This is a genomic window from Mycobacterium sp. MAC_080597_8934, assembly GCF_000523975.1.
Lineage (GTDB): Bacteria > Actinomycetota > Actinomycetes > Mycobacteriales > Mycobacteriaceae > Mycobacterium > Mycobacterium avium.
Window position 1 is genome coordinate 173,015 of record NZ_JAOS01000052.1, and the last position, 55,800, is coordinate 228,814.

58 protein-coding genes and 3 pseudogenes (1 of these 61 running past the window's edge) are annotated in these 55,800 nt (G+C 68.9%); 37 read left to right on the forward strand and 24 right to left on the reverse strand.

All coding sequences use genetic code 11. From position 1 onward, the window contains the following. Positions 1–87: 87 nt before the first annotated feature. Complete coding sequence (locus NF20_RS23035) at positions 88–846, reverse strand: L,D-transpeptidase (RefSeq protein ID WP_023863149.1); 759 nt, start codon at positions 844–846, stop codon at positions 88–90. Between the two features lie 46 nt (positions 847–892). On the opposite strand from NF20_RS23035, the gene NF20_RS23040 reads away from it, so the two are divergent. Together NF20_RS23040 and NF20_RS23045 are read left to right on the forward strand one after the other, a co-directional pair. Continuing rightward, positions 893–1,645 (forward strand): cysteine hydrolase family protein, encoded by a 753-nt coding sequence (locus tag NF20_RS23040; RefSeq protein WP_019732011.1) that lies wholly within the window; start codon positions 893–895, stop codon positions 1,643–1,645. Between the two features lie 57 nt (positions 1,646–1,702). Continuing rightward, positions 1,703–2,635, forward strand: coding sequence for a LysR family transcriptional regulator (locus tag NF20_RS23045; RefSeq protein WP_031343555.1), 933 nt, complete (start codon positions 1,703–1,705; stop codon positions 2,633–2,635). Here the strand turns inward: NF20_RS23045 and oxc are convergent. Next, positions 2,619–4,361, reverse strand: coding sequence for an oxalyl-CoA decarboxylase (oxc, locus tag NF20_RS23050; protein WP_033712313.1), 1,743 nt, complete (start codon positions 4,359–4,361; stop codon positions 2,619–2,621). The two genes, NF20_RS23045 and oxc, sit on opposite strands and share 17 nt — an antisense overlap. A 242-nt stretch (positions 4,362–4,603) precedes the next feature. Between oxc and NF20_RS23055 the strand changes: the two genes are divergently transcribed. Continuing rightward, positions 4,604–6,187, forward strand: a complete 1,584-nt coding sequence (locus tag NF20_RS23055; RefSeq protein ID WP_033712314.1) for a FadD7 family fatty acid--CoA ligase — start codon at positions 4,604–4,606, stop codon at positions 6,185–6,187. An 18-nt stretch (positions 6,188–6,205) separates the two neighbouring features. Here the strand turns inward: NF20_RS23055 and NF20_RS23060 are convergent, their stop codons facing one another. Continuing rightward, the gene (locus NF20_RS23060) at positions 6,206–8,368 is read right to left on the reverse strand and encodes an elongation factor G-like protein EF-G2 (RefSeq protein ID WP_033712332.1); all 2,163 of its coding nucleotides are present in this window, start codon (positions 8,366–8,368) and stop codon (positions 6,206–6,208) included. A 54-nt stretch (positions 8,369–8,422) separates the two neighbouring features. Continuing rightward, complete coding sequence (locus tag NF20_RS23065; RefSeq protein WP_416332334.1) at positions 8,423–8,950, reverse strand: TIGR03668 family PPOX class F420-dependent oxidoreductase; 528 nt, start codon at positions 8,948–8,950, stop codon at positions 8,423–8,425. Positions 8,951–9,123: 173 nt separating this feature from the next. On the opposite strand from NF20_RS23065, the gene NF20_RS23070 reads away from it, so the two are divergent. From NF20_RS23070 to NF20_RS23085, 4 genes are all read left to right on the forward strand, one after another. Next, positions 9,124–10,209: a S1C family serine protease gene (locus tag NF20_RS23070; protein WP_033712334.1), complete on the forward strand. Its 1,086-nt coding sequence runs from the start codon at positions 9,124–9,126 to the stop codon at positions 10,207–10,209. 121 nt (positions 10,210–10,330) lie between these two features. Next, positions 10,331–12,103, forward strand: a complete 1,773-nt coding sequence (treS, locus tag NF20_RS23075) for a maltose alpha-D-glucosyltransferase (RefSeq protein WP_003874243.1) — start codon at positions 10,331–10,333, stop codon at positions 12,101–12,103. A 49-nt stretch (positions 12,104–12,152) separates the two neighbouring features. Then, positions 12,153–13,502 carry a maltokinase N-terminal cap-like domain-containing protein gene (locus NF20_RS23080; RefSeq protein ID WP_033712335.1) on the forward strand — a complete coding sequence of 450 codons (1,350 nt, stop codon included), beginning with the start codon at positions 12,153–12,155 and terminating at the stop codon, positions 13,500–13,502. A gap of 64 nt (positions 13,503–13,566) precedes the next feature. Next, positions 13,567–14,283: a YoaK family protein gene (locus tag NF20_RS23085; RefSeq protein ID WP_007167169.1), complete on the forward strand. Its 717-nt coding sequence runs from the start codon at positions 13,567–13,569 to the stop codon at positions 14,281–14,283. A gap of 35 nt (positions 14,284–14,318) precedes the next feature. Here the strand turns inward: NF20_RS23085 and ag85C are convergent, their stop codons facing one another. From ag85C to NF20_RS23110, 5 genes and pseudogenes are all read right to left on the reverse strand, one after another. Continuing rightward, entirely contained in the window at positions 14,319–15,368 is a 1,050-nt protein-coding gene (gene ag85C / locus NF20_RS23090) for a diacylglycerol acyltransferase/mycolyltransferase Ag85C (RefSeq protein WP_033712337.1), read from the reverse strand. Between the two features lie 233 nt (positions 15,369–15,601). Further along, positions 15,602–16,420, reverse strand: coding sequence for an ABC transporter permease (locus NF20_RS23095; protein ID WP_019732431.1), 819 nt, complete (start codon positions 16,418–16,420; stop codon positions 15,602–15,604). Then, entirely contained in the window at positions 16,410–17,252 is an 843-nt protein-coding gene (locus tag NF20_RS23100) for an ATP-binding cassette domain-containing protein (RefSeq protein WP_019732430.1), read from the reverse strand. The genes NF20_RS23095 and NF20_RS23100 overlap by 11 nt, the downstream gene beginning before the upstream one ends. After that, positions 17,249–17,710 carry a MarR family winged helix-turn-helix transcriptional regulator gene (locus NF20_RS23105; protein ID WP_003874237.1) on the reverse strand — a complete coding sequence of 154 codons (462 nt, stop codon included), beginning with the start codon at positions 17,708–17,710 and terminating at the stop codon, positions 17,249–17,251. Before NF20_RS23105 ends, NF20_RS23100 begins: the two co-directional genes overlap by 4 nt. A 57-nt stretch (positions 17,711–17,767) precedes the next feature. After that, positions 17,768–18,266 (reverse strand): annotated as a pseudogene (locus NF20_RS23110) (metallophosphoesterase family protein). A 73-nt stretch (positions 18,267–18,339) separates the two neighbouring features. Between NF20_RS23110 and NF20_RS23115 the strand changes: the two are divergent. Together NF20_RS23115 and NF20_RS23120 are read left to right on the forward strand one after the other, a co-directional pair. After that, a complete protein-coding gene (locus tag NF20_RS23115) occupies positions 18,340–18,648 on the forward strand; it encodes a metal-sensitive transcriptional regulator (protein WP_033712338.1) in 309 nt (102 codons plus the stop codon). A gap of 46 nt (positions 18,649–18,694) precedes the next feature. Further along, a complete protein-coding gene (locus tag NF20_RS23120) occupies positions 18,695–19,096 on the forward strand; it encodes a DUF302 domain-containing protein (RefSeq protein WP_019733147.1) in 402 nt (133 codons plus the stop codon). Here the strand turns inward: NF20_RS23120 and NF20_RS27810 are convergent, their stop codons facing one another. Together NF20_RS27810 and NF20_RS23125 are read right to left on the reverse strand one after the other, a co-directional pair. Further along, positions 19,097–19,270, reverse strand: coding sequence for a hypothetical protein (locus NF20_RS27810; RefSeq protein WP_003874233.1), 174 nt, complete (start codon positions 19,268–19,270; stop codon positions 19,097–19,099). It lies immediately after the preceding gene. Positions 19,271–19,351: 81 nt separating this feature from the next. Continuing rightward, positions 19,352–20,179 carry an alpha/beta fold hydrolase gene (locus NF20_RS23125; protein ID WP_019733146.1) on the reverse strand — a complete coding sequence of 276 codons (828 nt, stop codon included), beginning with the start codon at positions 20,177–20,179 and terminating at the stop codon, positions 19,352–19,354. 115 nt (positions 20,180–20,294) lie between these two features. Between NF20_RS23125 and NF20_RS23130 the strand changes: the two genes are divergently transcribed. Further along, positions 20,295–20,750, forward strand: coding sequence for a MaoC family dehydratase (locus tag NF20_RS23130; RefSeq protein WP_003874231.1), 456 nt, complete (start codon positions 20,295–20,297; stop codon positions 20,748–20,750). Positions 20,751–20,823: 73 nt separating this feature from the next. On the opposite strand, the gene NF20_RS23135 is transcribed toward NF20_RS23130, so the two are convergent. From NF20_RS23135 to NF20_RS23145, 3 genes are all read right to left on the reverse strand, one after another. Further along, on the reverse strand, positions 20,824–22,119 hold the full coding sequence (locus tag NF20_RS23135; protein WP_033712377.1) for an acyl-CoA dehydrogenase family protein: 1,296 nt from the start codon (positions 22,117–22,119) through the stop codon (positions 20,824–20,826). A gap of 92 nt (positions 22,120–22,211) precedes the next feature. Then, entirely contained in the window at positions 22,212–22,913 is a 702-nt protein-coding gene (locus NF20_RS23140) for a GAF and ANTAR domain-containing protein (protein ID WP_010950008.1), read from the reverse strand. 74 nt (positions 22,914–22,987) lie between these two features. Next, complete coding sequence (locus tag NF20_RS23145; protein ID WP_019733144.1) at positions 22,988–24,094, reverse strand: F420-dependent hydroxymycolic acid dehydrogenase; 1,107 nt, start codon at positions 24,092–24,094, stop codon at positions 22,988–22,990. A gap of 51 nt (positions 24,095–24,145) precedes the next feature. Here NF20_RS23145 and NF20_RS23150 point away from each other — a divergent pair, with 51 nt between their 5' ends. After that, on the forward strand, positions 24,146–24,751 hold the full coding sequence (locus tag NF20_RS23150; protein WP_019733143.1) for a GNAT family N-acetyltransferase: 606 nt from the start codon (positions 24,146–24,148) through the stop codon (positions 24,749–24,751). Between the two features lie 65 nt (positions 24,752–24,816). Further along, positions 24,817–25,170 (forward strand): hypothetical protein, encoded by a 354-nt coding sequence (locus NF20_RS23155; RefSeq protein ID WP_010950010.1) that lies wholly within the window; start codon positions 24,817–24,819, stop codon positions 25,168–25,170. Between the two features lie 35 nt (positions 25,171–25,205). Here NF20_RS23155 and NF20_RS23160 read toward each other — a convergent pair whose 3' ends face one another. Beyond that, positions 25,206–25,853 (reverse strand): TetR family transcriptional regulator, encoded by a 648-nt coding sequence (locus NF20_RS23160; RefSeq protein WP_011726501.1) that lies wholly within the window; start codon positions 25,851–25,853, stop codon positions 25,206–25,208. 97 nt (positions 25,854–25,950) lie between these two features. Here NF20_RS23160 and NF20_RS23165 point away from each other — a divergent pair, with 97 nt between their 5' ends. Both NF20_RS23165 and NF20_RS23170 read left to right on the forward strand, forming a co-directional pair. Continuing rightward, entirely contained in the window at positions 25,951–27,045 is a 1,095-nt protein-coding gene (locus NF20_RS23165; protein ID WP_019733142.1) for a ferredoxin reductase, read from the forward strand. 12 nt (positions 27,046–27,057) lie between these two features. Continuing rightward, positions 27,058–28,158 (forward strand): fatty acid desaturase family protein, encoded by a 1,101-nt coding sequence (locus NF20_RS23170; RefSeq protein ID WP_019733141.1) that lies wholly within the window; start codon positions 27,058–27,060, stop codon positions 28,156–28,158. 81 nt (positions 28,159–28,239) lie between these two features. On the opposite strand, the gene NF20_RS23175 is transcribed toward NF20_RS23170, so the two are convergent. Both NF20_RS23175 and NF20_RS23180 read right to left on the reverse strand, forming a co-directional pair. Further along, positions 28,240–29,352 carry a DUF1214 domain-containing protein gene (locus tag NF20_RS23175; RefSeq protein WP_019733140.1) on the reverse strand — a complete coding sequence of 371 codons (1,113 nt, stop codon included), beginning with the start codon at positions 29,350–29,352 and terminating at the stop codon, positions 28,240–28,242. Further along, positions 29,349–29,923 (reverse strand): annotated as a pseudogene (locus NF20_RS23180) (TetR/AcrR family transcriptional regulator). Before NF20_RS23180 ends, NF20_RS23175 begins: the two are co-directional and overlap by 4 nt. Before the next feature lie 28 nt (positions 29,924–29,951). Here NF20_RS23180 and NF20_RS23185 point away from each other — a divergent pair. Both NF20_RS23185 and NF20_RS23190 read left to right on the forward strand, forming a co-directional pair. Next, complete coding sequence (locus NF20_RS23185) at positions 29,952–31,181, forward strand: sulfotransferase family protein (protein ID WP_033712342.1); 1,230 nt, start codon at positions 29,952–29,954, stop codon at positions 31,179–31,181. A 29-nt stretch (positions 31,182–31,210) separates the two neighbouring features. Continuing rightward, on the forward strand, positions 31,211–32,101 hold the full coding sequence (locus NF20_RS23190; protein WP_003874219.1) for an alpha/beta fold hydrolase: 891 nt from the start codon (positions 31,211–31,213) through the stop codon (positions 32,099–32,101). A 77-nt stretch (positions 32,102–32,178) separates the two neighbouring features. Here the strand turns inward: NF20_RS23190 and NF20_RS23195 are convergent, their stop codons facing one another. Next, positions 32,179–32,391 carry a TOBE domain-containing protein gene (locus NF20_RS23195; protein WP_003879062.1) on the reverse strand — a complete coding sequence of 71 codons (213 nt, stop codon included), beginning with the start codon at positions 32,389–32,391 and terminating at the stop codon, positions 32,179–32,181. A gap of 106 nt (positions 32,392–32,497) precedes the next feature. Further along, positions 32,498–33,103 carry a TetR/AcrR family transcriptional regulator gene (locus NF20_RS23200; RefSeq protein WP_033712343.1) on the reverse strand — a complete coding sequence of 202 codons (606 nt, stop codon included), beginning with the start codon at positions 33,101–33,103 and terminating at the stop codon, positions 32,498–32,500. A gap of 139 nt (positions 33,104–33,242) precedes the next feature. On the opposite strand from NF20_RS23200, the gene NF20_RS23205 reads away from it, so the two are divergent. Continuing rightward, positions 33,243–34,559: a cytochrome P450 gene (locus tag NF20_RS23205; protein ID WP_033712344.1), complete on the forward strand. Its 1,317-nt coding sequence runs from the start codon at positions 33,243–33,245 to the stop codon at positions 34,557–34,559. A 12-nt stretch (positions 34,560–34,571) separates the two neighbouring features. Here the strand turns inward: NF20_RS23205 and msrA are convergent, their stop codons facing one another. Then, a complete protein-coding gene (gene msrA / locus NF20_RS23210) occupies positions 34,572–35,087 on the reverse strand; it encodes a peptide-methionine (S)-S-oxide reductase MsrA (RefSeq protein WP_003874215.1) in 516 nt (171 codons plus the stop codon). A 128-nt stretch (positions 35,088–35,215) separates the two neighbouring features. Between msrA and NF20_RS23215 the strand changes: the two genes are divergently transcribed. The 3 genes from NF20_RS23215 to NF20_RS23225 all read left to right on the forward strand — a co-directional run bounded on the left by NF20_RS23215 (position 35,216) and on the right by NF20_RS23225 (position 37,342). Next, on the forward strand, positions 35,216–35,722 hold the full coding sequence (locus NF20_RS23215; RefSeq protein WP_009979794.1) for a nuclear transport factor 2 family protein: 507 nt from the start codon (positions 35,216–35,218) through the stop codon (positions 35,720–35,722). Then, complete coding sequence (locus NF20_RS23220) at positions 35,719–36,738, forward strand: NAD-dependent epimerase/dehydratase family protein (protein ID WP_033712348.1); 1,020 nt, start codon at positions 35,719–35,721, stop codon at positions 36,736–36,738. The genes NF20_RS23215 and NF20_RS23220 overlap by 4 nt, the downstream gene beginning before the upstream one ends. A 223-nt stretch (positions 36,739–36,961) precedes the next feature. Then, on the forward strand, positions 36,962–37,342 hold the full coding sequence (locus NF20_RS23225) for a DUF427 domain-containing protein (protein WP_023864822.1): 381 nt from the start codon (positions 36,962–36,964) through the stop codon (positions 37,340–37,342). Between the two features lie 2 nt (positions 37,343–37,344). Here the strand turns inward: NF20_RS23225 and NF20_RS23230 are convergent, their stop codons facing one another. After that, positions 37,345–37,746, reverse strand: coding sequence for a nuclear transport factor 2 family protein (locus NF20_RS23230; protein ID WP_011726492.1), 402 nt, complete (start codon positions 37,744–37,746; stop codon positions 37,345–37,347). 60 nt (positions 37,747–37,806) lie between these two features. Between NF20_RS23230 and NF20_RS23235 the strand changes: the two genes are divergently transcribed. The 9 genes from NF20_RS23235 (at position 37,807) to NF20_RS23275 (ending at position 47,188) form a co-directional block, all read left to right on the forward strand. Next, positions 37,807–38,721 (forward strand): DNA-3-methyladenine glycosylase family protein, encoded by a 915-nt coding sequence (locus tag NF20_RS23235; protein ID WP_033712349.1) that lies wholly within the window; start codon positions 37,807–37,809, stop codon positions 38,719–38,721. Between the two features lie 88 nt (positions 38,722–38,809). Continuing rightward, positions 38,810–39,358 (forward strand): Dps family protein, encoded by a 549-nt coding sequence (locus NF20_RS23240; protein WP_003879065.1) that lies wholly within the window; start codon positions 38,810–38,812, stop codon positions 39,356–39,358. 125 nt (positions 39,359–39,483) lie between these two features. Continuing rightward, positions 39,484–40,470, forward strand: coding sequence for a pirin family protein (locus tag NF20_RS23245; protein ID WP_019732067.1), 987 nt, complete (start codon positions 39,484–39,486; stop codon positions 40,468–40,470). A gap of 2 nt (positions 40,471–40,472) precedes the next feature. Continuing rightward, positions 40,473–41,108: a TetR/AcrR family transcriptional regulator gene (locus NF20_RS23250; protein ID WP_033712351.1), complete on the forward strand. Its 636-nt coding sequence runs from the start codon at positions 40,473–40,475 to the stop codon at positions 41,106–41,108. A 76-nt stretch (positions 41,109–41,184) separates the two neighbouring features. Then, entirely contained in the window at positions 41,185–42,126 is a 942-nt protein-coding gene (locus tag NF20_RS23255) for a class I SAM-dependent methyltransferase (RefSeq protein ID WP_033712352.1), read from the forward strand. 40 nt (positions 42,127–42,166) lie between these two features. Beyond that, complete coding sequence (locus tag NF20_RS23260) at positions 42,167–43,099, forward strand: class I SAM-dependent methyltransferase (protein ID WP_170925426.1); 933 nt, start codon at positions 42,167–42,169, stop codon at positions 43,097–43,099. Between the two features lie 74 nt (positions 43,100–43,173). After that, positions 43,174–44,724 (forward strand): LCP family protein, encoded by a 1,551-nt coding sequence (locus tag NF20_RS23265; protein WP_033712353.1) that lies wholly within the window; start codon positions 43,174–43,176, stop codon positions 44,722–44,724. A 117-nt stretch (positions 44,725–44,841) separates the two neighbouring features. Further along, on the forward strand, positions 44,842–46,266 hold the full coding sequence (locus NF20_RS23270) for an aldehyde dehydrogenase family protein (RefSeq protein WP_016705823.1): 1,425 nt from the start codon (positions 44,842–44,844) through the stop codon (positions 46,264–46,266). A gap of 58 nt (positions 46,267–46,324) precedes the next feature. Further along, the gene (locus NF20_RS23275; protein WP_019734343.1) at positions 46,325–47,188 is read left to right on the forward strand and encodes an SDR family oxidoreductase; all 864 of its coding nucleotides are present in this window, start codon (positions 46,325–46,327) and stop codon (positions 47,186–47,188) included. A 19-nt stretch (positions 47,189–47,207) separates the two neighbouring features. Here the strand turns inward: NF20_RS23275 and NF20_RS23280 are convergent, their stop codons facing one another. Both NF20_RS23280 and NF20_RS23285 read right to left on the reverse strand, forming a co-directional pair. Then, positions 47,208–48,038, reverse strand: a complete 831-nt coding sequence (locus tag NF20_RS23280) for a tyrosine-protein phosphatase (RefSeq protein WP_033712354.1) — start codon at positions 48,036–48,038, stop codon at positions 47,208–47,210. Next, on the reverse strand, positions 48,031–49,251 hold the full coding sequence (locus NF20_RS23285; protein WP_162936215.1) for an acyl-CoA dehydrogenase family protein: 1,221 nt from the start codon (positions 49,249–49,251) through the stop codon (positions 48,031–48,033). Before NF20_RS23285 ends, NF20_RS23280 begins: the two co-directional genes overlap by 8 nt. 120 nt (positions 49,252–49,371) lie before the next feature. On the opposite strand from NF20_RS23285, the gene NF20_RS23290 reads away from it, so the two are divergent. From NF20_RS23290 to NF20_RS23300, 4 genes and pseudogenes are all read left to right on the forward strand, one after another. Further along, positions 49,372–49,833, forward strand: coding sequence for a DUF1348 family protein (locus NF20_RS23290; RefSeq protein ID WP_023860801.1), 462 nt, complete (start codon positions 49,372–49,374; stop codon positions 49,831–49,833). A 141-nt stretch (positions 49,834–49,974) separates the two neighbouring features. Further along, entirely contained in the window at positions 49,975–51,072 is a 1,098-nt protein-coding gene (locus NF20_RS23295) for a Re/Si-specific NAD(P)(+) transhydrogenase subunit alpha (RefSeq protein WP_003874197.1), read from the forward strand. Next, positions 51,073–51,401 (forward strand): annotated as a pseudogene (locus NF20_RS26925) (NAD(P) transhydrogenase subunit alpha). Continuing rightward, positions 51,398–52,822 (forward strand): NAD(P)(+) transhydrogenase (Re/Si-specific) subunit beta, encoded by a 1,425-nt coding sequence (locus NF20_RS23300; RefSeq protein WP_009979772.1) that lies wholly within the window; start codon positions 51,398–51,400, stop codon positions 52,820–52,822. The pseudogene NF20_RS26925 and the gene NF20_RS23300 overlap by 4 nt, the downstream one beginning before the upstream one ends. A gap of 20 nt (positions 52,823–52,842) precedes the next feature. Here NF20_RS23300 and NF20_RS27460 read toward each other — a convergent pair whose 3' ends face one another. Then, positions 52,843–52,968, reverse strand: a complete 126-nt coding sequence (locus NF20_RS27460; RefSeq protein ID WP_003874194.1) for a hypothetical protein — start codon at positions 52,966–52,968, stop codon at positions 52,843–52,845. A 158-nt stretch (positions 52,969–53,126) separates the two neighbouring features. On the opposite strand from NF20_RS27460, the gene NF20_RS23305 reads away from it, so the two are divergent. From NF20_RS23305 to NF20_RS23320, 4 genes are all read left to right on the forward strand, one after another. Beyond that, positions 53,127–53,762: a TetR/AcrR family transcriptional regulator gene (locus NF20_RS23305; protein ID WP_003874193.1), complete on the forward strand. Its 636-nt coding sequence runs from the start codon at positions 53,127–53,129 to the stop codon at positions 53,760–53,762. Between the two features lie 117 nt (positions 53,763–53,879). Beyond that, complete coding sequence (locus tag NF20_RS23310) at positions 53,880–54,980, forward strand: diacylglycerol kinase (protein WP_009979770.1); 1,101 nt, start codon at positions 53,880–53,882, stop codon at positions 54,978–54,980. A gap of 17 nt (positions 54,981–54,997) precedes the next feature. Further along, positions 54,998–55,738 carry a glucose 1-dehydrogenase gene (locus NF20_RS23315; RefSeq protein ID WP_003874189.1) on the forward strand — a complete coding sequence of 247 codons (741 nt, stop codon included), beginning with the start codon at positions 54,998–55,000 and terminating at the stop codon, positions 55,736–55,738. A 21-nt stretch (positions 55,739–55,759) separates the two neighbouring features. Further along, positions 55,760–55,800: the start of an FAD-binding oxidoreductase gene (locus NF20_RS23320; RefSeq protein ID WP_033712357.1), read on the forward strand. Its footprint extends 1,300 nt past the window's final position; 41 of the gene's 1,341 nt are visible here — the first part of the coding sequence; it begins with the start codon at positions 55,760–55,762; the stop codon falls past the right edge of the window.

The following is a 55,800-nucleotide window of genomic DNA, read 5'->3' on the forward strand; positions in this document are numbered from 1 at the left end:
GTGTTTCGGTGACGGCAACGGATGCTGTGCGTCGGCGGAGCCGAAACCGGCAGCGGCCGTTGCCATCTGACGATGGCCGGTCGCCGGTCAGGCCACGACCTGGATGGGGTCGCCGACGTTGACCTCGTTGAAGTACCACGCGGCGTTGTCGGGGCTCAGGTTGATGCATCCATGGCTGACGTTCGCGTAGCCCTGCGAGTCGACCGACCACGGCGCCGAATGCACGTACACCCCGCTCCAGGTGACCCGAACCGCGTACTGGGCGGTGATCTTGTAGCCCTCCGGCGAGCTGAGCGGGATGCCGATGGTGCGCGAGTCCATCACCACCGAACGCTGCTTTTCCAGCGCGGTGAAGTTACCGATCGGGGTGGGCCGACTGGGTTTGCCCATCGACGCCGGCATGGTGCGCAGCACCTCGCCGTTGCGGCTCACGGTGAAGGTGTGTTTGGAGATGCTGGCAACGCCCAGCAGCACGTCGCCGGTGTCGAAACCGGTGGTCAGCGCCTGCACGCCGACCGAAACGTGGCCGTGCGCGGGCCAATACCGGTTCGGGACGAACCGGACGACCGTGTTGTCGTCGGCCCACTCGAAATGCCCGCGGACACCGGCCGGCGACACCACGTGAATCGACCGCTCGACGGCGGCCCGGTCGGCCGCCGGTGCGGTGAACGTCACGACGATCGGGTGGGCCACACCCACCACGGCCCCGTTGGCGGGCAAAATCGAGGCGACGCCGGGGACGGGCTGCGGCAACGGCACCGAAGCGCCGCCGCGGCCGACCGGCGCTACCAGGGCCATGACCGTGATCGCGACCATAACAAATAGATAACGACCCGCTCGACGCATAGCGTCCACCCTTCGAGATGGTGCGATCAACACACCGATATTCTACTTGTTGTCCGCCGACCATCGGTTTCAGCAAACATTGACAGTTCGGTTCGGTCGGCGCGGTCGCGTTCCGATCATCGGTTGGGTGCAATCGCGGCGAGGAGTGGGCATGGCTGGTGAGGATCACTACACGCGTCCCTGCGCGGACTCGGCGGCGCTGGTGCTGATCGACGTGCAACGCGATTTCTATGCCGACGACGCCCCGATGCGAGTCGAGGGAACGAGTGCGGCCCTCGGCGCGATGGCCGAGCTGGCCCGCGCCTTCCGGCGCCGCGAGCTGCCGATCGTGCACGTGGTGCGCCTGTACCGGGCCGACGGGTCGAACGCCGATCCGGTGCGGCGCCGCTTTATCGAGGACGGCGCCCGCGTCGCGGTGCCGGGCAGCCCCGGTTCACAGATCGCGCCCGAGCTGTTGCCGAAAGCCGTTGAGCTGGACCACCAATTGCTGCTCTCCGGTGGCTTCCAGCAGATCGGGCCGGCCGAGCACGTGATGTACAAGCCGCGCTGGGGAGCCTTCTACGGCACCAAGCTCGAGCAGCATCTGCGCGAAAGCGGCACGGACACAGTGGTTTTCGCGGGCTGCAACTTCCCCAACTGTCCCCGCACGTCGATCTACGAGGCGTCCGAACGCGACTTTCGCATCGTGCTGGTGGCCGACGCCATCTCGGGTTTGTACCACCGCGGCGCCCAGGAATGCCGGGCCATCGGGGTGGCGGTGCGCGACACCGCGCAGACGCTGGATTGGCTCGGCGGGTAGCCGCGGGTTAGCCTCGGCGAGATCGCAAGGCCGAGCCCGACCACGACAGGAGTGCGGGTGCTGTTCCGTCAGCTGGAGTACTTCGTGGCGGTGGCCTCCGAGCGGCACTTCGCCCGGGCCGCCGAGAAGTGCTTCGTGTCCCAGCCGGCGCTGTCCGCCGCGATCGCCAAGCTGGAAAAGGAGCTGAACGTCACGCTGATCAATCGTGGGCACAGTTTCGAGGGCCTCACCCCCGAGGGTGAGCGATTGGTGGTGTGGGCCAGGCGGATTCTCGCCGAGCACGACGCGTTCAAGGCCGAGGTCGACGCCGTGCGGTCGGGGGTCACCGGGACGCTTCGGCTGGGCACCGTGCCGACCGCGTCCACCACCGCGTCCCTGCTGCTGTCCGCGTTCTGCGCCGCGCACCCGTTGGTCAAGGTGCAGATCCTGTCCCGGCTCTCGGCCGGCGAGCTGTACCGGCGGTTGCGCGAGTTCGAACTCGACGCCGCCATCGCCCACACCGCGCCCGACGACATCCCCGACGTGAACCTGGTGCCGCTCTACCGGGAGCGTTATGTGTTGCTGGCACCGGCGGACCTGCTGGCATCCGGCGCCGCCACCTTGACCTGGGTGCAGGCCGCGCAGTTGCCGCTGGCCCTGCTCACCCCGGACATGCGGGACCGCCAGATCATCGACCGGGCGTTCGCCGACCACGGCATCACGCTGCACCCGCAGGTCGAAACCGACTCCGTGGCTTCGCTGTTCGCGCAGGCGTCGGCGGGTAGTTGGGCGTCCATCGTGCCGCACACCTGGCTGTGGGCATCGCCGCTGGGCGCCGGCATCCGGGCGGTGGAGTTGGTCGATCCGGTGCTCACCGCCGACGTGGTGCTGGCCACCAAGTCGCACGGCCCCGGCTCACCGATCGCGCGAGCGCTGGCCGCGTCCGCCGGCCGGCTGCAGCTGAACGACTTCTTCGACGCGCAGCTGCTGGGCGTCACGCGCCGGCGCTGACCGTGGCCGGCGACGCCGCGCTGGCCGGGTTCCGGTTGGCCAGGTGGCCGCTTTCCACCCCGGCGGTCGGATCGAGCTCGCAGTCGATCAGCGACGGCCCGCGGGAGCCGATCGCCTCCGTCAGCGCCGCCCGCAGTTCGGCCGCCGTGCTGACGTGATATCCCTTGCCGCCGAACGCCTCCGCGATCAGCTCGTGGCGGGCCCGGGCGCTGAGCACGGTGGGCGCCGGGTCATCCCCGTGCGGGGCCTCGTCGCCGCGGTAGACACCGCCGTTGTTGAGGATGATGACGGTCACCGGCAGGCGGTAGCGGCAGATGGTCTCGATCTCCATCCCGCTGAAGCCGAACGCGCTGTCGCCCTCGATCGCGACCACCGGCCGACCGGTCTCGACCGCGGCTCCGATGGCGAAGCCCATGCCGATGCCCATCACGCCCCAGGTTCCGGTGTCGAGCCGGTGCCGAGGCAGTTCCATGTCGACGACATTGCGGGCCAGATCGAGCGCGTTGGCTCCCTCGTTGACCACGTAGACGTCGCGGTTGTCTTGCAGCACAGCGCGAATCGCGCCCAGGGCGTTGTAGAACCGCATCGGGTGTGGGTCCTCGGCGAGGCGCTCGCGCATCTTGGCGTCGTTGTGGGCCCGGCGCTCGGCCAGTTCCTCGGTCCACCGCGCCGGTACGGTGATCGGCCGGGCGGCCAGCGCGTCGCACAGCGCGGACATCACCGAGCCGATGTCGCCGGCCAGCGGCGCGGTGATCTGCTGGTTGCTGTCGAACTCCGACGGCTCGATGTCGACCTGGACGAACTTCACACCGGCCGACCATTGCGGCGATTCCCCGTGTCCCAGAAGCCAATTCAGCCGGGCGCCGACCAACAGCACCGCGTCGGCGCGCCCGATGGCCAGCGAGCGCGCGGCCGCGACGGACTGCGGGTGCGCGTCCGGTAGCAGCCCCTTGGCCATCGACATCGGCAGGAACGGAATCCCGGTTGACTCGACGAATCGCCGAATCTCGTTGTCGGCCTGGGCGTATGCCGCGCCCTTGCCCAGCACGATCAACGGCCGCCGGGCGTCGGCCAGAACGTCCAGCGCGCGATCGACCGCCTCGGGCGCGGGCAGCTGGCGGGGGGCGGGGTCGACGACCCGCCACAGCGTGCCGGCGGCGGCCGAAGCGTCCATGGCCTGGCCCAGGACGTCGCCGGGGATGTCCAGGTAGACACCGCCGGGGCGGCCGGAGACCGCCGTCCGCACGGCGCGCGCGACGCCGCGGCCGATGTCGTCGACCCGGTTGATGCGGTACGCCGCCTTCGCGAAAGGCCTTGCGGCGTCCAGCTGGTCGAGGTCCTGGTAATCGCCGCGGCGCAGATCGACCAGCGCCCGATCGCTCGAGCCGGAGATCTGGATCATCGGGAAGCAGTTCGTCGTGGCGTTCGCCAGCGCGGGCAGGGCGTTGAGGAAGCCGGGTCCCGACGTGGTCAGGCACACGCCGGGACGACGGGTGAGGAAGCCCGCGGCCGCCGCCGCGTTGCCGGCCGAGGCCTCCTGCCGAAAGCCGAGGTAGCGGATGCCCGACGCCTGCGCGGCCCGGGCCAGGTCGGTGATCGGAATGCCGACGATGCCGTAGATGGTCGCGACATCGTTGGCCCGCAGCGCCTGCACCACCAGATGGAAGCCGTCGATCAGCCGTGCGGATTCCGGCGCCGGGCCGGCGGATGCCGAGGTTGCGGACATGTGGCGACTCCTGCCGTGCGGGTGTGGGTACTGCCCAGCCATCACAATGACCCCGCCGACCGTCAGGTGTCCAAGTCGAACGCGCTATCCGGCCATTCACGACGTTTATCGCCGCAGGTCAGCGCCCGGGACCGCCGGGGTCGATAATTGGAGCTTATCGATCGTGAGCGGATCGGTATTGGACGCAGCGCAACGCCGCCCGGCATGGTGGCAGCGACGACACGACGGGAAAGGATGTGGCGATGACGTCCGAGGCGACACCGAGCGCGACGGCCGCCGGACCGGGGTTGGCCGACCTGGTCGAGGCGGCCGCGCAGCGGGCGCCGCGGGCGCCGGCGCTGCTGGTCGCCTCCGGGCGCACCCCGATCGCGTACGCGGATCTGGTCCGGCTCGTCGATGACCTGGCCGCCCGGCTGCGGGCCGCCGGTTTGGGGCCGGGCGACCGGGTCGGGCTGCGCGCCGGCAGCAACCCCGAATTCGTGGTCGCGCTGCTGGCCGCGTCGCGGGCGGATCTCGTTGTGGCGCCGCTGGATCCGGCCCTGCCCGCCGCCGACCAGCTGTCCCGCAGCCGGGCGGTGGGCGCTCGGGCGGTGCTCGTCGACCGGCTCGGCGAGGGCCAGACGGCACCCGAGAGCGCCCCCTGCTGGCCGGTCACCGTCACGGTCGGACCCGACGACGGCGCCCCGACGGTCGACCTGACCGTCACCGCGGCGCCCACACACGACGTGACCGCGCCGCAGGGCCTGCGCGACGACGACGCCATGATCATGTTCACCGGGGGAACCACCGGGGCACCGAAAATGGTGCCCTGGACCCGGCACAACATCGCCGCCTCGATCCGGTCCATCGTCGCCGGATACGGGCTGGGGCCGCGGGATGCGACGGTGGCGGTGATGCCGCTCTACCACGGGCACGGTCTGCTGGCCGCGCTGCTGGCCACCCTGGCATCCGGGGGAGCGGTGTTGTTGCCCGCGCGCGGAAAGTTCTCGGCGCACACCTTCTGGGACGACATCGCCGCCGTCGGCGCCACCTGGTACACGGCCGTCCCGACCATCCATCAGATCCTGCTGGAGCGTGCCCGCACCGAAGCGCCGCGCGGCACCCACGCGCTGCGGTTCATCCGCAGCTGCAGCGCGCCGCTGACCGCCGAGACCGCGCAGGCGCTGCAGGACACCTTCGGTGCGCCCGTGGTGTGCGCCTTCGGGATGACCGAGGCCACCCACCAGGTGTCCACCACCGCCATCGACGGCGCCGGGCACAGCGAAAACCCCGGCGCCACACCGGGTCTCGTCGGCCGGTCGACCGGCCCGGACATCCGGATCGCCGGGCCGGACGGGCAACCGCTGCCCGCCGACACCGTCGGCGAGGTCTGGCTGCGCGGCGCCACCGTGGTGCGCGGCTACCTCGGCGATCCGGCGATCACCGCCGCCAACTTCACCGACGGGTGGCTGCACACCGGCGACCTTGGCACCCTGTCGGCCGCCGGCGACCTGGTCATCCGCGGCCGGATCAAGGAACTGATCAACCGGGGCGGGGAGAAGATCTCGCCGGAACGGGTCGAGGGTGTGCTGGCCGGCCACCCCGACGTGCTGGAGGCGGCCGTGTTCGGCCGGCCGGACCAGCTGTACGGCGAAACCGTGGCCGCGGTGATCGTCACCCGCGGCTCGGCGGCGCCGACGGCCGACGAGCTGGCGTCGTTCTGCCGGGAACGGCTGGCGCCCTTCGAGGTGCCGGCCGAGTTCCGGCGGGCCGCCGAGCTGCCGCACACCGCGAAGGGCTCGCTGGACCGCCGCGCGGTGGCCGAACAATTCGGCGAAAGCGCTTGACCGGCAGTGTGATTCGGGTCAGACCGCGGCGGTCGCCACTCGGGCGGCCGCGGATTCCGGCATCGGCTCGTAGCGGGCGAACGACCGGGTGAACGAGGCCGCGCCGTGCGCCAGCGACCGCAGGTCGATGGCGTAGCGGGTCAGCTCCACCTGCGGCACCTCGGCCTTGACCACGGTGCGCTCATGACCGGCGGTGTCGGTGCCGAGCACGCGGCCGCGCCGGCCGGACAGATCGCCCATCACCGCACCGACGAAATCGTCGGGCACCAGCACCGAGATCTCGTCGATGGGCTCGAGCAACACCACCTTGGTGGCCGCGGCCGCCTCCCGCAGCGCCAGCGCGCCCGCCATCTGGAACGCGAAGTCCGACGAGTCGACGCTGTGCGCCTTGCCGTCGAGCAGGGTGACGCGAATGTCGACCACCGGGTAACCCGCGTGCACACCCTTTTCCATCTGGGCGCGCACCCCCTTCTCCACGCTCGGAATGAACTGCCGCGGCACCGCCCCGCCGACCACCTTGTCGACGAACTCGAACCCGGAGCCTTCCGGCAGCGGCTCCACCTCGATGTCGCACACCGCGTACTGGCCGTGGCCGCCGGACTGTTTGACGTGCCGGCCGTGCCCTTTGGCCTTGCCCGCGAACGTCTCTCGCAGCGGGATCCGCAGCTCCACGGTGTCCACCGTGACGCCGTACCGGTTGGCCAGCGCGTCCAGCACGACACCGGCGTGCGATTCGCCCATGCACCACAGCACGATCTGGTGGGTCTCCTGGTTCTGCTCGATCCGCAGCGTCGGATCCTCGGCGGCCAGCCGGCCCAGCCCCACCGACAGCTTGTCCTCGTCGGTCTTGGCGTGCGCGGCGATCGCGACCGGCAGCAGCGGCTCGGGCATGGTCCAGGGCTTGAGCACCAGCGGCTCGGACTTGTCCGACAGCGTGTCGCCGGTTTCGGCCCGGCTCAGCTTGCCGATCGCGCAGATGTCACCGGCCACCACGGCCGAGGCCGGGCGTTGCTGCTTGCCCAGCGGGAAGGACAGCACCCCGATGCGCTCGTCCTCGTCGTGATCGGGGTGGGCATGGCCGTTCCCGTTGCCGGTGCCGAAGAACGACGCAAAATGGCCCGACACGTGAACCGTCGCGTCGGGCCTGATGGTCCCGGAGAACACCCGGACCAGGCTGACCCTGCCCACGTAGGGGTCCGACGTCGTCTTCACCACCTCGGCGAGCAACGGGCCGTCGGGGTCGCAGGCCAGCCCGGCGCGCGGCGCGCCGACCTGGGTGAAGACCTCCGGCAGCGGGTGTTCCATCGGCGACGGGAAGCCGCGGGTGGCGACCTCCAGCAGCTCCAGGGTGCCGACGCCGGTGCTGCTGCAGACCGGGATCACCGGGAAGAACGAGCCGCGGGCGACGGCCCGCTCCAGGTCGGCGATGAGCACCGTTTCGTCGATGGACTCCCCACCCAGGTACCGCTCCATCAGCGACTCGTCCTCGGACTCCTCGATGATCCCCTCGATCAGGGTGCCGCGAGCGGCCTCGATCTGCGCGGCGTCGGCGGGATCCGGCGGCCGCACAGCGCGTTTGCCGTCGGCGTAGGCGTAGCGCTGCTGCGACAACAGGCCGATCAGGCCGGTGCAGGCCGGCAGACCGGTGGGCAGGTACAGCGGTAAAACCTTTTCGCCGAACGCGTTCTGCGCGGCGGCCAGCGCCTCGGCGTAGTTGGCGCGGGCGTGGTCGAGCTTGGTGATCACCACCGCGCGGGGCATGCCCACCTGGTTGCATTCCTGCCACAACAGTTTGGTGGGCTCGTCGACACCCTCGTTGGCCGCGATCACGAACAGCGCGCAGTCGGCGGCCCGCAGCCCGGCGCGCAGCTCGCCGACGAAGTCGGCGTATCCGGGTGTGTCGACCAGGTTGACCTTGACGCCGTCGTGCGACAGGGACGCCACGGCGACCCCCACCGACCGTTGCTGGCGGATCTCGGCCTCGTCGTAGTCGCAGACCGTGCTGCCGTCGGCGACCGAGCCGGGGCGGTTCAACACCCCGGCGGCGACCAGCAGCGCTTCGACCAGAGTGGTTTTGCCGCCGCCCGACGGTCCCACCAGCACGACGTTGCGAACCTCGCCCGGACTCTTGGCGGTCGGAGCGTTTCCCGCGCCTTGGGAAGTAGTTGTCTTGTCCGCCATGACTTTCCTCCAGGTCGCCCGGGGCGCACCGTTGCCGGCCCGGCTAGCACCTTTCTAGCTACCCTTCACCGAACTTCCGTCGACCACAAGACCGCCGGGCCGGATCAACGGTTTCGGGCCGATCCGCCCGCGCGGCGCCGGCGCCTCAGGCGCCCAGCCGGACCACCGCCGCACCGCGATCGCGATCACCGGACCCTCCAACGGAACCGATTGATACTGAGGGTATTTCGCGCGCAACAGCCGGTAGCCGGTGTCCAGGGCCGGCCCGTCGCGGTGGATGGTGGCCAGACCGTCGGCGCGCACCCACCACAGCCGGGTCCAATCGTCGGCGTAGTGGTCGGCCAGCAGGCTCACCTGCGGATTGGCGTCGATGTTGGCCAGCCGCCGCAGCCGCCGCGTGGTCTTGGGTTTGGCGTCGACGGCCGTGTACACCACGTCCGGGTCGGCGTCATGGTCCGCGTCGGGGCCTTGCGCGAGGGCGAAGACGACCGGCACCAGGTGTGGCTGCCCGCCCGGGGAGACGGTGGCCAACCGGGCTACCGAGGCCCGGCGGAACCTCGCCCTGGCGTCGAATTCGCCCACCAGATCAGGGTAGGGCGCGCGGCAGCAAACGGCGGTAAGCCTATGAGCCGGCTGAGAACCTGGCACATGCCGTGCATAGCTACCTGCATTACGGTTATATACACAAAATTGTGCCGCCAGGATCCTCAGGCCGGGACAGTTTGGTGTTTACCGCGACGCAGGAGGGTGACGGGATGAGCAAATCGCACCACCACCGCTCGGTCTGGTGGTCATGGTTGGTCGGTGTGCTGACCGTGGTCGGGCTGGGCCTCGGGCTGGGGTCCGGCGTGGGGCTGGCGCCGGCGTCCGCGGCACCGTCGGGCCTGGCGCTGGACCGGTTCGCCGATCGCCCCCTGGCGCCGATCGACCCGTCGGCCATGGTCGGTCAGGTGGGGCCGCAAGTGGTCAACATCGACACCAAGTTCGGCTACAACAACGCGGTGGGCGCCGGTACCGGCATCGTGATCGACCCGAACGGCGTGGTGCTCACCAACAACCACGTCATCTCGGGCGCCACCGAAATCAGCGCGTTCGACGTCGGCAACGGGCAGACCTACGCCGTCGACGTGGTCGGCTATGACCGCACCCAGGACATCGCCGTGCTGCAGCTGCGCGGCGCGGCCGGCCTGCCCACCGCCACCATCGGCGGCGAGGCCACGGTGGGCGAGCCCATCGTCGCGCTCGGCAACGTCGGCGGCCAGGGCGGCACCCCCAACGCGGTGGCCGGCAAGGTCGTCGCGCTCAACCAGAGCGTCTCGGCGACCGACACGCTGACCGGCGCGCAGGAGAACCTCGGCGGCCTGATCCAGGCCGACGCGCCGATCAAGCCGGGCGACTCCGGTGGCCCGATGGTGAACAGCGCCGGGCAGGTGATCGGCGTGGACACCGCCGCCACCGACAGCTACAAGATGTCCGGCGGGCAGGGCTTCGCCATCCCGATCGGCCGCGCCATGGCCGTCGCCAACCAGATCCGCTCCGGCGCCGGCTCCAACACCGTGCACATCGGGCCCACCGCATTCCTCGGGCTGGGCGTGACGGACAACAACGGCAACGGCGCGCGGGTGCAGCGGGTGGTCAACACCGGCCCGGCCGCGGCCGCGGGCATCGCGCCCGGCGACGTCATCACCGCCGTCGACAACGTCCCGATCAACGGGGCGACCTCGATGACCGACGTGCTCGTCCCCCATCACCCCGGTGACACCATCGCGGTGCACTACCGCTCCGCGGGGGGCGGCGACCGCACCGCCATCGTGGCGCTGGCGGAAGGGCCGCCGGCCTGACGCCCGCGTCGATGAGAGCGGGTCGGTGGCCAATTCGCTTGGCACCGGGCGTGATTCGTCGCGGCCGGGCGAGGGGGGTTCCGAAACTCGCACTCAGGGTACCCGTGGCATCGTGGATTCGATGAACGACGCAAGAGAAGCTGTCGAACACCATCCCGAGGAAGGCAGTCACGTCCAGGACGGTGTCGTCGAGCACCCCGAGGCCGAGGACTTCGACAACGCCGCCGCGCTGCCCACCGACCCGACGTGGTTCAAGCACGCCGTGTTCTACGAGGTGCTGGTCCGCGCGTTCTTCGACGCCAACGCCGACGGCGCCGGCGACCTGCGCGGTCTGCTGGCGCAGCTGGACTACCTGCAGTGGCTGGGCATCGACTGCATCTGGCTGCCCCCGTTCTACGACTCGCCGCTGCGCGACGGCGGTTACGACATCCGGGATTTCTACAAGGTGCTGCCGGAGTTCGGCACGGTCGAGGATTTCGTGGCGCTGCTCAACGCCGCCCACGAGCGGGGCATCCGGGTGATCACCGACCTGGTGATGAATCACACATCGGAGTCGCACCCCTGGTTCCAGGAGTCCCGGCACGACCCCGACGGCCCGTACGGCGACTTCTACGTGTGGAGCGACACCAGCGACCGCTACGCCGACGCCCGCATCATCTTCGTCGACACCGAGGAGTCCAACTGGACGTTCGACCCGGTGCGCCGCCAGTTCTACTGGCACCGGTTCTTCTCCCACCAGCCCGACCTGAACTACGACAACCCCGCCGTGCAGGAAGCCATGATCGACGTGATCCGGTTCTGGCTCGGGCTGGGAATCGACGGGTTCCGGCTGGACGCGGTGCCCTACCTGTTCGAGCGGGAGGGCACCAACTGCGAGAACCTGCCGGAGACGCACGCCTTCCTCAAGCGGGTCCGCAAGGTCGTCGACGACGAGTTCCCGGGCCGGGTGTTGCTGGCCGAGGCCAACCAGTGGCCGGCCGACGTGGTCGAGTATTTCGGCGACCCCAGCACCGGCGGCGACGAATGCCACATGGCGTTCCACTTCCCGCTGATGCCGCGCATCTTCATGGCCGTGCGCCGCGAGTCGCGATTCCCGATCTCGGAGATCCTGGCCCAGACGCCGCAGATCCCCGAGATGGCGCAGTGGGGGATCTTCCTGCGCAACCACGACGAGTTGACGCTGGAGATGGTCACCGACGAAGAGCGCGACTACATGTACGCCGAGTACGCCAAGGATCCGCGGATGAAGGCCAACGTCGGCATCCGCCGCCGGCTGGCGCCGCTGCTGGACAACGACCGCAACCAGATCGAGCTGTTCACCGCCCTGCTGCTGTCCCTGCCCGGCTCGCCGGTGCTCTACTACGGCGACGAGATCGGCATGGGCGACGTGATCTGGCTGGGGGATCGCGACGGGGTGCGCACGCCGATGCAGTGGACGCCGGACCGCAACGCCGGCTTCTCCAAGGCCAACCCCGGCCGGCTGTATCTGCCACCCAGCCAGGACCCGGTGTACGGCTACCAGGCGGTCAACGTGGAGGCGCAGCGCGACACCTCGACGTCGCTGCTCAACTTCACCCGCACCATGCTGGCCGTGCGGCGCCGGCACGAGGCCTTCGCGATCGGCACGTTCGAGGAGCTCGGCGGGTCCAACCCGTCGGTGCTGGCGTTCGTGCGGCAGGTGTCCAACGACGGGGACACCGTGCTGTGCGTCAACAACCTGTCGCGGTTCCCGCAGCCGATCGAGCTGAATCTGCAGCACTGGAGCGGGTGCATCCCGGTCGAGCTGACCGGGCACGTGGAGTTCCCCCGCATCGGGCACCTGCCCTACCTGCTGACCCTGCCGGGGCACGGTTTCTATTGGTTCCAGCTGACCGCATGCGAGGAGGACACATGACTCGCGCCGCGACGGTACACAGCGTTAGGTATGAGAAGGAGCGGCGCAGATGACCGAACCCGCCAAGCTGCCGTGGTCCGATTGGCTTCCGCAGCAACGTTGGTACGCCGGCCGCAACCGCCGGCTGACCGGCGCCGAACCGAGCGTGATCGTCGGGTTGCGCGACGATCTGGACCTGGTGCTGGTCGACGCCGACTACGCCGACGGCTCACGGGACCGCTACCAGGTCCTGGTGCGCTGGGATGCCGCACCGGTCTCCGAGTACAGCACCGTGGCCACCATCGGCGCCGCCGACGACCGGACCGGCTTCGACGCGTTGTACGACGACGAGGCGCCGCAGTTTTTGCTCTCCCTGATCGACTCGTCGGCGGTGCGCCGCGCGTCCGGGGCCGAGGTGAGATTCGCCAAGGAGCCCGACGCCCAGCTGCCGCTCGAGGCGCTGCCGCACGTCTCCGACGCCGAACAGAGCAACACCAGCGTGATCTTCGACCGGGCCGCGATCTTCAAGGCGTTCCGCCGGGTGAGCAGCGGTATCAACCCGGACATCGAACTCAACCGGGTGCTGGGTCGCGCCGGCAACCCGCACGTGGCCCGCCTGCTGGGCACCTACGAGATGGCCGCCCCGGACGGCACGGCCGACGCGGCCTGGCCGCTCGGCATGGTGACCGAGTTCGCGGCCAACGCCGCGGAGGGGTGGGCGATGGCCACCGCCAGCGTCCGCGACCTGTTCGCCGAGGGCGACTTGTACGCGCACGAAGTCGGCGGCGACTTCGCCGGTGAATCGTGCCGGCTGGGCGAGGCGGTGGCGTCCGTGCACGCCACCCTGGCCGAATCCCTCGGGACGGCACAGTCGTCCTTCCCCGTCGAGACCGTGCTGTCGCGGCTGGCGTCGACCGTGGCAAAGGTGCCCGAGCTGCAGGAGTACGCGGCGACCATCGAAGAGCGATTCCAGAAGTTGTCGGGCGAGTCGATCACGGTGCAGCGCGTGCACGGTGACCTGCACCTCGGTCAGGTGCTGCGGACCCCCGAGAGCTGGTTGCTGATCGACTTCGAGGGCGAACCGGGCCAGCCGGTCGACGAGCGGCGGGCGCCGGACTCACCGTTGCGCGACGTGGCCGGCGTGCTGCGGTCCTTCGAATACGCCGCGTACGGGCCGCTGGTGGATCAGGCGACCGACAAGCAGCTGGCCGCCCGCGCCCGGGAATGGGTCGAGCGCAACCGGACCGCGTTCTGCGAGGGCTACGCCGCCGCGTCGGGCATCGACCCGCGCGATTCGGCCGAGCTGCTGGCCGCCTACGAGCTCGACAAGGCGGTGTACGAGGCCGGTTACGAGGCGCGGCACCGGCCGAGCTGGCTGCCCATTCCGCTGCGTTCCATCGCCCGGCTCACCGCAGGATAGGCGCTTGGTAGGAATTCGCTATGCGTCCCCTGCGGGGGCGGCAAGCGTCTGACAGCATGTCAGCGTGGCGAGCGAAACCTTCAATAGCGAAGCGCGGTTGTCGTGGGTCCTGGCGGCGCTGGCCGGTGTGGTGGGCGCGATCTCCTTCACCCACTCCGCGGGCTACTTCGTGGTTTTCATCACCGGTAACGCCCAGCGCGCCGTGCTCGGGTATTTCACCGGGGAAGGGTGGCTGGCCGTGAGTGCCGGGCTGCTCATCGTGGCGTTCGTCGCCGGTGTGGTCGTGGCGTCACTGTGCCGCCGATTTTTCTGGGTGGACCATCCGCACGGCCCGACAGTGCTGACCACCTTCAGTTTGGCGGCCGCCACCGTGGTCGACGTCTTCGATGTGGGATGGACGCAGAATCTCGTCGATTTCGCGCCGATGATGCTGCTGGCGTTTGGCACCGGGGCGTTGAACACCTCTTTCGTCAAGAACGGCGAGGTTTCGGTGCCGTTGAGCTACGTGACCGGCACGACCGTCAAGATGGGCCAGGGCATCGAGCGCCACATCGCCGGTGGCGGAAACATCGGGGACTGGCTCGGTTACTTTCTGCTGTTGGCCAGCTTTATGGTGGGCGCGGCGGTGGGCGGCTTCATCAGCGTTGTCGTCAACGGGACCTGGATGCTGGTGATGGCCACGTCTGTATGCGCGGTGACGACCGGGTACACCTACTTCCACCAGGACCGGCGCGCCCTGTTGATGGAACGGTCCGAGAAAAAGCATCGGCAGCAGCGCTGACCGGTGCGCTGCTGCCGATGCTGGCTGGGCGGTTTTCAGGCGGCCGGCTGCGCCGGTGCCGCCGGTGGTGCCGGCTGGGCCGGCTGGGCGGTGGTGTTGCTGGCCAGCAGCACCTGCTGGATGTCGGGCTTCATCGCGACCAGCTGCTGGTTCCAGTAGGGCCATGAGTGCGTGCCGTTCGCGGGGAAGTTGAACGTCCCGTTGCGCCCGCCCGCGGCCACGTAGCTGTTCTGGAACTGCTGGTTGGTGCGCAGGGTGAGGCCTTCCAGGAACTTGGCCGGCATGTTGTCGCCGCCGAGGTCGCTGGGCGTCCCGTTGCCGCAGTAGACCCAGATCCGGGTGTTGTTGGCGACCAGCCGCGGAATCTGGACCATCGGGTCGTTGCGCTTCCACGCCGGGTCGGTGGACGGGCCCCACATGCTGTTGGCGTTGTAGCCGCCCGAGTCGTTCATCGCCAGCCCGATCAGGGTCGGCCACCACCCCTCGGACGGGTTCAGGAAGCCCGACAGCGAGGCGGCGTAGGGGAACTGCTGCGGGTAGTACGCGGCCAGGATCAGCGCCGAGCCGCCGGACATCGACAGGCCCACCGCGGCGTTGCCGGTCGGCGAAACCTGCTTGTTGGCCTGCAGCCACAGCGGCATTTCCTGCGTCAGGAAGGTCTCCCACTTGTACGTGTAGTTCTGGCCGTTGCCCGACGAGGGTTGGTACCAGTTGCTGTAGAAGCTGGACTGGCCGCCGACCGGCATCACCACCGACAGACCGGATTGGTAGAACTCCTCGAAGGCCGGGGTGTTGATGTCCCAACCGTTGTAGTCGTCCTGCGCGCGCAGGCCGTCCAGCAGGTAGACCGCGTGCGGCCCGCCGCCCTGGAATTGGACCTTGATGTTGCGGCCCATCGACGGCGACGGCACCTCGAGGTATTCCACCGGAAGCCCCGGCTTGGAGAAGGCTCCCGCGACGGGGGAGCCACCCGCGGCGACGGCGACGCCGGACAGCAGGGAGGCCCCCACGGCCGCGATCGCCAGCCGGCGGGGCATGGTAGCCGCCGCGCCACGCAACTTTCGCACCTTTTCGATGAACGACATAGCTCTCTACCCATCCCAACTTTCATCTGCCGCACCATGCGGTGGAATCTGTTCTCCGGGAGTGAAACACAGCGGGCGGGTCGAATCGGCTCGTCGCGGCCGCAGCGACAGATCGCGGTTGGCTAACGATTGTGCCTCGGCCGGGAATCGTCACGGTCGGGTCACGATCGACTCTCGGAACCGTGCGGCGATCTTGCGCCGCGACGGCGCATGCGCTAGCGGGGCTAGCAGGACTAGGCGACCAGGCGGCGCAGAAGTGTTGAGGCCGTGAGGATTCCGGTCACCGCCGCCGCCGCCAGCACCGCGATGTCGACCGGGTTGAAGGGCGTGCCGATCAGCAGCGCCCGCAGCGCGTTGACCTCGTAGCTGAGCGGGTTGATCTTGCTCAGCACGTGCAACCAGGTCGGCATCAGCTCGACCGGGTACAGCGCGTTGGAGGCGAAGAACAACGGCATCGTGATCGCTTGCCCGATGCCCATCAGCCGATCGCGATTGCGCACCAAACCGGCCAGCGTCATCGACAGGCAGGCGAAGAACGCGGCACCCAGCATGACGATGCCCATCGCCGCCAGTATCCGTAATGGATTGACGGTCAAGCCGATTCGCATCAGGTAGGCCAACGCCAGCACCCCGACGACCTGGGCCACCGAGCGAACGCCGGCCGCGAAGGCCTTGCCGGTGACCAGCGCCGACGCCGGGGCCGGGGTCACCATGAGTTTGGCCAGCACGCCGGCGTCGCGATCCCAAATGATCTGTATCCCATAGAAAATGGAGATGAACAGCGCCGACTGGGCGATGATGCCCGGTGCCAGGAAGGCCAGATACGACACGGGTCCGGTGTCGATCATGTGCAGGTGGCTGAACGTGGTGCCGAAGATCAGCAGCCACAGGGCCGGTTGCACCATCCGGGTGACCAGTTCGGTCCGGTCGTGCTGCAACTTTTGCATCTCGACGATCGCGAACGCCCCGACCCGACTGGACAGCGCGCCCACCCGCTGCCATCCGCGCGGCGCGCGGACCAGCGTGGCGGCCGCGGCGTTGTCAACCGACACGGCGAGCCACCTTCCTGCTGGAGCGGACCTGCCGGATGGACTCCGATGGCCGCGGGTGCGCCGCGTCGTCGCCGCCCAGGTTCGAGGCCGCGTAGTGGCGGAACACGTCCTCGAGCGTGGCGTGCGGCGACACCCGCGATATCCGGGCCTTCAGCTCGTCGGGTGCGCCGACCGCGCGCAGCGCGCCGCGGTGCATCAGCGCCACCCGATCGCACAGCGCGTCGGCTTCCTCCATGTAGTGGGTGGTCAGCAGCACGGTCATGGCGAACCGGGCCTGCATCTTCTGCACGTGCTCCCAGACGCCGTCGCGCGCGATCGGGTCCAGCCCGACGGTCGGTTCGTCCAGCACCAGCAGCGACGGCCGGTTGACCAGCGCCTGGGCGACCTCGAGACGACGGATCATGCCGCCGGAGTACGCCGACGCCAGCCGGTCGGCTACGTCGAGCAGGTCCATCGCGGCCAGCGCCTGATCGACCCGCTCGGCGCGCTCGGCGCGCGGCACACCGTACAACCGGGCGAACCACGCCACGTTCTGCCGGCCGGTGAGCGCGGGCTCGACCGAAAGCTGTTGCGGCACATAGCCGATATTGGCGCGGATATCGGTGGTTCGGCGGCGCGCGTCCAGTCCGAAGATGTGCAGCTCGCCCTGCTGCACCGGGGCCAGCGTGGTCAGCATCCGGACCATGGTCGTCTTTCCGGCGCCGTTGGGCCCCAGCAGGCCCATCGTTTCGCCGGGCCGCACCTGCAACGTCACGTCGTCGACGGCGGTGAACTGGCCGTAGCGGTAGGTCAGGTGCTCGGCGTCGATCGCCATCGGCGGCGGCCCGGTCATGGTCGCCGCTCCCGCAGTTTTTGGGTCATCATGTCGAGGACCTCCAATCCTCTTGTCAAAGCCTCGATTTGGTCGTCGTCGAGTTCGTCGACCACCTCGGACAGCAATGCCCGCCGGGCGGCCCGGGACTCGTCGACGATCTGCTGCGCGGACTCGGTGAGCCGCAGCTGGCACACCCGGCGGTCGGTGTCCGCGGCGGCGCGCAGCAGGAATCCGCCCGACACCAGCTTGGTGACCAGGGTCGAGGCGGTGTTGGGCACCAGGCCGAGCTCGGCGGCCGCGGCGCTGACCGAGATCCCGGGCCGCCGCCCGACCAGCCACAGCAATTCCGACTGGGACTCCGAGAGCCGGGCCGGATCGAACGCGCGACCGGCCGACCTGCGCAGTTGGCGGCGAAACCGGCCGACCACGCCGAACAGCTCGGAGGTTACGTCCGTGCGTGCTTTCACCCCGCCCATAATACCTCTGTAACCGAGCTATTTATAGGTCCGAACGGGCCGCCACCAGGGACACGGTCACTTGGTGAGGCGGTGCAGCACCACGTCGCTCACGGCGCCGTCGGCGGCGCACGCGGTCAGGTAGGTGCAGAACGGCTGGCGGCGGCGATCCGTCGGCGAGCCCGGATTGAGCAGCCGCAGCCCGGTTCGGGTGGTGGTGTCCCAGGGGATGTGGCTGTGCCCGAACACCAGCACCTGGCTGTCCGGGTACCGCCGCGACATCCGCGCCTCCCGGCCCGCGGCGGCGCCGGTCTCGTGCACGACGGTGAACCGCACGCCCGCCAGGGTGACGTCGGCCCGCTCGGGCAGTCGCGCCCGAAGCGCCGGGCCGTCGTTGTTGCCCCAGCAGGCCACCAGCCGGGCGGCCCGGCCGTCGAGCTCGTCGAAGAACTCCGGTGCCGTCCAGTCGCCGGCCGTGGATCACGACGTCGGCCCCGGCCACCTCGTCCCACACCTGCGCGGGCAGGTCGCGGGCCCGGCCCGGGATGTGCGTGTCGGCGATCAGCAGCAGCCTCACGCCGCCATTGTGCGTGCCGGGTGCGGTCACCCGAACCAGCGCCGCGGCATATACCCTACGGGGTATGGTATAAATGGATATGGCAATCGACAGCGGCCGCACCCGCAAAGCCGACGCCGCCCGGCACAACCCCGGCGACATCGACGTCGTCCTGACCCGGCTGCGCCGGGCGCACGGTCAGCTGGGTGGCGTCATCGCGATGATCGAGCAGGGCCGCAGCTGCAAGGACGTGGTCACCCAGCTGGCCGCGGTGTCGAAGGCGCTGGACCGGGCGGGCTTCAAGATCATCGCCTCGGGCTTGCGCGACTGCATCACGCGGACCGAGCAGCAACCGCCCCTGTCGATCGATGAGCTGGAAAAACTGTTCCTGAGCCTGGCCTGACCGCGGGGCCGGAACGACGAGCGGTCGCAAGCAGGAGGAATCACAGGTGACATCGAAATTGAGCACCACGCTGCACACCTCGTTCCCGGACGCGGTGGACCGGACCACAAAAGCACTGGCGGATCAGGGTTTTGGCGTACTGACCACCATCGACGTGAAAGCCACGCTGAAACAAAAGCTCGGCGCGGACATGGAGGACTACCTGATCCTGGGCGCCTGCAACCCGGCGCTGGCGCACCGCGCGCTGGGCATCGATCGCCAGATCGGTCAGTTGCTGCCGTGCAACGTGGTGGTGCGGTCCGATCCCGCCGAGGGGGATGCGGTGCTGGTCGAGGCGATGGACCCGCAACTCATGGTCAAGGTGACCGGCGAGGCGGGGGCCTTGCAGGAGGTCGCCGACCAGGCCACCGCCAAGCTGCAAGCGGCGATCAGCGCGCTCGCCGGCTGATCAGCCGCGTTCGCTGCGGGCTTCGGCGCCGGTTTCACCGGCGTCGAACGAGTCGTCGGAGCCCGCCGCACCGACGTAGGAGCCGTCGTCTTTGCCCTTGCCCGCGCGGGAGCGAGCCTGGTGCTTTTCGGGTTCGACGTCTTCCTCGGCCCGGTGGCCCTTGTGGTCTGGCATGCGCCTTCCTTTCCTGCGGTCAGCGTTGCGGGTGGGATTCCCGCGACGGCTCGTCCGAAACGGCGCCGCGCACCCAGGCACCTAGGCGGCCAGAAAGTCCAGCAGTGCCGCGTTGAACTCTTGCGCGTGGCTGATGTGGCAGCCGTGCGGCCCGTCGGCGATCACGCACAGCCGGCTGCCCGGTATCGCCCGGTGGGTGCGCCGCGCCGACCCGGCGAGCGGCACGGATTCGTCGCCCTCGCCGTGGATGATCAGCGCCGGCACCGACACCCCGGGACGGAAGTCGGTGTTGGCCCAGGCGGCCACGCAGGCCAGCGACGCCTCCTTGCCGGCCTGCTTGCATAACCTGAGCGCCTCGGCGCGGGTCGCCGGGCTCACCCGCAATTGTCCGTTGGCGGAGAAGAACTCGGTCATCTGATGGTCGTAGAAGGCGTCCTGGTCCTTGACGAACGACGCCGTCGCCCGCGCCGCGTCCTTCATGGTCAGCGGCCCGTCCGGATTGTCGGTGGTCTGCAACAGGTACGGCGTCACCGAGGAGGCGAACACCACGCTGCGCACCCGCTCGGGGCCGAAGGTCGACAGGTAGCGGGCGACCTCGCCGCCGCCCATCGAGGAGCCCACCAGGGTGAGGTCGCGCAGGTCGAGGGATTCGACCAGGGTGTGCAGGTCGTGCGTGAGCTGGGAGTAGCTGTACCCGGTGAGCGGCTTGTCGCTGCGCCCGAAACCGCGCCGGTCGTAGGTGACCACCCGATAGCCGGCGGCGTGCAGCACCGGGACCTGGGCCGACCACGACTGGCCGGACAGCGGCCACGGGTGCATGAGCAGCACCGGTCTGCCGGGCCCGCCGGTGTCGTCGACATGCTGCCGGGTGTCCTTGAGAAGTCCATGGTGGGCGATCACATCGGGCATGAAACGACCTTCCGCGGCGGTGGAGTTCGCTGGCTCACCGGCTACTACCCGTGACCGTCCGGGGCTAACCGTGGCCGGGCGCTATTGTTGGCAGCCGAAACCAAGGAGACACCCAATGCGCACCTTCGAATCAGTAGCCGACCTCGCCGCCGCGGCCGGGGAGACGCTGGGACACAGTGACTGGGTCACCATCACCCAGGAAGACGTCAACCTGTTCGCCGACGCGACCGGCGATCACCAGTGGATCCACGTCGACCCGGAGCGGGCGGCGTCGGGCCCGTTCGGCACCACCATCGCCCACGGGTTCATGACGCTGGCGCTGCTGCCGCGACTGCAGCACCAGATCTACACCGTCAACGGCATCAAGCTGGCAATCAACTACGGGCTCAACAAGGTTCGTTTCCCCGCCCCGGTGCCGGTCGGCTCCCGGGTGCGCGCGCAGAGTTCGCTGGTCGGCGTCGACGACCTGGGCAACGGCGCGGTGCAGGCGACGGTGTCGACCACCGTCGAGATCGACGGGTCGGCCAAGCCGGCGTGCGTGGCCGAAAGCATCGTCCGCTACATCTCCTGAGCATCGCCGGCCGTCGACTCATTGGGTCCGAAACCGCTTGTCGGCGAGACTAAGTCGACGCCGGGCGAGAACCCTAAAATTCCGCGACGGCGTGTTCGAGGCGTTCGGCCAACCGCGCCTGGGCCTCGGCCCGCCGGGTCGGAATGTGCGCCGACGGGAAAGGCGTTGACACGGGCTCGTATTCGCGCAGCGTGCGGCGGGCCACCGTCATCTTGTGCAGCTCGGTGGCGCCGTCGGCGATGCCCAGCGACTCGGCGGCCACCAGCATCTTGACGAACGGCATCTCGTCGGAGACGCCGAGCGCGCCGTGCAGGTGCAGGGCCCGTTGGGCGACGTCGTGCAGCACCTGCGGCATGGCCACTTTCACCGCCGCGATGTCGCGGCGCACCTTCTGGTAGTCGTGGTGCTTGTCGATCAACCACGCGGTGCGCAACACCAGCAAGCGGAACTGCTCGATCTGGATCCAGCTGTCGGCGATCTTCTCCTGGGTCATCTGGAAATCGGCCAGCCGCCCGTGCCGGGTCTTGCGGGACACCGCCCGTTCGCACATCATGTCAAAGGCGCTGCGCGCCAAGGCGATTGTGCGCATCGCGTGGTGAATCCGGCCCCCGCCCAGCCGGGTCTGGGCGATCATGAACGCCTGCCCCTCGCCGCCCAGCACGTGGTCGGCGGGCACCCGGACGTCGGTGTAGCGGACGTAGCCGTGGCTGCCCCGGCTGGAGGACTCGGCCCCCACCCCGACGTTGCGAACGATCTCGATGCCCGGTGTCTCGGCCGGAACGATGAACAGCGACATCTTGTCGTAGGTGCGGGCCTCCGGGTTGGTGACCGCCATGACGATGAAGAACGACGCGTGTTTGGCGTTGGTGGAGAACCACTTCTCGCCGTTGATCACCCAGTAGTCACCGTCGCGGGTGGCCGCGGTGACGAATTGCCCGGGATCCGAACCACCCTGCGGCTCGGTCATCGAATAGCAGGAGGTGATCTCGCCGTCCAGCAGCGGCTGCAGGTAGCGGGCCTTCTGTTCGTCGGTGCCGAACAGCGCCAGTATCTCGGCATTGCCGGAATCCGGTGCCTGACAACCGAATACCGACGGGGCCCAGCGTGAGCGTCCGAGGATTTCGTTGAGCAGCGCCAGCTTGACCTGACCGAAGCCCTGGCCGCCCAATTCCGGTCGCAGGTGGGCGGCCCACAGGCCCTGGTCCTTCACCTGCTGCTGTAACGGCCGCAGGATGGCCATCATCTCGGCGTTCTTCTTGTCGTAGGGATCCAGGGCCACCAGGTCGAGCGGCTCCAGCTCTTCGGCCATGAATTTCTCGACCCAATCCAGCTTCGCCTGGTATTCGGGGTCAGTCTCGAAGTCCCACACCGTGGCCAACCATTCCCCGGCGCCGCGCCGCGCCGGACTCGTCGATGAAGCCACCCCATCCTAGAACGACGGCACCACCCGAGTGAGCAGGACTAGGCGCCCTGACCGCGGGTGTCGATGATCTGCTGGGCGATCTCGACCAGTTTCACCTGGCTCTCCTGGGACAGCCGTCGCAGCAGATCGAAGGCCCGCACGTCGTCCACGCCGAAACGTTCCATGATGATGCCCTTGGCCTGACCGATGCGGTCGCGGGTGGACACCGCCGAATACAGCTGCTCGGCACGGCTTCCGGCCAGGATCGCGGCGGCGGCGTGGGCGGCGAACACCGAGCCGATGGTCTCGGCCTCGGTGTCCCACGCGTCGGGCCGGTGCGAGAACAGGTTCAGCGCCCCCGCGGTGCGGTCCGCGGTGTAGAGCTTGAAGGACAGGCTGCTGAGCACACCCAACTGCACGGCCGCGGGCGCGTAGCGCGGCCAGCGCGGCTCGCGCCGCAGATCGTCGCTGCGCACGATCGTCTCCTGCAGCGCGGCCTGCGCGCAGGGTCCCTCACCGAAGTCGTGTTGCAGGACGTCGAGCCGTGCGGCCAGGCTGTCGGTGTCGGCCAGGGTCTCGAACTCGCCGCCCTTTCGCACCAGCAGCACTCCGGCGATGTCGGCTCCCGGTATCACCTCGACCGCCGCCGCGGTCACCTCGGCCAGCACCTGATCGAGCCGTCGCGGCGCGGCCATCCCGCGGACCAGCTCGGCCATCCGCACAGCCAGCTGGTGTCGGGAATCCGGGTCCACTGCATCCATAACGTCCCGATTCTGCCCGATCCCCCGCGAGTTTGTGGCCGGCAGCGGCGAAACCGGCGTTGCCCTAAGCGGGTTCAGCGCAATTTCGGTAAGACATTGTCCCGGTAGAAGTCGATGGCGACCATCGGGTCGTCCTGCGGAAAGTGCAGGAAGGGAACGGCGCCCGCGTCGAGGACCCGCTGCACGGCCTCGACGTGCCGACCCGCGTCGGTGCCGACCGTCCAGCCACCGAAAACCTTGTCGGTGGGATTGGACTCGGCGGCCCGCTGGATGTCCACCGGATCCGGCTGGTCGACCGCGCCGGCCGTGAAGCGCCACAGCGTGGCCGCGCGGGCGGCCACGGCGTCATCGCCGACGACGGCGAATATCTCGGCCCGTTTCCCCAGGGTCGCTACGTCACGCCCGGCCGCTTGGGCTCCAGCACCGAAGGCCGCCAACAGTTTTGGGTTGGTGACGTCGCCGGACTGGGCGATCCAACCATCGCCGAACTGCCCGGCCAGCTTCGCGCTCTTCGGGCCGCCAGCCGCCACGAAGATCGGCGGCGGGGTGGCCGGCACGTCGTACAGCTTTAGTGAATTCGTCTGAAAGTAGCGGCCGGAGAACGAGATTCGCGAGCCGCTCCACAGCTGGCGGATCAGCGCGATCGCCTCGGCCAGCCGGTCGTGGCGTTCGGTGTAGTTGCCGTAGCCGTTGGTGGTGGCCTGCTCGTTGAGCCGCTCGCCGGTGCCCACTCCCAGAAACACCCTGCCGGGGTTGAGGATTGCCAGCGAGGCGAACGCCTGGGCCACCGTGGCGGGGTGATAGCGGTAGGTCGGACAGGTCACCCCGGTGCCGAACGAGACGTGGCTGGTGCTGCTGCCCACCAACGCCAGCGTCAGCCACGGAAACATCGAATGGCCCTCGTTGTCCTGCCACGGCTGGATGTGATCGCTGGCCCACACGTGGGTGAAGCCGGCCCGTTCGGCCGCCTGCGCCTGTGCCACCAACCGGTCGGTGCGGAACTGCTCGTGGGAGAGCACAAACCCGACGCCCTTGCCCGCGGGCGCCGGCGGTGCGCCGGATCGGCCGTGCCCGGCGCTCGGCTTCGCGCAGGCCTCGACCGCGGACGCGAGCATGCCGCCGGCACCGACCGCCAGCCGCCCCAACGTTCGCCGCGAAATGCCGGTCACCCCCGTCGTCATACCCGCCACCGTCGGCCTCACACACACCGGGTACGCACTAGCCTCGGATGGATGACCCCGCAGGTCCGCCCGGCCGACGGGGCCGACATCCGCGCACTGTCGGCCACGCTGGCCCGCGCGTTCTACGACGACCCGGTGATGGTCTGGCTGTTCCCCGATCGGCGCAAGCGCATCGCGCGGCTGTCCCGGGTGTTCGCGACGATGACCCGCCACCACCACCTGCCCGGCGGCGGCGTCGAGGTGGCCTGCGCGGACGCCGGGATCGGCGCCGCGGCGTTGTGGGACCCGCCCCACCGATGGCGGGAGACCCCGCGCGCGCAGCTGGCGATGACGCCGACCTACCTGCGGGTGTTCGGGCTGCGTTCGATGCGCGGCCGTGCGGTGCAGGAGCTGATGAAAAGCGTGCACCCCGAGGAGCCGCACTGGTATCTCGCCGTGATCGGCAGCGATCCCGGTGTCCGCGGTCAGGGCTTCGGTCAGGCCCTGATGAGGTCACGGCTGGACCGCTGCGACGCCGAGCACTGCCCTGCCTACCTGGAGTCGACCAAACCCGAAAACGTCCCGTACTACCAGCGTTTCGGCTTCACCGTCACCCGTGAGATCGTCCTGCCGGACGGCGGTCCGAGCATGTGGGCGATGTGGCGGCCGCCCCGGTGATCCGTGGCGCGACGCGCGCCGGCCGCGCCGTTTAACCACCCCGGGCGGCGGGCAACCGTGTCGGCATGAGCGATAACCCTCGAGGCGACGAACTGGTGGATCCCGCCGACCTTCCCGAGGAGGGCGGCCCGGGTGACACCCTGAACGCGAGCGAAGGTACCGACTCGGACGAGGTGCGCAACGACGACGGCGACATCGTCGTCGATCCCCCGGAGGGCTGGAGCGAGGCGGATCGATTCGGCGTGACGGCCGGGGAGGAACGCGAGGGCGAGTCCCTCGACGACCGGCTGGCCGCCGAGGAGCCCGACGTGCCCGACGCCATCGAGCCGGTGGACGACCTGCCGCGGCGCGCGCACCGGGGCCAGGTGGACGGCACCCCCGAGGACGGCGACTCGCTGTACGACGTCGTCGACGAGTAAGTCAGTGCTCGCATGTTTACTGCAGCCGACGTGATCTAGGGCGTGCTGCGCCAGCCGGCGATGCCGGTGGCGATCATCCGCAACTGCTTGACGGCCAGCCGGCGGATGTCCTCGCGCGCCTCGGCGCTCTGCGAATCCTCGATGGCCTCGGCGATGACGATCATCGCGTTGACGAACAGGGTCGCCAGCACGTTGAGGTCCTCGGTGGTCCACTCGTGCAGGCCGGGAAACCGGGCCAGGTCGGTGGCCAGCTCGGAGGTGATCAGCCGGATCTCGGTGCGGATGGCGTAGCGCAGCACCGACAGCCCGCTGTTGCGCTCGCGGGCGATCAGCCGCCAATGCTCGCGCCGGTCCGCGACGCTGGCCACCAGGATCTCCACCGATGACTCGATCACCCGGTTCGGGTCGAGCTTGCCGGCCCGGGCGTCGCGCAGGGTGTCGCGCAGGCTGCGGAACGACTCGTCGATCAGCACCAGGCCCAGGGATTCCATCGACTCGAAGTGCCGGTAGAACGCCGCCGGCACGATCCCGACCTCTCGGGTCACCTCGCGCAGGCTCAGGCTGGAGAAACTGCGGTCCTGCAGCAGCTTGAGGGCGGCGGCGATGATGGCGCGACGGGTCGCCTCCTTGCGCTCTTCCCGCGACTGGCTTTCGCGGGAGCGCTCACGTCCGGAGCCGCGCACCCGTGAGCTAGGAGTACGGCTGTTCACTGTGTGAACCCTACCACATACGGGCAGTAAACCCTTGACTGCTCGGCCGGGGCGGAGCAACGGTGTACATATGTTCACTCAAACCGTTCAGGCTTCCGGCCGGGTCCTCGCGCGGACCGTGCGGCAGCGGGTGCTGGGTTCGGAGCTGCTCGACCTGCTGACCGGTCCGCACGGCGTCGATCGTTACACCGAGCTGGTGGCACCGACGTGGACGCTGGGCGAGGCCCGCGCCAAAGTGACCGACGTGCGCCGCACCACGCCGCGCAGCGTCACGCTCACCCTGGAGCCCAACGACACCTTCCTGTCCAGCCATACCGTCACAGCCGGCCAGTACGTCAACCTCACCGTGGAGATCGACGGGCGCCGGCACACCCGCTGCTATTCGCCGGCCAACCGCGAAGGCGCGGCCACCCTCGAGTTGACCATCGGCCGGCACGACGGCGGGCTGGTCTCGAACCATCTGTACGACCACGCCCGACGCGGCATGGTGGTCGGCCTGGCCGGCGTCGGCGGCGATTTCGTGTTGCCGGACCCGCGCCCGCGGCGCGTCCTGTTCGTCTCCGGGGGCAGCGGTATCACCCCGGTGATGGCGATGGTGCGCACCCTGGTTTCCCAGCGGCATCGCGGCGAGATCGCCTTCATTCACTACGCGCCGACCCCCGCCGAGGCCTGCTACCGCGACGAATTGGCCGCGCTGCCGTCGGTGCGGGTGCTGCACGGGTACACCCGATCCGCGGGCGGCGACCTTTCCGGGCGCTTCGGGCCCGATCACCTGGCCGCCGCGATGCCCGCACCGGATGCGGTGTTCGTCTGCGGCCCAACATCTTTGGTCGATGCCGTCCGAGAGCACTGCGACAACGTCTACACCGAAAGCTTCACTCCGCCGGTGCTCGAGGCGCCGGCCGACCCGTCCGGCGGACGAGTCACGTTCTCCGACAGCGGCGTCGACGTCGTCGACGACGGGCGGTCGTTGCTGGAGCAGGCCGAGGCCGCCGGACTGTCCCCGCAAAACGGGTGCCGGATGGGCATCTGTCACACCTGCACGCGGCGCAAAACCGCCGGTACCGTGCGCAACCTGGTCACCGGTGCGGTCTCGACCGCTCCCGATGAGGACGTGCAGATCTGCGTGTCCGTTCCGGTCGGTGACGTGGACCTGTCCCTCTGAGGAGTAAAAACCGTGACACACAACAAGATAACCCTGACCCCCGAACAGGCCGAGGAATTCGGCCGTGAGCTCGACGCCCTCAAGGAACGGGTGATGGCCGACCTCGGCGAAAAGGATGCCGACTACATTCGCCGCGTCATCAAGGCGCAGCGCGCGCTGGAAGTCGGTGGCCGCGCCCTGCTCTTCCTGCCCCCGGCATGGCTGCTGGGCACCACCATGCTGGGCCTGTCGAAGATCTTGGACAACATGGAGATCGGCCACAACGTCATGCACGGCCAGTACGACTGGATGCGCGACCCGGCGATCAGCGGCCGGTCCTTTGAATGGGACACCGCGTGCCCGGCCGACCAGTGGCGGCACTCGCACAACTACATGCACCACACCCACACCAACATCGTCGGCATGGACCGCGACATCGGGTACGGGATCCTGCGGATGAGCGAAGACCAGCCGTGGCAGCCGTATTTCCTCGGCAACCCGCTCTACGCGTTCCTGTTGATGGTGCTGTTCCAGTACGGGGTGGCGCTGCACGAGCTGGAAACCGAACGTATCCGCTCCGGAGAGATCCGGTTGGCGGACAAGCGCGAGGTGCTGCGCGAAATCTGGCAGAAGACCCGCCGCCAGACGCTCAAGGACTATGTCGCCTTTCCGCTGCTGGCCGGGCCCTTCGCGCCGTTCGTGTTCACCGGCAACCTCACCGCCAACCTGATCCGCAACGTGTGGTCATACATGATCATCTTCTGCGGCCACTTCCCGGACGGCACACAGGAATTCACCGTCGAAGAGACGCAGGACGAGTCGCGCGGCATGTGGTACTTCCGCCAGATCCTCGGCTCGGCAAACCTGACCGGCGGCAAGCTGTTTCATCTGCTCTCCGGCAACCTGTCGCACCAGATCGAGCACCACCTGTTCCCCGACATGCCGGCCCGGCGCTACGCCGAGATCGCGCCGGAGGTACAGGCGATCTGCCAACGCTACGGCGTCGCGTACAACCGCGGGCCGCTGCTGCGTCAGTTCGGCACCGTCGTGCGCAAGATCGTCAAGCTGTCGTTGCCGGACGCGTGGGTCCCCGGCGCCGCCAAGCCCGCCGACCGCGAGCCGGTGGCCGCCTGAGCGACTCCCGAGCGTGGGGGCCATGTACGGATTGCGGACGTCTCGCCTACACAGCCCCCACGCTCGGCGCAACGGGATGGCTCAGCGCACCGCCGTCGGGGCGTCGGCGGCCTTGACGAGTTCCACCTCGGGCCGGGCGGGCACGCCATCGGCCAGGAACCACCGGAAGGCCAGGTTGCCGCGCGGATAGCCCAGCGTGGTAACGGAATTCGGGTGCGGCGTGCGGTCGCCGGACAACACGATGGTCACTGTGCCGTCGCTGTTGGCGACGGCGCTGTGGCCGTTGATCGAGCACCGGGCGTCGGGGCCCTCCGCGGCGCCGTAGGTGGCCATGAACTGGTTCCACACCACCATGTTCCAGAACCGGCAGGACGGGGGCCGGTGCGTGATGACCAGGGCCTCGTCGTCGTCGAGCACGAAACTGCCGTAGGAGTAGCAGGCATCGCGTGCCGACCAGCCGAAGTTGGCGTCGGGCACCTGGTAGGGGTCGGCGAATGCGTTTGCGGCGTGGGCGGTTTCGTGCCCGAGCGCGTGCTGGTCGTCAACCCGGTTGCCGACCGCCAGCGGGACGATGGCGAACATGGTGCGCAGCCAGGTCGCGACCGCGCGCAGCCGGGCGGCGGTCTCGGCGTCGCCGTGCCGGATCGGCGCGGGCTCATCGAGCGCCTCGATTCGCCACGTCACCGGGCGCCCGGTCAGCGGGTCGGCCTGGTAGTCGCGGGTCATCAGCACCGCCGCATCGGGTGTCGGGGGAAATTCGAAGGAGAAGTTGCCGTCGGCGTCGACGTCCAGGTCGCTGTCGCGGACGATCGCGACGACCCGGTCCGACCACGCCCCGAGTGACGGTTCGTTGTAGGCGGTCACCGAAAAGTACACGCTGTCACCCTTGTTGCCGCTGATCCGGTACCGGCGCTTCGGATCCACCGGGCAGATGAAGTAGTAGGCGTCGGTGTTGTCGCCGCCCCAGCGCCGGTCGCGGCGAAACGGCGTGTTCACCGCGACGAACTGCGGCCGGTCGGGCTCGGGGAACAGGTAGGTGTCGAACGCCACGCCCAGGGTGGTGGCGAGCATGCGGTAGCCGTCGGCGATGTGCCGGTCGTCGCTGACCGCGCGGTCGCCCTCCAGGAAGGAGCGGTCGAGCTCGCCCAGGGCGGCCAGCAATTCCCGCCATGCGGTGGTCGATTCGTGCGTCATGCGCTGATTCCTTTCAGGAGCAACCTGGTGGTGCGATCGACCCACGCGTCGTCGAGCTCGTTGGGGCGGGTCAGCAGGGCCACCAAGGTGACGCCCGCGATGGTCTCGGCCAGTTCGGCGGCGGTGACGTCGGGCCGTGCCTCGCCGCGCGCCGCGGCGGCGGCGAGCCAGTCGGCCAGGCCGCCGCCGATGGCGCCGGCGAACCGCTCCAGCAGCGCCGAATGCAGGCTCGGATCGGCGGCATTTCGCCGATCAGCCCGGGCAGGGCGGCCTTGGCGGCCGGGGCGGTGAGGAAAACCATTGTGCGGCGCACCATCTCGCGCAGGTCGTCGGCCGTCGACCCGGTGTCGGGGATGGCGGTGTCGGCGCTGACCGGGAACACCGCCTCGTGCACCAGGTGCGCCTTGCTGGGCCAGCGGCGGTAGATCGCGGGCTTGCTGGTGCCGGCTCGCTGCGCGATGGCGGAGACCAGCAGCCCGGGATAGCCCGTCTCCGCCAGCAGCTCCACCGTCGCGCGCAGCACCGCGGCATCGATCCGGGGATCACGGGGTCGGCCAAAATCCACTACCATTACGAAACTAAGAGTAACATAAGTCGGCGTGACCGTTCGCCTCGAAGACCTGGCCGAGCCGCAGTTCAGCGCCGAGGGCCGACAGATCCTGGACATGATGGCCGCGATGGCCCCGCAGTGCCCGCTGGATGCCGACGCGCTGCACACCCAGGCCAGCGCCGACACCGGCCTGCACGACTTCGGGCCCGACGACTACCGGGAGCGCCTCGAGGTCTACCTGACCGCGCTGCGCGAAATCGACGGGCTGCACGCCGCCGGGACGGTCAACTTCTATGGTCAGCTGCTGCAGATCCTCAAGAACCGGCTGCTGCTGACCGACCTGCTCAAGCGTCATCCCGAGATCCACGACATCGAACTGCGCTCCCCGGTGGTGATCGCCGGGCTGCCCCGCACCGGCACCACCCACCTGCACAACCTGCTGGCCGCGCCACCCACCTTCCGCACCATGCCCTACTGGGAAAGCGTGGAGCCGTTTCCGATGCCCAATGAGGTTGGCGTGCAACCGGATCCGCGGCGAACCCGGATGGACGTCGCGGTCGGGGTGATCAACACGGTGATGCCGCATTTCGCGCTGATGCACGAGATGACCACCGATCACGTCCACGAGGAGATCCAGTTGCTGGCCAACGACGTGTCCACCATGCTGCTGGAGACGCTCGCCGAGGCGCCGCGCTGGCGCGCCTACTACCAGGCCCACGATCAGACGCCGCACTACGAATATCTGGCCACCCAGCTGCGGGCGATGCAGTTCCTGCGCTGCGGCCGGCGCTGGCTGCTCAAGTCGCCCCAGCATCTAGAGCAGGTGCCGGTGCTCGATCGGGTGTTTCCGGACAGCATCGTGGTGTTCACCCACCGCGACCCGGTGCCGGTGGCGCTGTCGATGATCGCGATGATCACCTACTCAGCCCGCATGCACCGCTCGCCGGTGCCGGTGCGCCAGATCGCCGAGTCCTGGATCGACCGCCTGGGGCAGATGCTGGCCGCGCTGGTCCGCGACCGCGACACCATTGGTCCGGACCGTTCGATCGACATCCGGTTCGACGACTTCATGGCCGACGAACTCGGCGTGGCCGAGCGGGTGTACGCCCTGGCGGGCGAGCCGTTCACCGACGACGCGCGCGCGGACGTCGCCGACTACCTGGCGGGTCACCGCCGCGGCCGGCTGGGCAACGTCGAAACGTCCTACGAGATGTTCGGGTTGGACGAGGACAGCCTGCGCGAGCGTTTCGCCCCCTACGTCGAGCGGTTCCTGGCCTAATCCCGCGCCGGCGGCTACCTTCTCAACACATGGTCACCATGCCCGAGCTGGACGGCGTCGAACACCGCTACGTGGATCTCGGAGACGACGTGACGATCCATGTCGCGGACGCGGGTCCGGCGAGCGGCCCGGCGGTGATGCTGGTACACGGCTTCCCGCAGAACTGGTGGGAATGGCGCGCGTTGATCGGGCCGCTGGCCGCCGACGGCTACCGGGTGCTGTGCCCGGACCTGCGCGGCGCCGGGTGGAGCTCGGCGCCGCGGTCGAGTTACCGCAAGGACGAGATGGCCGACGACCTGGCCGGGGTGCTCGATCGCCTGGGCGTCCGGTCGGTCGACCTGGTGGCCCACGACTGGGGCGGACCGGTCGCGTTCATCATGATGCTGCGCCACCCGGAAAAGGTGACCGGCTTCTTCGGGGTGAACACCTCGGCGCCGTTCGTGAAGCGCTCGCTGTCGACGATCCGCAATGTGTGGCGGTTCTGGTATCAGATCCCGATCTCGTTGCCGGTCATCGGCCCCCGGGTGATCAGCACCCCGGATTCCCGGTTCGTGCGGCTGCTGGGGTCCTGGGTCGGCGGCGGCTACACGCTGCCCGAGGAGGACGTCCGCCTCTACCTCGAGTGCATGCGCCAACCGGGGCACGCCGAGGCGGGCTCGCGGTGGTATCGGTCGTTTCAGACCAGGGAGATGCTGAGCTGGATGCGCGGGGAGTACGACGGCGCCCGCGTGCACGTTCCGGTGCGCTGGCTGTCGGGCACCGAGGACCCGGTGCTTACCCCGGACCTGTTGGACGGATACGCCGAGCGGATCGATGACTTTCAGCTGGAGCTGGTCGACGGCGTCGGGCATTGGATCGTCGACCAGCGGCCCGATCTGGTGCTGGACCGGGTGCGGGCCTTCCTGCGCCGCGAAACTTAAACTGCGGCGCCGGTTTTCGGCGTGTCGTGTGCGTGGTGTAAGTGTCGTGGCGTGCCGGGCGGTACGCGCCGCGCGCCCTAGTCGACGCCGATGGTGACCTCGGTCGATTTGATGAACACGGTCGCCGGCTTACCGACCTCGAGGCCGAGGTCGGTCGCGGCATCCCTGGTGACCGACGACGTGACGACCTGGTCGCCGCCGTCCAGCGTCACCTTCACCACGGCCATCACGGTGCCGAGTTCGACCTCGGTGATGGTCCCCCTGAGCTGGTTTCGGGTCGAGAGCCGCATCGCAAGAACCTCCATGTCGCAACGGTCGGGATCTGCGGTGAGCGTAGCCCTACCCGGCTCGGCCCGGAATGGCTTGGGAGACTTCCACTTACGCGAGCGGACGGGCCTAGTGCCGGGGGCCAAGCAGAGCTACGGACGCATCCACGGCCGGTTCCACGATTCCTCGGACCGGTTTTCCGTCTTCGACCGCAAGTGCGGTCAGCTCCCGCAGCCCGCCGAGCAGGATTACGGCCAGCGGCGCGGTCAGCGGAGGAAGCTGCGCGCGGCGGAATCCGGGACTGGCGCTCAGGTCGATCAGCAGGCTGGTCAGCAACTGCAGCCCGCGGCGCTGCACCGGGCGCGCGGCCGCACCCAGCGAGGGCAGCTCGCGGATCCAGCTCAACGTGATGGCCGGACGCGCCTCGATGTATCCCACGTAGGCCTCGACCGCCTGGCGGATCTGCACGCGCCAATCCGCCTCGGGATCGACCGAGGCCGCGATCTTGGCCCCCAATTTCTCGATGTCGACCGCCAGCAGCTCGAGAAAGCACTCTTCCTTGCCGGCGAAGTGGTCGTAGAAGGTGCGCTTGGAGGTCCGTGCGCAGCGGACGACGTCGGCGACGGTGCTGGCGCGGTAGCCGCGCTCGCCGATCGAGGTGGCCAGACCGTCGAGCAATCGGAGCCGAAATGGATCGATCTCGCCGAGATCGGGCTCGCCATCCGTTGCGGTCATTGCTGAGGTCACGGCCGGCGCCCCCTCTCGGTTCGAAACGCATCTTGTCAGCTTTGGTACTGCAGAGTACCGTACTTCGAAAGGTCTGTGGTACATCGCGGTACCAACCCCGGCCCGGGGCAGATGTTGGGAGCAATGCATGAGCGAAGTAGCCACCGCCCCGCCGGCCGCGGTCCATCTGCCTCCCGCGGTCCGAGGCCCGAAACTGTTGCAGGGCATCGGGTTTGCCGTGTCGCGCCGAACCATGATGCGACGGCTTTCCCGCCGTTACGGCAACGTCTTCACGCTGCGCCTGCCGATGTGGGGGCCCGTCGTCATGGTCAGCGATCCCCAGCTCGCCAAGCAGATCTTCACCACCAGCCCGGACGAACTGGGCAACATCCAGCCCAATTTGAGCAGGCTGTTCGGCTCCGGCTCGGTGTTCGGGCTCGAGGGCGACGACCACCGCCGGCGGCGACGGCTGCTGGCGCCGCCGTTTCACGGCAAGAGCATGAAGAACTACGAGAGCATCATCGAAGAGGAGACGCTGCGCGAGACGGCCGGCTGGCCGGAGGGCGAGTCATTCCCGACGTTGCCGCCGATGATGCGGATCACGCTCAACGCGATCCTGCGCGCGGTCTTCGGGGCCGAGGGCGCCGAGCTCGACGAGCTGCGCCGGCTCATCCCGCCCTGGGTCACCCTGGGTTCACGGCTTGCGGCGCTGCCGAAGCCGCAGCGCTACCCGCGGTTCGGCCCGTGGGGTCAACTGGACAGGTGGCGCCGCCAATACGACGGCGTCATCGAGAGGCTGATCGCCGCGGAGCGGGCCGACCCGAACTTCGCCGAGCGGACCGACGTGCTGGCGCTGCTGCTGCGCAGCACCTACGACGACGGTGCGGCCATGTCGCACAAGGAGATCGGCGACGAGCTGTTGACCCTGCTGGCCGCCGGGCACGAGACCACGGCGTCGACGCTGGCGTGGGCGTTCGAGCGGATCAGCCGGCACCCCGAGCTGTTGGCGAGGCTGGTCGAGGAGGCCGACAACGGCGGCAACGAGCTGCGCCAGGCGGCGATCCTGGAGGTGCAACGGGCAAGGACCGTCATCGATTTCGCCGGCCGCCACGTCTATCCCGACGTGTACCGGCTCGGCGAATGGGTGATCCCGCGCGGCTATTCGATCATCGTCGGCATCGCGCAGATCCACGACAACCCCGATGTGTTCCCCGACCCCCGGCGGTTCGACCCGCAACGCTTCATCGACAACAAGCCGTCGGCGCTGTCCTGGATCCCGTTCGGTGGCGGGACGCGCCGGTGCGTCGGGGCGGCGTTCGCGAACATGGAGATGGACGTGGTGCTACGAACGGTGTTGCGCCACTTCACCATTGAAACCACCGACGCACCGGACGAGCCCTGGCACTGCCGCGGCGTGGCCTTCACCCCCAAACACGGCGGTCGGATCGTGGTGCACCGGCGCTGAGCCGGGCGCGGTTCAGCTACCGGAGGTAGCCCGGCGCGGCAGTTTCCAGCCCGGGCGGATGTAGTGGCAGGTGTACCCGTTGGGGTAGCGCTGCAGGTAATCCTGGTGCTCGGGCTCGGCTTCCCAGAAGTCGCCGGCCGGGCTGACCTCGGTCACCACCTTGCCGGGCCATAAACCGGAGGCCTCCACATCGGCGATGGTGTCCAGCGCGATCCGCTTCTGCTCGTCGTCGGTGTAGAAGATCGCCGAGCGGTAGCTGGGTCCGCGGTCGTTGCCCTGCCGGTCTTTCGTTGTCGGATCGTGGATCTGGAAGAAGAACTCCAGGATCTGCCGGTAGTCGGTGACCGCCGGGTCGTAGATGATCTCGACGGCCTCGGCGTGGGTGCCGTGGTTGCGGTAGGTCGCGTTGGGGACGTCACCGCCGGTGTAGCCGACCCGGGTGGACACCACGCCGGGTTGCTTGCGGATGAGTTCTTGCATCCCCCAGAAGCACCCGCCGGCCAGAATCGCTTTCTGCGTGTTCGTCATGTCATCGCCTCGTTTCGCTCTCGCCGAATGGCCGCAGTCCCCCTCCGATTATCCTGACGTTGGCCATCGAATACACCCGCGAGGCAAAGCTCTCGACAAACTGCGGTAGAACGTGTTCTAGTTTTGGCGTGAGCAGCCCGCAATTCTCCCGTAGTGAGCTCGTCGATGCCTTCGCGAAATTCGAAGCGACGGTCGATGCCGCGGCCCAATCGCACGACTGGGATGCCTGGGTCGAGCACTACACCCCCGACGTGGAGTACGTCGAGCACGCGGCCGGCACCATGCACGGCCGCGACGAGGTGCGCCAGTGGATCAAGCGGACCATGACGACCTATCCCGGCAGCCACATGGTCGCGTTCCCGTCGCTGTGGTCGGTGGTCGACGAGGAGCGCGGCCGGATCATCTGCGAACTCGACAACCCGATGAAAGACCCCGGCGACGGCAGCGTCATCACCGCGACCAACATCTCGATCATCACCTACGCCGGCGACGGACTGTGGTCGCGGCAGGAGGATGTCTACAACCCGTTGCGCTTCCTGCGCGCCGCGATGAAGTGGTGCCGCAAGGCGCAGACGCTGGGCACCCTCGACGACGCGGCCGCGCAGTGGATGCGGCAGAACGGGGGCGCGCAGTGAGCGGCAAACCCAAACTGGTCATCGGCGCCAACGGTTTTCTGGGTTCGCACGTGACCCGCCAGCTCGTCGCCGACGGGGCGCAGGTCCGCGCGATGGTGCGCGCCGGCGCCAATACCCGTGGTATCGACGACCTTTCGCTGACCCGCTTCCATGGCGACGTGTTCGACACCGCGGTGCTGTCCGAGGCGATGGACGGCGTCGACGACGTCTACTACTGCGTGGTCGACACCCGCGCCTGGTTGCGCGACACCTCGCCGCTGTTTCGCACCAATGTCGAAGGGCTGCGCAACGTTCTGGATGTGGCCGTAACCCAACCTGAGCTGCGCAAGTTCATCTTCACCAGCACCTACGCGACGGTCGGGCGACGGCGCGGGCACGTGGCGACCGAGGACGACGTCATCGGCACCCGCGGGCTGTCCGACTACGTCAAATCCCGCGTGCAGGCCGAAAACCTGGTGATGCGCTATGTGGCCGAGGCCGGGCTGCCCGCGGTCGCGATGTGCGTGTCGACCACCTACGGCAGCGGCGACTGGGGCCGCACCCCGCACGGCGCCTTCATCGCCGGGGCCGTGTTCGGCAAGTTGCCGTTCACCATGGAGGGCATCCAGCTGGAAGTCGTCGGCGTCACCGACGCCGCGAAGGCCATGGTCCTGGCCGCCGACCGCGGCCGTGTCGGCGAGCGGTACCTGATCTCCGAGCGGATGATCGCGCTCAAAGAGGTGGTGCGGATCGCCGCCGACGAAGCCGGGGTGCCGCCCCCGCGGCGCTCGATCTCCGTCCCGACGCTGTATGCCCTTGGCGCACTGGGCGATCTGCGCGCCCGGCTCACCGGCAAGGACGCCGAACTCAGCCTCGCCTCGGTGCGAATGATGCGCGCCGAGGCGCCCGTCGACCACAGCAAGGCCGTCCGCGAACTCGGTTGGCAGCCGCGCCCGGTCGAGGAGTCCATTCGCGAGGCGGCGCGGTTCTGGGCCTCGATGCGAAATGCCAAGGGTAAGAGCGCAACTCCTCGCTGAACACCACGCCGATCACCGTTCAGGATGCGCCGCGGCCCATCGCGGGCGACTAGCCTCGGGCGGTATCGGGGCCCATTGAACACGTCGAACTGCAGCTCACCGGACGCTTGTGCCCGCGGTGGCGAACATGGCGCAATACCACCGCTGCGCGTTCGGCTGACCGGGAAGGGTTAAGCGCGGATGGGCGTTGCACATCTCACCGGCGTCTTGAGGAGGAACCACCATGGCCCACCCGGAAATCAAAGAGCCCAGTGCGGGACACCCGATCACCATCGAGCCGACGCGGGGCCGGGTGCAGGTACGTGTCAACGGCGAGCTGATCGCCGACAGCACCGCCGCACTGGAATTGCGTGAAGCAACATTGCCTGCGGTGCAATACATTCCGTTCACCGACGTGGCGCAGGACCGGCTCACCCGCACCGACACCAGCACCTACTGCCCGTTCAAGGGCGAGGCCAGCTACTACAGCGTGACCACCTCGGCAGGCGACACCGTCGACGACGTGATCTGGACCTACGAGCAGCCCTACCCCGCCGTGGCGGCGATCGCCGGGCACGCCGCGTTCTACCCCGACAAGGCTGAGATCAGCATCTCGACCGACTGAGCTCAGTAGCCGATCCATCCGGGCATCGCGTTATCCACCGCCCGGGTGTCGCTGTACACGCGCATCGACACGATCAGCCCGTCGCGGGTGTCGAAAATGCACACGAACGGGCTGTCGTACTCGACGCCCGCGGAGGTGGTTCCGGCGGCCTGCGCCTCCACCACGACCGTCTCGCCCTCGTTGACACAGCGCACTAGGTCGATGGTCAGCTCCAGGTCTTGTTTGCGCCGCTCGATCGCCCGCCGCAAGGTGTCCTTGTCGCAAGCCGCGCGGGTGTAGAGCGTCCAGTAGCTGAAGTCGTCGCTGAGCAGCGCGAAGCCCTCGTCCAGATCGCCGCCCTCGGTGGTGCTCTGTAAGAACATCCAGGCCAGTTCGCCCTGAGGATCATCGAACGGCGTCATCACACCGCAATATTGACGTGGCACGCAGTTCACGGTCAATCAGGGCAAATCGGAGAGCATCGGGTGAAGAGCAGCGCGCGCACCGTGGTGTTTCCCGGAGCGGTCAGCTTCGGGCACACCCTGGCGCCCCTCCGCCGCGGCCTGGGCGATCCCTGCTTCCTGGCCCCGGGCGACGGCTCCATCTGGCGGACCAGCCTGCTGCCCACCGGCCCGGTCACCGCCCGGATCAGCCGCGCGGGGACCAACGCCGTGCAGTGTGTGGCGTGGGGAGCCGGCGCGGCGCAGTTCGTCGACATGCTGCCCGCGATGCTGGGCAGCGAGGACGACGCCTCGGACTTCGTGCCGCGGCATCCGACGGTCGCCGCCGCGCAGCGGCGCGTCCCGCACCTGCGGCTGGGCCGCACCGGGCTGGTGCTCGAAGCGCTGATCCCGGCGATCATCGAGCAGCGGGTGCCGGGCGCGGACGCGTTCCGCTCCTGGCGGGTGCTGGTGTCGAAGTACGGCACGCCGGCGCCGGGACCGGCGCCGGAGCGGATGATGGTCCCGCCCTCGGCGCAGGCGTGGCGCAGCATCCCGTCGTGGGAGTTCCACCGCGCCAACGTCGACCCGCGGCGGGCGCAGACGGTGGTGACCTGTGCGCGGCGCGCCGCCTCGCTGGAACGGCTGGTGTCGCGGCCGGCCGCGCAGGCGCGCGCGGCGTTGACGTCGCTGCCGGGGGTGGGGGAGTGGACCGCCGCCGAGACGGCGCAACGGGCCTTCGGCGACGCCGACGCCGTGTCGGTGGGCGACTACCACATTCCCAAGATGGTCGGCTGGACGCTGCTGGGCCGTCCCGTCGACGACGCTGGCATGCTCGAATTGCTGGAGCCGATGCGGCCGCATCGCCAGCGGGTGGTCCGGTTGCTCGAAGCCAGCGGGCTGGCTCGTGAACCCCGGCGGGGGCCGCGGCTTCCGGTCCAGCAAATCCACTCGCTTTGATTCGCGGCGTTTTTCGCACCTTGGCATCGGGTACTCGACAGCCCAAGTGACCGAGTGCGAACCGAGGGAAGGAAGCCAGGAACAAGCGATGAGTGAGTTCACAATTCCGGGATTGACCGACAAGCAGGCGGCGCGGCTCACCGAACTGCTGCAAAAGCAACTGAGCACCTACAACGATCTTCACCTGACGCTCAAGCACATTCACTGGAACGTGGTGGGCCCCAACTTCATCGGCGTGCACGAGATGATCGACCCGCAAGTCGAGGCGGTCCGCGGTTTCGCCGACGACGTCGCGGAACGCATTGCGGCGCTTGGTGCTTCGCCGCAGGGCACGCCCGGAGCCATCATCAAGGACCGGTCGTGGGACGACTACTCGGTGGGCCGCGACACCGTCCAGGCGCACTTGGCCGCCCTCGATCTCGTCTACAACGGGGTGATCGAAGACATCCGCCAATACATCGACGAGACGGACGAACTCGACCAGGTGACCCAGGACCTGTTGATCGGGCAGGCGGCGCAGCTCGAGAAGTTCCAATGGTTCGTCCGGGCACACCTGGAAAGCGCCGGCGGGCAGTTGGCGCACAAGGGCAAAAGCACCGAACGCGCCGCCGCGCAGAGCGCGCGCGGCAAATCCTGACCCACCCCGCAGCGAACGACGGATCGCCCCGGCACAGCGCCGGGGCGATCGCGCGTCCGGCCCCTCAGGAATAAGTGGACCGTAGTCCGGTTATACCGGGTAGTCCGCAACATCGAGGAGGCCAAATGCCTGCAGTCACGGCCAACACGCTCACCTTGCCGCGGGTCGGTGGCCCCGGCCCCGCCGACACCGAACGCCCGGTGCGATCCATCACCACCGGCCCGCGGGGCTACGAGGGCGAAGGGTTCCCGGTGGTGCGCGCCTTCGCCGGGGTCAGCACCGCCGCCCTGGACCCGTTCGTGCACATGGACCAGCTGGGTGAGGTCGACTATCAGCCCGGCGAGCCCCGGGGCACCGACTGGCACCCGCACCGCGGCTTCGAAACCGTGACCTATCTGCTCGACGGGAAGTTCGCCCACCAGGACTCGCACGGGGGCGGGGGCCTGATCACCGACGGCGCCACCCAGTGGATGACCGCCGGGTCGGGCATCTTGCACATCGAGACGCCCCCGGCCGAACTTGTCGACAGCGGTGGGCTGTTCCACGGCATCCAGCTGTGGGTGAACCTGCCCCGCAAGGACAAGTTCACCCCGCCCCGCTACCAGGCCATCGAAGGCGGCGACGTCGCGTTACTGGCCTCCGACGACGGCGGCGCGCTGCTGCGCATCATCGCCGGCGAGGTCGACGGGCACCACGGCCCGGGCGTCACCCACACGCCGATCACGCTGGCGCACGCGACGATCGCGAACGGCGCGCGGCTCAACCTTCCGTGGCGGCGCGATTTCAACGCGCTGGTGTACGTGCTGTCCGGCGACGGCTACGTCGGCCCGGTCGCGCACCCGATTCGTCAGGGGCAGTTGGCCGTGCTGGGGCCGGGTGACCGGATCACCGTCGGCGCGCGCGAGGTCCAGGATTCGGGGCCGGATCGCGGCGCCATTGATGTGCTGCTGCTCGGCGGGCGGCCCATTCGCGAGCCGGTATTCCACTACGGGCCTTTCGTGATGAACACGCGCACGGAATTGATCGAGGCGCTGCAGGACTACCAGGCCGGAAAGTTTGGCAGCATTCCGCCAAACGCGCTAATGCCGCACCGCCGCGATGGCACACTCTGAGAATGCTTCCACGGGGGAATCGCAGGCCAGGGCGTCCGCCTGCGGCCAAAGCCGATGAAACCCGGCAACGCATCATTCAGGCCGCTCGCCTGGTTTTCAGCGAACGCGGTTATGACGGCGCGACCTTCCAGGCCATCGCGGCGCGCGCCGATTTGACCCGGCCGGCGATCAATCACTACTTCTCGAGCAAGCCGGCGCTGTATCAGGAAGTGATGGACGAGACGAATGAATTCGTCATCGGGGTCGGGATAAAAGAGGCAGACCGCGAAACCACGCTGGTGGGGCGGCTCACGGCATTCATCTCCGCGGCGGTGAAAGCCAATGCCGAGAATCCGGCGGGTTCCGCATTCATTATCGGCGGCGTCCTGGAATCGCAGCGGCACCCCGAATGGAACACAGCGGAAAACGATTCCGTGCGCATTGCCCGCGAATTCTTGATCCGCGTGGTCAACGACGCGATCGAGCACGGCGAGGTCGCGGCCGACATCGACGCGTCGGCCTTGGTGGAGACCCTGCTCGTGGTGATGTGCGGGGTGGGGCTGTACGCGGGCTACGTCGAGACCTATCAGGAGATGCTGGCCGTCACCGGCATGCTGCGACAGCTGCTGGAAGGCGCGCTGTGGCGTCCCGGGTCCTAAGCGCGGATGGGCACGCAGTGAAGTTGCGCACAAAGCGTATAGGCTAACTAACTTATCCCGGTAGCATGGTCCGGACATGACTGATCTGGACTCCTCGCTGCCGCCGTCCGTCCGGACCGCCGGCGACAGCTGGACCATCACCGAACTCGTCGGCGCCACCGCGTTGGGCGTCGCCGCGGCGCGTGCGGCGGAGACCGCCGGTCCCGATCCGCTGATCCGCGACGAATTCGCCGGCCTGCTGGTGTCGTCCGCCGGGCCGGCCTGGGCGCGGCTGGCCGACCCGGAGCTGTCCTGGCTCGACGACGATCCGCACGGCAAACGCGCGCACCGCGTCGGCATCGACTACCAGGCCGTGCGCACCCACTACTTCGACGAGTACTTCGACGGCGCGCTGCGCGCCGGGATCCGGCAGGTGGTGATCCTGGCCGCCGGGCTGGACTCGCGGGCCTACCGACTGAACTGGCCCGGCGGCACCACCGTCTACGAGATCGACCAGCCCAAGGTGCTGGAGTACAAGACCGAGACCCTGCAGCGGCACGGCGCCACCCCCGCCGCCGTCCGGCGTCCCGTCCCAGTCGACCTGCGTGACGACTGGCCCGCGGCCCTGACCGCCGCCGGCTTCCAGGCCGCCCGGCCCACCGCCTGGCTGGCCGAAGGACTGCTGCCCTACCTGCCGAGCGACGCCCAGGACCGGCTGTTCGAGATGGTCACCGCGCTCAGCGCCGCCGGCAGCCAGGTCGCCGTCGAGGTGTTCGGCATGAACTCGCGCAGCAACGCGCAGCGCTGGCTGCGGATGCGCGGGCGGCTGGGCCTGGACGTCAACGTCGCCGCGCTGACCTACCACGAGCCGGACCGCTCGGATGCCGCCGCCTGGCTGACCGGGCACGGCTGGCGGGTGCACAGCGTCGACAACCGCGACGAGATGGCCCGGCTGGGCCGCCCGGTACCCGAGGACCTGTCCGACGAGGCGGTCCGCAGCACGTTGCTGCGCGCCCACCTCGGCGGGTCCACCGGCTGACTTCCCCCGAGGATTCCAAGGAGCAAACGCCATGAGCTCACTGCGCACCCACGACGACACCTGGGACATCAAGAGCAGTGTCGGCACCACCGCGGTGATGGTGGCCGCCGCCCGCGCCGTCGAGACCGAGCAGCCCGACCCGCTGATCCGCGACCCGTACGCCAAGCTGCTGGTCACCAACTCCGGCGCCGGCGTGCTGTGGGAGGCCATGCTCGACCCCGACATCGCCGCCCGGGTGGAGGCCCTGGACGAGGAATCGGCGGCGCACCTGCACCACATGCGCGGCTACCAGGCGGTGCGGACGCACTTCTTCGACACCTACTTCGCCGACGCCGTCGCCGCCGGGATCCGGCAGATCGTGATCCTGGCCTCGGGACTGGACTCCCGGGCGTACCGGCTCGACTGGCCGGCCGGCACCACCGTCTACGAGATCGATCAGCCGCAGGTGCTGGCCTACAAATCCACCACCCTCGCCGAGAACGGGGTGACGCCGTCCGCCGATCGCCGCGAGGTCGCCGTCGATCTGCGCCAGGACTGGCCGGCCGCGCTGCGTGCGGCCGGCTTCGACCCCACCCAGCGCACCGCCTGGCTGGCCGAAGGGCTGCTGATGTACCTGCCCGCCGAGGCGCAGGACCGGCTGTTCACCCTGATCGGCGAGCTCAGCCCGGCCGGCAGCCGGGTGGCCGCCGAAACCGCGCCCAACCACGCCGACGAGCGGCGCCAGCAGATGCGGGAACGGTTCAAGAAGGTGGCCGACGAGATCGGCTTCGAGCAGACCGTCGACGTCGGCGAGCTGATGTACCGCGACGATCACCGCGCCGACGTCACCGAGTGGCTCAACGCGCACGGCTGGCGCGCCACGGCCGAGCACTCGACGGCCGCGATGCGCCGGCTCGGTCGCTGGATCGAGAACGTCCCGCTGGCCGACGACAAGGACGCCTTCTCCGACTTCGTCGTCGCCGAGCGCCGCTAAGGGGCATTCCCGGCTGGCGCGCGGCCCCGGTTACCGGGATTTGACCTGGTCATCGGGAACAATGGTCAGCCATTATGGGCAGCGCTGGAACCGGTCACCCGCGCCGCTGGGTGCTGTTGAAGGGCCGGCTCGTCGCCAGCGTCGCGTCGGCGTTCGTCATGGCCGTCACCGGTGTCGGCTGGACCGGCTATCACACCGCGCTGGGCCGGATCATCATCTCGCATGCCCTGCCCAACGGGGCGATGTCGCTCGGCGACAACCAGAACATCCTGCTGATGGGCCTGGACAGCCGGTTGGACCAGAACGGCCGGCCGCTGCCGCCGGAAATCTACGACGCGCTGCACGCCGGCGACGAAAGCTCCGGCGGCTACAACGCCAATGTCCTTATCGTCGTTCATCTTTCGGACGGTGACGGGCCCGTCACCGCGGTGTCGATCCCGCGCGACGACTACGCCGAGTTGCCGGGCTGCCCGGGATCGGTGTGTGCCGGCAAGATCAAACAGGCCTACGGGCTGGCCTATCAGCAGTCGCTGAATGCGCAGGCCGCCGGGAATTCCGGCGCCGGGGCCACCGACCTGGCCGCTCGCGAGCAGACCGCCCGCGAGGCCGGCCGCAAGGCCGAGATCGGCGCCGTCACCGACTTTCTGGGCATCTCGGTCGACCACTTCGTCGAGGTCACCCTGGGCGCCTTCTTCCAGATCGCCAAGGCGGTCGAGCCGATCACGGTGTGCCTGGCCGGCGACACCCGGGACAGCTATTCGGGGGCGGACTTCCACCAGGGCGTGCAGCGCATCGACGCGGCCGAGGCGATGGCCTTCGTGCGGCAGCGGCGCGACGAAAACGACGGCTCCTTCACCGATTTCGACCGGACCCGCCGCCAGCAGGCGTTCCTGGTGTCGCTGGTCGAGGCGGCGCGCAGCGGCGGCGCGCTGTCCAGTGTGAGCGGGTTGCGCAAGCTGCTGCAGGTCGCCCGGGACAACGTCGCCGTCGACGCCGGGCTGGACCTGATGCAGTTCGCCGCGCGGGCCTCGCAACTGGCCGGGCGGCCGCTGTCGCTGTACACCCTGCCGATCTCGGGCTTCGGCAAGGACCCCAACGGCTCCGACATCAACCTGGTCGACCTTCCCGCGATCCGGCGGATCGTCAACGAACGCTTCATGTCCGACGCGCCGGCCGCGCTGGACGCGGCGGTCCCGGGCTCCCAGCCACCGGCCGCCCCCGCCGAGCCCGCGGTCCTCGACGTCGTCAACGCCACCACACACGACGGGCTGGCCGCCGCCCTCGAGGAGGCCCTGGCCGGCCGAGGCTTCACCCGGGGCAGCGCCACGACCGCCCCCACCCAGGCCGAGGACAGCAGCATCGAATACGGCCCCGGCGCCGAGGCGGCCGCGCGGCTGCTGGCCGACCAACTGCACCTGCCGGCCACCGCGCAGAGCGCGGTCGCGCCCGGCACCGTGCGGCTGACCGTCGGCACCGCGTTCCCGGCCGCCGACTACCTCGCCCATCCCGGCGCCTCGGGGTCGGGACAGGTGAGCACGGTGTCCGCCACCGGCACCGGCGATCACGCCCCCGCGCCGACCGACCTCAGCCAGATGACGGCCACCAGCGTCCCCTGCGTCAAGTAACCGCGCGGCCCGGCCGCGGGCCGGATCCTTCCTATTGCTCCCCCAACTAGATGGTTAGGATCGCGGTTATCACCGATGAGCGGCCGCCGCGCAGCGCGACTCTGCTCGGGAAGGACAATGATGACCACCGAATCGGTTGCATCGAAGACCACAACTTCGGCCAACGGGACCGCATCGGCCGACATCGCCGGCACGGTTGCCCGGCTTCGTCAGACCTTCGCCACCGGACGCACCCGCGACGTCGAATGGCGCAAGCGCCAGCTGCTGCAACTGCAGAAGCTGATGGAGGAGAACGAGGCCGCGATCGCCGCCGCGCTGGCCGAAGACCTGGACCGCGGCCCGTTCGAGGCCTACATCGCCGACATCGCCACCACCGCCGGTGAGGCCAAGTATGCGGCCAAACGGGTGCGCAAGTGGACCCGGCGCCGCTATCAGCTGCTGGAGCTGCCGCAGCTGCCCGGCCGCGGCTGGGTGGAGTACGAACCCTATGGCACCGTGCTGATCATCGGCGCCTGGAACTACCCCTTCTACCTCACCCTCGGCCCGGCCGTCGGGGCGATCGCCGCCGGCAACGCCGTCATCCTCAAGCCGTCGGAGATCGCGGCCGCGTCCTCGCGGGTGATGGCCGAGCTGGTGCCGAAATACCTTGACAACGACGCCATCGCGGTGATCGAGGGCGACGGGGCGACCAGCCAGGAGCTCATCGCCCAGGGCCTGGACCGGGTGATGTTCACCGGCGGCACCGAAATCGGGCGCAAGGTCTACGAGGGCGCGGCCCCGCACCTGACGCCGTGCACCCTGGAGCTGGGCGGCAAGAGCCCGGTCATCGTCGCGGCCGACGCCGACGTGGAGGTGGCGGCCAAGCGGATCGCCTGGATGAAACTGCTCAACGCCGGGCAGACCTGTGTGGCACCCGATTACGTGTTGGCGGACGCCAAGATTCGCGACGAACTGGTGGACAAGATCGGTGCCGCCATCACCAAGTTCACCGCCGACAAGCCCGAGGGCATGCGGGTGGTCAACCAGCGCCAGTTCGACCGGATCAGCAGCTACCTGTCCGGGTCGGACGGCAAGGTCACCGTCGGCGGGGCGTGCGACCCGTCCACCCTGCGCATCCAGCCCGCCGTGGTGGTCGACCCCGACCCCGACGGGCCGCTGATGCGCAACGAGATCTTCGGACCGGTGCTGCCGGTGATCACCGTCCAAAACCTGGATGAGGCAATACGTTTCGTGAACTCACGGCCCAAGCCGCTGTCGGCCTACCTGTTCACCAAGACGCGCGAGACCCGCGAGCGGGTGATCAAGGAAGTGCCGGCCGGCGGCATGCTGATCAACCACCTCGCCTTCCAGGTGTCGACGGCCAAGCTGCCGTTCGGCGGGGTCGGCGCGTCGGGAATGGGCGCCTACCACGGTCGCTACGGCTTCGAGGAGTTCAGCCACCGCAAGTCGGTGTTGACCAAACCCACCCGTCCCGACCTGTCGAGCTTCATCTACCCTCCGTACACGGAGCGGGCCTTCAAGATGGCCCGCAAGATGTTCTGACCGCTGGCTTCACCGAATCGGTTGCTAGACAGAGCTTTTCACAGCAGAGAGGAATCTTATGCCCGGAGTGCAGGATCGCGTCATCGTCGTCACCGGAGCCGGTGGCGGGCTGGGCCGTGAGTACGCCCTGACGCTGGCCCGCGAGGGTGCCAGCGTGGTCGTCAACGACCTCGGCGGGGCCCGCGACGGCACCGGCGCCGGCCACAACATGGCCGACCAGGTGGTCAAGGAGATCAAGGACGCCGGCGGCCGCGCGGTGGCCAACTACGACAGCGTGGCCGAGCCCGCGGGCGCGGAGAACATCATCAAAACCGCGCTTGATGAGTTCGGCGCCGTGCACGGCGTGGTGAGCAACGCCGGGATCCTGCGCGACGGCACCTTCCACAAGATGTCGTTCGAGAACTGGGACGCCGTGCTCAAGGTGCACCTGTACGGCGGGTACAACGTGATCCGCGCCGCCTGGCCGCACTTCCGCGAGCAGAGCTACGGCCGGGTCGTCGTCGCCACCTCCACCAGCGGCCTGTTCGGCAACTTCGGCCAAACCAATTACGGGGCAGCCAAACTCGGCCTGGTCGGCCTGATCAACAGCCTGGCGCTGGAGGGCGCCAAGTACAACATCCACGCCAACGCGATCGCCCCGATCGCGGCGACCCGGATGACCGAGGACATCCTGCCCAAGGAAGTGCTGGCCAAGCTGACCCCCGAGTACGTCGCGCCGGTGGTCGCCTACCTGTGCACCGAGGAAAACCCCAACAGCGCTTCGGTTTTCGTGGTCGGTGGCGGCAAGGTGCAGCGCGTCGCGCTGTTCCAGAACGCCGGCGTCACCTACGACAAGCCGCCGACGGTGCAGGACGTCGCCGCGCGGTGGGACGAGATCACCGACCTGTCCGCGGCCAAGCAGGCCGACTTCAAGCTGGGGTAGGCAGCGCGCGGTCGGCGGGTCAGGCGAGCAGCGCCGCGCGCAGGCGTTGCACGTCTGCCTCGCCGACCCCGGCGTCGCGCAGGTAGGCCTGCAGCGACCCGAACTTCTCGTCGATGGTTTGCCGGGCGGCGGCCAGGTACTCCTCGCGCACCCCTAGCACACCGTCGGACAGCCGCGCCTCGGTCCAGGTCACCACCTCCGGGGTCAGCTCGGTGTCCTGGCGCTGCGCGATCATCGCCGAGATCTGCGCGCGCAGCGCGGGCGCGGCGTCGTTGCTGCGCAGGAAGTCGGCGACGATGACGTCGCGGTCGACGCCGATCGCTTCGAGCACCGTCGCCACCACGAACCCGGTGCGGTCCTTGCCGGCGAAGCAGTGGGTGAGCACCGCACGCCCGGCGGCCAGCAGCGAGATGACCCGGTGCAGCGCTCGCTGCGCCCCGTTACGCGTTGGGAATTGCCGGTATTCGTCGATCATGTAGCGGGTGGCGGCCTCGTCGACGGACTCCGCCGACTGCTCGGCCCCGTCGCCGGTGAGCAGCCGCTGGAAGGCGTGCTCGTGCGGCGCCTGGTCGTCGGTGCCGGCCTCGTGCTCGCCGAGATCGGGAAAGGGCAGCAGGTGCACCTCGACACCGTCGGGAACCCGGCCCGGGCCGCGCCGGGCCACCTCGCGGGCCGCGCGCAGGTCGGCGACGTCGGTGATGCCCAGCCGGCGCAGCGTCGCGCGGCCCTCGTCGTCGAGCCCGCTCAGCTCGCCGGACCGGAACAGCCGACCCGGCCGCAGCATGGGCGCACCGTCGGCGACGTCACGAAAGTTCCACGCGCCGGACAGTTCTCGCAGCGCCTCAGGCATGCGCGGTGACCGCCGCGGCGAGCGCAGACTTTTCCCGGCCCAGCTCGGCGCGGGCGATGGTCCGCATGTGCACCTCGTCCGGGCCGTCGAAGATCCGCATGGCGCGATGCCAGCCGTACAGGCGGGCCAGCACCGTGTCGTCGCTGACCCCGGCGGCGCCGTGGACCTGGATGGCCCGGTCGATGACGTCACAGGCCACCTTCGGCGCCACCGCCTTGATCTGGGAGACCAGCAGATGCGCGGCCTTGTTGCCGTGCTGGTCGATGGTCCACGCCGCCTTCTCGCAGAGCAGCCGCGCCTGGTCGATTTCGTTGCGGGACTTGGCAATCGACTCCCGGACCACGCCCTGCTCGGCCAGCGGGCGGCCGAACGCCACCCGCTTTTGAGCCCGGTCGACCATCAGCGCCAGCGCCCGCTCGGCCCCGCCGAGGGCGCGCATGCAGTGGTGGATGCGGCCGGGACCGAGCCGGGCCTGGGCGATCGCGAAGCCCGAGCCCTCCTCGCCGAGCAGGTTGGTGACGGGCACCCGCACGTTGTCGTAGACGATCTCGCAGTGGCCGTGCTGGTCCTGCCAGCCGAACACCGGGGTGGAGCGCACCACCGTCACCCCCGGGGTGTCCATCGGCACCAGCACCATCGACTGTTGTTGGTGGCTGGCCGCGTCGGGGTTGGTGCGGCCCATCACGATCAAGATCTTGCAGCGCGGGTCCGCCGCGCCCGACGTCCACCACTTGCGGCCGTTGATCACGTAGTCGCCGCCGTCGCGCACGATGGAGGTCTCGATGTTGCGGGCGTCGCTGGACGCGACGGCGGGCTCGGTCATGGAGAAGGCGCTGCGGATCTCGCCGGCCAACAACGGCTCCAGCCACTGCTTGCGCTGCTCCTCGGTGGCGAACAGGTGCAGCGTCTCCATGTTGCCGGTGTCGGGCGCCGCGCAGTTGAGCGCCTCGGGCGCGATCTCCAGGCTCCAGCCGGTGATCTCGGCCAGCGGCGCGTATTCCAGGTTGGTCAGACCCGACTCGGCGGGCAGGAACAGGTTCCACAGCCCCTGCTGCTTGGCCTTGACCTTGAGCTGTTCCACCACCGGCGGGACGGTGTGGTCGTGCGGGCCGGCCTCGTGCCGGTACTTGTTGTATTCGGCCTCGGCCGCGAAGACGTGCTCGGTCATGAAATCGGTCAGCCGCTTGTGGTAGTCGCTGGCTTTGGCCGACATCGCGAAGTCCATGCCCGTCACCATAGGACACGGGTCGCCGCCCAACGCGAGCAGACGCAAAAGCCCCCCGACACGCCGCTGGGAATGGGCTTTTGTGTCTGCTCGCGGTAGAGATGCGGCATGACCGAATCCCGACCCCCCTTCCCGCCGTTCACCCGGGATACGGCCCTGCAGAAGGTGCAGGCCGCCGAGGACGCCTGGAACACCCGCGATCCCGAGCAGGTCAGCCTCGCGTACACGCCCGATTCGCGGTGGCGCAACCGCGACGAGTACATCGTGGGCCGCGATCAGATCGTCGCCTTTTTGACCCGCAAGTGGCAGCGCGAACTCGACTACTCGCTGCGCAAGAGCCTGTGGGACTTCCACGACAACCGCATCGCGGTGCGGTTCCAGTACGAGTGCCGCGACCGGTCCGGCCACTGGTACCGCAGCTACGGCAACGAGCTGTGGGAGTTCGCCGAATCGGGGCTGATGGCCCGCCGCGAGGCCAGCATCAACGACGTGCCGATCGACGAGTCGCAGCGCCGCTACTTCGGGCCGCGCCCGGCGTCCGAACACGGCCGGGAGATTCCGCTCTGGTAGCGCCGGCGCGGCGGCGACGGCGGGGGCCGGGTGCGGCCTGCGGCGCGGCGCGGCGACCGGGTTAGGGTGTTCACGCCAACGGGGTCGCCGATGAGTTGCCGGTAGGCAAGGAAATCAGCAAGGAAAGTAGATGTACGCGCCATGACAAATGCGCAGGCCAACGCGGTCAAGGTTGGGGTGGTCGCCGAATCCGGGGCCGACGAGCGGCGGGTCGCGCTGGTGCCCAAGGCGGTGGCGTCGCTGGTGGGCAGCGGCCTGGCGGTGGTGGTCGAGTCCGGCGCGGGCGAGCGGGCCCTGCTGCCCGACGCGCTCTACACCGAGGCCGGCGCCGACATCGGGGACGCGTGGGCCGCCGACATCGTGGTCAAGGTCGCGCCGCCGACGGCCGACGAGGTCGCCAAGCTGCACAGCGGTCAGACGCTGATCGGCTTCCTGGCGCCGCGCAACGCCGACAACTCGATCGGCGCTTTGAAGCAGGCGGGCGTGCAGGCCTTCGCGCTGGAGGCCATTCCGCGGATCTCGCGGGCCCAGGCGATGGACGCGCTGTCGTCGCAGGGCAACGTGGCCGGCTACAAGGCGGTGCTGCTGGCCGCCTCGGAGTCGACCCGGTTCTTCCCGATGCTGACGACGGCCGCGGGCACGGTGAAACCGGCCAGCGTGCTGGTGCTCGGCGTCGGGGTGGCCGGATTGCAGGCGCTGGCGACGGCCAAGCGGCTGGGCGCGCGCACGTCGGGCTACGACGTGCGTCCCGAGGTCGCGGACCAGGTGCGCTCGGTGGGCGCGCAGTGGCTCGACCTGGGCATCGATGCGGCCGGTGAGGGCGGATACGCCCGCGAGCTCACCGAGGAAGAGCGGGCCCAGCAGCAGAAGGCCCTGGAGGAGGCCATCGCCGGGTTCGACGTGGTGATCACCACGGCCTTGGTGCCCGGCCGCCCGGCGCCGCGACTGGTGACCGCCGCGGCGGTCGAGTCGATGAAGCCGGGCAGCGTGGTGGTGGACCTGGCCGGCGAGACCGGCGGCAACTGCGAGCTGACCGAGCCGGGCAAGACGGTGGTCAAGCACGACGTCACCATCGCCGCCCCGCTGAACCTGCCGGCGACCATGCCCGAGCACGCCAGCGAGCTCTACAGCAAGAACATCACCGCGCTGCTGGACCTGCTGATCAAAGACGGCAAGCTGGCCCCCGACTTCGACGACGAAGTCGTGGCGGCGGCGTGTGTGACACGGGAGAGTGCATAGATGTACGACGAACTGTTGGCCAACCTGGCGATCCTGGTGCTGTCCGGGTTCGTCGGGTTCGCGGTCATCTCCAAGGTGCCCAACACGCTGCACACGCCGCTGATGTCGGGCACCAACGCCATCCACGGCATCGTGGTGCTCGGCGCGCTGGTGGTGTTCGGCTCGGTCGAGCATCCGTCGCTGGCGATGCAGATCATCCTGTTCGTCGCGGTGGTGTTCGGAACCCTGAACGTCATCGGCGGTTCATCGTCACCGACCGGATGCTGGGCATGTTCAAGAGCAAGAAGAGCCCGGCGAAGCCGGAAACACAAGAGGCGGCGGCCAAATGAACTACTTGGTGATCGGCCTCTACATCGTTTCCTTCGCGCTGTTCATCTACGGCCTGATGGGGCTGACCGGGCCCAAGACGGCGGTGCGCGGCAACCTGATCGCCGCGGTGGGCATGGCCATCGCGGTGGCCGCGACGCTGATCAAGATTCGCCACACCGACCAATGGGTGCTGATCATCGCCGGCCTGGTGGTGGGCGTGGTGCTCGGCGTCCCGCCGGCCCGCTACACCAAGATGACGGCCATGCCGCAGCTGGTGGCCTTCTTCAACGGCGTCGGAGGTGGCACCGTCGCGCTGATCGCCCTGTCGGAATTCATTGAGACATCCGGCTTTTCGGCGTTCCAGCACGGCGAGTCACCGACGGTGCACATCGTGGTGGCGTCGTTGTTCGCCGCGATCATCGGATCGATCTCGTTCTGGGGCTCGATCATCGCGTTCGGCAAGCTGCAGGAGATCATCTCCGGCGCCCCGATCGGCTTCGGCAAGGCCCAGCAGCCGATCAACCTGCTGCTGCTGGCCGGCGCCGTGGCCGCCGCGGTGGTGATCGGTCTGCACGCCCATCCCGGCAGCGGCGGGGTGTCGCTGTGGTGGATGATCGGGCTGCTGGCCGCCGCCGGCGTGCTGGGCCTGATGGTGGTGCTGCCCATCGGCGGCGCTGACATGCCGGTGGTCATCTCGCTGCTCAACGCGATGACCGGGCTCTCGGCCGCGGCCGCGGGGTTGGCGCTGAACAACACCGCGATGATCGTGGCCGGCATGATCGTTGGCGCCTCGGGTTCGATCCTGACCAACCTGATGGCCAAGGCGATGAACCGCTCCATCCCGGCGATCGTCGCCGGCGGCTTCGGCGGTGGGGGCGTGGCACCGGGCGGCGGTGACGGCGGCGACAAGCACGTCAAGTCCACCTCGGCGGCCGACGCCGCGATCCAGATGGCCTACGCCAACCAGGTGATCGTGGTGCCCGGTTACGGCCTGGCCGTCGCGCAGGCCCAGCACGCCGTCAAGGACATGGCCGCGCTGCTGGAGGAGAAGGGCGTGCCGGTGAAGTACGCCATCCACCCGGTGGCCGGCCGGATGCCCGGGCACATGAACGTGCTGCTGGCCGAGGCCGAGGTCGACTACGACGCGATGAAGGACATGGACGACATCAACGACGAGTTCGCCCGCACCGACGTCGCGATCGTCATCGGCGCCAACGACGTCACCAACCCGGCCGCCCGCAACGAGGCGTCCAGCCCGATCTACGGCATGCCGATTCTCAACGTGGACAAGGCCAAGTCGGTGATCGTGCTCAAGCGGTCGATGAACTCCGGCTTCGCCGGCATCGACAACCCGCTGTTCTACGCCGAGGGGACGACGATGCTGTTCGGCGACGCGAAGAAGTCGGTGACCGAGGTTGCCGAGGAGCTGAAGGCGCTCTAACTGGCGCTCTCACGCGGTGCCTAGACGGGCGGGTAGGCCGGCGGCGGGTAGCCGTTGCCGTCGGTGACGCCGCGCAACCCCCAGGTGAGGTACCGCATGAAGAACTCGATTTCGTCGCTTCCGTCGTAATCCGGACTCGGATCCATCGGCCCCACCTCTCGACTCAGCGCATTCGAGGAAAGTCTAGTCGCATAGCCGTCGACGGGACACCCGGCGTTTTGCTTAAACTGTCCAACCAGTTGATTGATAGTTATCCTTGGCCGAACCGGGGCTGGCCTGCCCGTACCGACGATAGTGAGAACAGATGCCCGCCGACAGCAGCACCCCGAATGGGCAAACCCGCCGCGAAGAGCTGCTGGCCGTCGCCACCAAGTTGTTCGCCGCGCGCGGGTATCACGGCACCCGGATGGACGACGTCGCCGACGTGATCGGGCTGAACAAGGCGACCGTCTACCACTACTACGCCAGCAAGTCGCTGATCCTCTACGACATCTACCAGCAGGCCGCCGAGCGGACGCTGGCCGCGGTCCACGACGACCCCTCGATGACCGCCCGCGAGGCGCTGTACCAGTACACCGTGCGGCTGCTCGACCAGATCGCCGCCAACCCCGAGGGTGCGGCCGTCTACTTCCAGGAGCAGCCCTACATCACCGAGTGGTTCACCAAGGAACAGGTCGCCGCGGTCCGGGAAAAGGAGACCCAGGTCTACGAGCACGTGCACGGGCTCATCGACCGTGGGATCGCCAGCGGGGAGTTCTACGAGTGCGACTCGCACGTCCTGGCGCTCGGCTACATCGGCATGACGCTCGGCGCCTACCGGTGGTTGCGCCCGAGCGGACGCCGCAGCGCCAAGGAGATCGCCGCCGAGTTCAGCACCGCGCTGCTGCGCGGCCTGATCCGCGACGAGGAGATCCGCACCACCTCGCCGCTGGGCCCCTGACCCTCTCGTCGTAGCCGACGGACGCGGAACCGCCGGCGGCTCCGGGCCGGTAGGCGCCGCCCATTTAATGGACTAGTGTCTAGAAAAGTTTTGGGCGCTCAACGGACGGAGACTGTCATGGCGATCCGCGTCGCGCACGTCGGCACCGGAAACGTCGGCGGACTGGCCCTCGCCGAACTGATCACCAACCCGCGCTACGAGCTGACCGGGGTGTGCGTGTCCACCCCGGAGAAGGTCGGCAAGGACGCCGGCGAGCTGTGCGGCGTCGGACTCGATGCCGGGGTGGTCACCGGCGTCGCCGCCGTCGGCGACCTGGACGCCGTCATCGCCGCCAAGCCCGAATGCGTGGTGTACTGCGCGATGGGCGACACCCGGCTGCCCGAGGCGATGGCCGACGTCATGCGCATCCTGGCCGCCGGCATCAACGTCGTCGGATCGTCGCCCGGGCTGCTGCAATACCCCTGGGGTGTGATGCCCGAGAAGTACATCGCCCGCGTGGAAGACGCTGCCAGGCAAGGCAATTCGAGCATCTTCATCAGCGGTGTCGACCCGGGCTTCGCCAATGACCTGATCCCGCTGGCGCTGGCGGGAACCTGTCAGCGGGTGGAGCAGGTGCGCTGCATGGAGATTCACGACTACGCCAGCTACAACGGCGCGGAAGTCATGGGCTACATGGGATTCGGCCGTCCGCTCGACGAGATCCCGATGCTGCTGCAGCCGGGAGTCCTCAGCATCGCCTGGGGAACCGCTATCCGTCAGCTGGCCGCCGGGCTGGGCATCGAGGTCGACGAGATCACCGAGTCCTACCAGCGCGAGCCGGCGCCGGAGGACTTCGACATCGCGGTGGGCCGGGTGGCCAAGGGCACGCTGGCGGTGCTGCAGTTCGAGATTCGCGGCATGGTCAACGGCCACCCCGCCATCGTCATCGAGCACGTCACCCGGCTGCGGCCGGATCTGCGCCCCGACCTGCCGCAGCCGGCCGCGGGCGACGGGTCCTACCGGGTCGAGATCACCGGGGAGCCGTCGTACGCCGTCGACATCGTCCCGAGCAGCCGCAAGGGAGACCACAACCACGCCGCGATCGCGGGAGCCGCGGGCCGTATCGTCAACGCCATCCCGGCGGTGATCGCGGCCCCACCTGGCATCCGGACCACCCTCGATTTGCCGCTGGTGACCGGCAAAGGCCTTTACGCACCAAGCACTTTGGTGACCACCTGAATCGAAAGGAGACCCGCGTGGGACGGGTAGACGGCAAGGTTGCGCTGATCAGCGGGGGCGCCCGCGGCATGGGCGCCGAGCACGCGCGGCTGCTGGCGGCCGAGGGCGCCAAGGTGGTGATCGGCGACATCCTCGACGACGAGGGCAAGGCCGTGGCCGACGAGATCGGCGACTCGGTGCGCTACGTCCACCTGGACGTCACCCAGCCCGACCAGTGGGACGCCGCCGTGGAAACCGCCGTCGGCGAATTCGGCAAGCTCAACGTGTTGGTCAACAACGCCGGCACCGTCGCGCTCGGGCCGCTGAAGAGTTTCGATCTGGCCAAGTGGCAGAAGGTGATTGACGTCAACCTGACCGGCACCTTCCTGGGCATGCGGGTGGCCGTCGAGCCGATGATCGCGGCCGGCGGCGGCTCGATCATCAACATCTCCTCCATCGAGGGGCTGCGCGGTGCGCCCATGGTGCACCCCTACGTCGCCTCCAAGTGGGGCGTGCGCGGCCTGGCGAAGTCCGCGGCGCTGGAGCTGGCGCCGCACAACATCCGGGTCAACTCCGTGCACCCCGGCTTCATCCGCACCCCGATGACCAAACACCTGCCCGACGACATGGTGACCGTCCCGCTCGGCCGTCCGGCTGAGTCCCGCGAGGTGTCGACGTTCGTCTTGTTCCTGGCCAGCGACGAGTCGTCGTACGCGACCGGCAGCGAATTCGTGATGGACGGCGGACTGGTCACCGACGTGCCGCACAAGCAGTTCTAGCGCGGTGCTATAACCGCGAACATGCTGCGCGCGTTGGCGGATACGGTCGGATCCACTCACGT

Coding starts and splice junctions, on each gene's coding strand:
- NF20_RS23035 (WP_023863149.1), bottom strand. CDS start 846: ATGCGTCGAGCGGGTCGTTATCTATTTGTTATGGTCGCGATCACGGTC.
- oxc (WP_033712313.1), bottom strand. CDS start 4,361: ATGTCCGCAACCTCGGCATCCGCCGGCCCGGCGCCGGAATCCGCACGG.
- NF20_RS23055 (WP_033712314.1), top strand. CDS start 4,604: ATGACGTCCGAGGCGACACCGAGCGCGACGGCCGCCGGACCGGGGTTG.
- NF20_RS23060 (WP_033712332.1), bottom strand. CDS start 8,368: ATGGCGGACAAGACAACTACTTCCCAAGGCGCGGGAAACGCTCCGACC.
- NF20_RS23070 (WP_033712334.1), top strand. CDS start 9,124: ATGAGCAAATCGCACCACCACCGCTCGGTCTGGTGGTCATGGTTGGTC.
- treS (WP_003874243.1), top strand. CDS start 10,331: ATGAACGACGCAAGAGAAGCTGTCGAACACCATCCCGAGGAAGGCAGT.
- NF20_RS23080 (WP_033712335.1), top strand. CDS start 12,153: ATGACCGAACCCGCCAAGCTGCCGTGGTCCGATTGGCTTCCGCAGCAA.
- ag85C (WP_033712337.1), bottom strand. CDS start 15,368: ATGTCGTTCATCGAAAAGGTGCGAAAGTTGCGTGGCGCGGCGGCTACC.
- NF20_RS23100 (WP_019732430.1), bottom strand. CDS start 17,252: ATGACCGGGCCGCCGCCGATGGCGATCGACGCCGAGCACCTGACCTAC.
- NF20_RS23105 (WP_003874237.1), bottom strand. CDS start 17,710: ATGGGCGGGGTGAAAGCACGCACGGACGTAACCTCCGAGCTGTTCGGC.
- NF20_RS23115 (WP_033712338.1), top strand. CDS start 18,340: ATGGATATGGCAATCGACAGCGGCCGCACCCGCAAAGCCGACGCCGCC.
- NF20_RS27810 (WP_003874233.1), bottom strand. CDS start 19,270: ATGCCAGACCACAAGGGCCACCGGGCCGAGGAAGACGTCGAACCCGAA.
- NF20_RS23125 (WP_019733146.1), bottom strand. CDS start 20,179: ATGCCCGATGTGATCGCCCACCATGGACTTCTCAAGGACACCCGGCAG.
- NF20_RS23130 (WP_003874231.1), top strand. CDS start 20,295: ATGCGCACCTTCGAATCAGTAGCCGACCTCGCCGCCGCGGCCGGGGAG.
- NF20_RS23140 (WP_010950008.1), bottom strand. CDS start 22,913: ATGGATGCAGTGGACCCGGATTCCCGACACCAGCTGGCTGTGCGGATG.
- NF20_RS23145 (WP_019733144.1), bottom strand. CDS start 24,094: ATGACGACGGGGGTGACCGGCATTTCGCGGCGAACGTTGGGGCGGCTG.
- NF20_RS23150 (WP_019733143.1), top strand. CDS start 24,146: ATGACCCCGCAGGTCCGCCCGGCCGACGGGGCCGACATCCGCGCACTG.
- NF20_RS23155 (WP_010950010.1), top strand. CDS start 24,817: ATGAGCGATAACCCTCGAGGCGACGAACTGGTGGATCCCGCCGACCTT.
- NF20_RS23165 (WP_019733142.1), top strand. CDS start 25,951: ATGTTCACTCAAACCGTTCAGGCTTCCGGCCGGGTCCTCGCGCGGACC.
- NF20_RS23175 (WP_019733140.1), bottom strand. CDS start 29,352: ATGACGCACGAATCGACCACCGCATGGCGGGAATTGCTGGCCGCCCTG.
- NF20_RS23190 (WP_003874219.1), top strand. CDS start 31,211: ATGGTCACCATGCCCGAGCTGGACGGCGTCGAACACCGCTACGTGGAT.
- NF20_RS23195 (WP_003879062.1), bottom strand. CDS start 32,391: ATGCGGCTCTCGACCCGAAACCAGCTCAGGGGGACCATCACCGAGGTC.
- NF20_RS23200 (WP_033712343.1), bottom strand. CDS start 33,103: ATGACCGCAACGGATGGCGAGCCCGATCTCGGCGAGATCGATCCATTT.
- NF20_RS23205 (WP_033712344.1), top strand. CDS start 33,243: ATGAGCGAAGTAGCCACCGCCCCGCCGGCCGCGGTCCATCTGCCTCCC.
- msrA (WP_003874215.1), bottom strand. CDS start 35,087: ATGACGAACACGCAGAAAGCGATTCTGGCCGGCGGGTGCTTCTGGGGG.
- NF20_RS23225 (WP_023864822.1), top strand. CDS start 36,962: ATGGCCCACCCGGAAATCAAAGAGCCCAGTGCGGGACACCCGATCACC.
- NF20_RS23240 (WP_003879065.1), top strand. CDS start 38,810: ATGAGTGAGTTCACAATTCCGGGATTGACCGACAAGCAGGCGGCGCGG.
- NF20_RS23245 (WP_019732067.1), top strand. CDS start 39,484: ATGCCTGCAGTCACGGCCAACACGCTCACCTTGCCGCGGGTCGGTGGC.
- NF20_RS23250 (WP_033712351.1), top strand. CDS start 40,473: ATGCTTCCACGGGGGAATCGCAGGCCAGGGCGTCCGCCTGCGGCCAAA.
- NF20_RS23255 (WP_033712352.1), top strand. CDS start 41,185: ATGACTGATCTGGACTCCTCGCTGCCGCCGTCCGTCCGGACCGCCGGC.
- NF20_RS23265 (WP_033712353.1), top strand. CDS start 43,174: ATGGGCAGCGCTGGAACCGGTCACCCGCGCCGCTGGGTGCTGTTGAAG.
- NF20_RS23270 (WP_016705823.1), top strand. CDS start 44,842: ATGATGACCACCGAATCGGTTGCATCGAAGACCACAACTTCGGCCAAC.
- NF20_RS23275 (WP_019734343.1), top strand. CDS start 46,325: ATGCCCGGAGTGCAGGATCGCGTCATCGTCGTCACCGGAGCCGGTGGC.
- NF20_RS23280 (WP_033712354.1), bottom strand. CDS start 48,038: ATGCCTGAGGCGCTGCGAGAACTGTCCGGCGCGTGGAACTTTCGTGAC.
- NF20_RS23285 (WP_162936215.1), bottom strand. CDS start 49,251: ATGTCGGCCAAAGCCAGCGACTACCACAAGCGGCTGACCGATTTCATG.
- NF20_RS23290 (WP_023860801.1), top strand. CDS start 49,372: ATGACCGAATCCCGACCCCCCTTCCCGCCGTTCACCCGGGATACGGCC.
- NF20_RS23295 (WP_003874197.1), top strand. CDS start 49,975: ATGACAAATGCGCAGGCCAACGCGGTCAAGGTTGGGGTGGTCGCCGAA.
- NF20_RS23300 (WP_009979772.1), top strand. CDS start 51,398: ATGAACTACTTGGTGATCGGCCTCTACATCGTTTCCTTCGCGCTGTTC.
- NF20_RS27460 (WP_003874194.1), bottom strand. CDS start 52,968: ATGGATCCGAGTCCGGATTACGACGGAAGCGACGAAATCGAGTTCTTC.
- NF20_RS23305 (WP_003874193.1), top strand. CDS start 53,127: ATGCCCGCCGACAGCAGCACCCCGAATGGGCAAACCCGCCGCGAAGAG.
- NF20_RS23310 (WP_009979770.1), top strand. CDS start 53,880: ATGGCGATCCGCGTCGCGCACGTCGGCACCGGAAACGTCGGCGGACTG.